Genomic DNA, 57,575 nt, shown 5'->3' on the forward strand with positions numbered 1-57,575 from the left:
TGATTTTATTGTTTTAAAACAAAGAGATAGTGCTAAGGCGCAAAGAAAATAATCAATTCCAAGCGAAAAAGCCCTGAGTAGCGCGTAGACGTTTGCGCACCTGTGCGCAAGCGCTTTTATCTTCCGTAGGGCGTGAGATGTATGTCGTTGCCTGTTTTTGCCCGGCTGGTGCGTGCGCAGCATTTTGCACATCAAGGCATGTGGCCGTTAACGCTTCTCATGGCCCGCGAACAGATGACGCAGAGCGTCAGGAACGGCATGCCCGCGCGCAGTGACAAGCGTTCTTCCGCCGACCTACTCAATCGCCTCATAAGGCAAGCCCACATAATTCTCCGCAATGGTCCGGCGCCCGGCTTCTGAACCGACGTAGTAGTCCAGTTCGGTCTGCTGGATGCGCTGGCTGAACGCATCGGTGTTCGGGAAGTTGTGCAGCACCGAGGTCATCCACCATGAAAATCGCTCGGCTTTCCATACTCGGCGCAGGCAGATCTGCGAGTACTTTTCCAGCAGGTCGGTGCGGCCTTCGCGGTAGACCTTGAGCAGGATGCGGTACAGCGTACTGACGTCGCTGGCCGCCAGGTTCAGGCCTTTGGCGCCGGTCGGCGGGACGATGTGTGCGGCGTCGCCGAGCAGGAACAGGCGGCCGTACTGCATGGGTTCCACCACAAAGCTGCGCAGCGGGGCGATGCTTTTCTCGATGGACGGGCCGGTGATCAGGCGGTCTGCCAGATGCTCGGGCAAGCGCGCTTTGAGTTCGCTCCAGAAGCGTTCGTCCGGCCAGTCTTCGACTTTTTCGTCAGCGCTGACCTGCACGTAATAGCGGGTACGAACCGCCGAACGCATGCTGCACAGGGCGAAGCCGCGCGGGTGGTTGGCGTACACCAGTTCTTCGTTGACCGGCGGCGTGTCGGCGAGCACACCCAGCCATCCAAATGGATAGATGCGCTCGAAAACGCTAAGTGCCTCGGCCGGAATCGATTGCCGGGAAACCCCATGAAAACCGTCGCAGCCGGCAACGTAGTCGCAGTCCAGGCGCACGCTCTCGCCGTCTTTCACGAAGGTCAGGTAAGGGCGGTCGGTTTTCAGGTCGTGGGCTTCGACGTCCGCAGCGTCATAGACGGTCAGTGCGCCGCTGATGGCGCGCGCTGTCATCAGGTCGCGGGTCACTTCGGTCTGGCCGTAGACCATCACGGTCTTGCCATCAGCGAGGTGTTTCAGGTCGATGCGTTCGCAGCGGCCGTCGAACGCCAGCTCGAAACCATCATGAATCAGGCCTTCGGCGTCCATTCGCTCACCGACCCCGGCCTCGCGCAGCAGATCGACCATGCCTTGTTCGAGCACGCCTGCGCGGATGCGCGAGAGTATATAGTCGGGGTCCTTACGCTCGACAATCACGTTGTCGATGCCCGCGCGCTGCAGTAACTGGCCCAGCAACAGCCCGGAAGGGCCTGAACCGATAATGGCGACTTGAGTTTTCATGAACAGTGTCCTCTCGGGTGATCCCTGCCAGCCGTAATCGGCGGGATGCAATTGTTTTTGTCTCCTGCATTTTTAATGGATGACGTCGAGATAAGAAGGCACTATCCGGTGCATTGTCTGGACTTTTCGAGGGTCGGGACGGGGAGGCGACATGGCCAGATCTGCCATTACAGCGATACCGGTGTTCAAGCTCTACGGCGAAACCACGGCCTGGCCAACGCCGGATCTGATTCATTGTGAGTCGATTCCCGAGCGCAGCAAGATACACGAGTGGGAGATCAAGCCGCATCGGCATGGCGATCTGGTGCAGTTGCTGTATGTGCAATCGGGCAAGGCGATGCTCAAGGTCGAGGACATGGCTCGCGAGGTGGAGACACCGTCGCTGCAGGTGGTTCCGGCATTGAGCGTGCACACGTTCAGGTTCGCGGAAAATATTCAGGGGCACATTCTCAGCCTGGCCAGACCGTTGGTGGAGCAGTTGGAGACGGCGCTCGACAGTTCGGCCATGCGTACGGCACGTTGCTACGAGCTTGGGGCAGACTGCGATTACGTCGACACGCTGTTCAGCGCCATCGCTCGCGAGTACCGGCAACCCAGGACCGGTCGTGATCTGATGCTGCATTCGTTGATCAATGTGCTGGCGGTCTGGCTAAGTCGGCGCAGCCGCGAGCACGCTGGCGAAGACATTCATGCACCGGATCGCGGCCGTGAGCATTTGCAGGCGTTCATGCATCAACTGGAAACGAGTTTTCGCGAACACTGGTCCATCGAGCAGCACGCGCAGGCCATTGGCATCAGTGCCGCGCATTTGAATGCGTTGTGTCGGCGGCTATGCAATCAGTCGGCGCTACAGATCATCAGCCAGCGTCTGGTGCTGGAGGCCCGGCGCAATCTGATTTACACCACCCTGACCATCAATCAGGTGTCCGACAGCCTGGGGTTTTCCGAGCCCGCCTATTTTTCGCGCTTCTTCAAACGCGCCACCGGCCAGTCGCCTCGCGAGTTTCGTCAGCAGAAATAGAAACGGGGCGCTCAAGAGCGCCCCGTTTGCCTGACGGTTATTGCTGTGGGATCAGGCCACAACCTGATAGCACGGCACATAAGCCGCGCCACCCGGCAGCTTCATCCGGTGCTGGTCGACAAACGCCTGCAACAGTTTGTCCAGCGGACCCATGATCGAAGGGTCGCCCTGAATCTGATAAGGGCCGTGCTCTTCGATCAGGCGAATGCCTTTATCCTTGACGTTGCCGGCGACAATGCCCGAGAACGCCCGACGCAGGTTGGCCGCCAGTTCGTGGGTCGGCACGTCGTGGTTGAGTTGCAGTTTCGCCATGTTCTCGTGGGTCGGATCGAAGGGGTGCTGGAAGCTTTCTTCGATCTTCAGCAACCAGTTGAAGTGAAACGCGTCGTTGCGCTCGCGGCGGAACTGCTTCACTGCCTTCAGGCCCTGAGTCATCTGCCGAGCGACGTCTGCCGGGTTGTCGATGATGATCTGGTAGTGACGCTGCGCTTCTGCACCCAGGGTGGCACCGACGAATGCGTGCAATTGTTGCAAGTACGGTTCGGTGTTTTTCGGGCCGGTCAGGATCACCGGGAACGGTACGTCCTTGTTGTCCGGGTGCATCAGAATGCCGAGCAGGTAGAGGAATTCTTCGGCTGTGCCCGCGCCGCCCGGGAAGATGATGATGCCATGACCGACACGCACGAAGGCTTCGAGGCGTTTTTCGATGTCCGGCAGGATCACCAGCTCGTTGACGATCGGGTTCGGCGCTTCGGCTGCGATAATGCCCGGCTCGGTGAGGCCCAGGTAGCGACCGCCGACAATGCGTTGCTTGGCGTGGGCGATGGTCGCGCCCTTCATCGGGCCTTTCATCACGCCGGGACCGCAGCCGGTGCAGATGTCCAGGCTGCGCAGGCCCAATTCATGGCCGACTTTCTTGGTGTATTTGTATTCTTCGGTGTTGATCGAATGACCACCCCAGCACACCACCATCTTCGGCTCGACCCCGGCACGCAGGGTGCGGGCGTTGCGCAGCAGGTGGAACACGTAATCGGTGATGCCCTGAGAATCGCTCAGGTCGATGCGCTGGCTGTCCAGTTCGCTTTCGGTGTAGACGATGTCGCGCAAGGCGCTGAACAGCATCTCGCGGGTGCTGGCGATCATTTCGCCATCGACGAAGGCATCGGCCGGAGCGTTGAGCAGCTCCAGGCGCACGCCGCGATCCTGCTGATGGATACGCACTTCAAAGCTTTCGTACGCTTCAAGAATGGTCTTGGCGTTATCGACGTGGGCGCCGGTATTGAGAATGGCCAGGGCGCACTGGCGAAACAGGGTGTAAGTACTGCCTGAACCGGCAGCGCTGAGTTGCTGCACTTCACGTTGGGACAGGGTTTCGAGGCTGCCTTTGGGGCTTACGGTGGCGTTAATCACTTGTCTTGGGAGCATTCTATTTTCCATTAGAGCGATGCAGTCGAGCATCAGGATGGTGGGTGTCCGGGACACTCACGCCTGTCAGACCTTTTCTACAGCACTTGGACGGGAAAGCAAATATTGCGCAGTGCGGGAGCCTGATTTGCCAGGTTAAATGCTGTGCCAGCGGCGAATTCGTTTGAAAGCAGGGACTTGCTCACGGCGACCGTGCGGCTGAATTTTGACGCGCGGACAGGGCGATAGTGAACCTGACCCATTTCGAGGAGTCTGTTAGCTGATGGTTTTTTCTGGACGGCCTGCAAAAAAGGGAACCGACGCGCTTTCGTTGCGTGTCATTGGCAGACAATCCGTCCGGGCAGGAGTTGCAAAACCTTTGATCGCCTGCCGTTCCCATCGTTAGCCGGCCCGTTCAACGAGGCTTTATTTTCATTCCGGATAAAGATAATTATCGCCATGTCTCGTCATCTTTCTGCACTTCTTTCTCGTGCCCCTGGCCTGTTCTGCGCGTCGCGTCGTTTGCTGGGTGCCGGCCTGTTCGGCGCTGTGCTGACCGTGATCGTCCCTGGCAGTGCTCAGGCGGCAAACAACGAGCGTTGGGTCAGCGACAGCCTCACCACTTACGTACGCAGCGGGCCAACGGATGACCATCGCATCGTCGGCACGCTGAAATCCGGTCAGAAGGTCGAGTTGCTCACCAGCTCGGGCAAGTTCAGCCAGGTGCGCGGCGAAGGTGGCGCGACAGTGTGGATCCCCAGCAGTGACTTGCAGGACGTCCCCGGTCAGGCCGAACGCGTGCCGCAGTTGACGCAGCAGGTCGCTGAACTGACCGAGCAACTGGCGGGCATCGACAACACCTGGAAGACCCGCGTGCAAGGCATGCAGGAAACCCTGGATGCGCGCAAGAAGCTGGTCGATGAGCTGGAAGCGCGCACCAAGACCCTGAACGATCAACTGGCGGACTCTCAGGCCGAATTACGTGCCACTCAGGCGCGTCTCGGTGACGAGAACAAGCAGGTGATGATGCGTTACATGGTGTACGGCGGCAGCATCGCCGGTGCGGGTCTGTTGGTCGGCCTGATCCTTCCGGCCCTGACCAAAGGCCGCAAAAAGAACGACGGCTGGGTTTAACCTTCCGTGCAAGCATGCCGACGGCCTGTGTCGGCATGCTGTTCGGTGTGGCACTGTCGTTAATCTGTCCGCAACTCCCCCCGCATTATTCCTGCACATTCGATCCAGCTCGCAAAATCAGCCGTCAACAGGCGTAGCGATGCGGCGCGACGTGCATGTTCGCCCTATAGTTTCTGCACGGATGGTCGAAAAACTGAGTGTTGCCGCAAGTCCCGCTCTGTCGTGCGGGGCGGTGACGGCAGCTGTGCCTGAGCATCAGTCAGCGATCAGTGATCAAGCAGGCCCCGAAAAGCGGGCTGCTGAGCCGGGTCCGGGTAGCGCTCGGGCCATGGGGCTCATATTTTTACCTCTCGTGTGCAGGAATCCGGATGCTGGCGTACAACCAAAAAAGCTTTCTTATCGTTGATGACTTCTCTGATTTTCGCAGTTCAGTCAGATCGATGCTGCGTGAACTGGGCGTCAAGGAAGTGGATACCGCCGACACCGGTGAAGAGGCGCTGCGCATGTGTGCGCAAAAGCGTTATGACTTCGTGTTGCATGACTTCAATCTGGGCGACGGTCGCAAGAACGGTCAGCAGGTGCTGGAAGACCTGATGGTCGAGCGGCTGTTGAGTCACCAAAGCGTGTTTATCATGGTCACCGCCGAAAACAGTCAGGCCATGGTCATGAGTGCGCTGGAGTGGGAGCCGGACGGCTACCTGACCAAGCCGTTCAATCGCGCCGGGCTGGCTCAGCGTCTGGAAAAACTGGTGCAGCGCAAGACCCTGCTCAAGCCGATTCTGCAGGCGCTCGACCGTCGCAACCCGACAGAAGTGCTGGCCGCTTGCAACACCTTGATCGAGCAGGACCCGCGTTACGCGCCACTGTGCCTGCGCTACAAGGCTGAGGCCTTGCGTGATCTGAAGCAGAACGAACCACTGGAAGTCTTCCTCAAGAGTATTCTGGCCGACCGCGCCACGCCCTGGGCGTATGGCGCGCTGGGCAGCCTGTTGCTCAAACGCGGCAAGGCTGCCGAGGCGCAGGTTGTTTACGAGCAGGCGATCAAGGCCTTTCCGATCATGCCTGCGTTGTTCGACGGGCTGGCTGACGTGCTGGTCGCGCTCGGCGATGCCAAGCGGGCTCAGGCAGTGCTGGAAAGCGCGGTGCGTCTGTCGCCGCTGGCGGTTCGTCGGCAGCGGCTGCTGGGCAAACTGGCGCTGGGCAACGAGGATTTCGAAAGCGCTTCCAAGGCCTATCGTCAGGCGGTGTCCCAAGGGCAGCATTCGCGTTTCAAGGACCCGGAGACCAATCTGGGGCTGGCGCATGCCTTGATCAGCAAGGGCGGCGAGCAGGGGCTCGATGCGCGGACCCGGGTTGAAATCAACAATGCTCTGGGTGACGTCGCCAAGGAACACGGTAGCGACGAAGGCCTGCAAGTGCGCACGCGCCTGATGAAGGCCTCCAGTCTGCAGCATTCGGACCCGGAAGCGGCCGCAAAACTTACCGAGCAGGCGATGGCCCGACTCGACGGAACGGAGTTGTTTCTCAGCGCCGAAGCGTCGTTGATGGTGGCCGCCCAGCTCAGGCAACTGGGGCAGGAAGAGGCGGGTGCCGGTGTTTTGAAGAGTTGCGCGCAAGTCTATGGCGACGACCCGGCGGTGATGAAAAGTGTCGCCAGCATGACTGACGATCCTGCCATTCTGGGTGCCAACAAAGCAGCCAATGATTTGAACCTGCAAGGCGTACGCAGCTACAAGGCTGGCAATCTGACCGAGGCGCAGACGTTTTTTCGTCAGGCATTGGCGTTGCAGCCGAAGAATCTCAGTATTGCGCTCAACATGGCGCAGTCGCTGCTCCACCCCGGCCAGAATCTGGGCCAGGCCGGCCTGGACGAGTGCCGGGCCAGCCTGACCATGGTCGGCAGGATCCCGGACAGCGATCCGCGTTTCGAGCGTTATCAAAAACTCAGGGAGAGGGCGTTTGGCGCATGAGCGAAGAGAAGGAGCAGGGGCTTGATTTCTCCATGGTGATTGCCTCCACCGTGCACGACATGAAGAACTCGCTGGCAACGCTGACCCAGGCGCACAGTGAGTGGCTGGCGAAGCTTTCCAGTCGGCAGCGCGATACGCCGGAACATGGCGTCATCGAATACGAGTTCGCCAACCTGAACGGCATGCTGGTGCAGCTGTTGGGCCTTTACAAACTCGGTGTCAATCAGATGCCGTTGCGCCCGGATTATCACGAGCTGGACGATTTTATCGAAGCGCAGCTGGCGCATCATCAGGAGGTGTTGAGCAGCCGTGGCATTGCCGCTGGTTATGCCATCAATGTGGTAAGCCCGTTGGGATTTTTCGACCGTGAACTGGTGGGGTCGGTGGTGGGCAATATCATCGTCAATGCCACCGGTTTTGCCCGCGAGCAGATATTCGTCAGCGTGTCCGATGAGGACGGCCAGTTGAAGATCACCGTCAACGACGATGGTCCTGGCTATCCGGCCTACCTGATCGAGCAGCAGACCGACTATGTGCTGGGCATCAATCAGGGCAGCGGCAGCACCGGGCTGGGCCTTTACTTTGCTGCGCACATTGCGCGGTTGCATGTAAGCAATGGCCTGCAGGGGCGGATCGAAATCGCCAATGGCGGGGTGCTGGGCGGAGCGGTGTTCAGCATGACGCTGCCCTGAGCCACGGGGCCTGCCCGCAAGCAGGCCCCGCGATCATTCAGATATTCAGCCCGAAGTTGCGTTTGATGCTGTTGAGGCTGTCCATCAGTTCCTCATTCGACGCCAACGGGTGTTTGACCGGTTCGCACCCGTGTTTGAGCGTAAAGTGCTCGATGGCATCCAGCGCGTTTTTGCGGTGCCGGGCATCGGACGAGATCGTTGATTTCGCCAGCGTCCACGGCTCGTCTCCCAGATACGCCTGCGAATTGTCGATGTCGGCAAAAAACCAGAACGGCGGGTGCATGTTCTGATTGATGATGGACAGGGTGTGGTCGACGTGTTCAAAGGCGTTGTGGTACGTCTCATCCATCAGGCCGGCCGCTTCCAGGCTACGTCTGGAATAGTAGGAAAACGCGCCGACGCAATGCCGGTACAACGGCAGGTTGATACCGTTGCCATAATCGATCTTGCACACCGGATGGGCTTCGCCAGTGGCGGTCTTGTTCATCAACCCGTGTTGGCTGTAGTTGAGATGCTGAATGCCGGTCAGGGTCGAGGTCAGGATATACAGCTCGAACACTTCCGGGTTCTTGATGTAGATGTCATCTTCGATCAGAAACAGATGTTCGCAGCCAGCGTCCAGAAGTCGCGAAAATGCACGGTTCTTGGATTTCCCCACACCGAGGTTGCTTTCATTGCTGAACAGGACGTGGCTGTCGTAGGCAGCGTGTTCAGGGTATACATCGCCGTCATTGATGATGACGATGCTGTCGATGAGGTCGGCGGGCAGTGAATCGTAGAGTTTTTTCAACAGCGCAGGCCGGTTATACGTGACGATTCCGCAGCCAACCTTTTGACCATCGATCATGGTGATCCTCTGTCTTTCTAGGGCCTGAGCCTGATTATTGATGGCTTGCGTCAGCAACCGCAGGGTAAGCAGGGCACTCGCTGACGTAAATCATCGTGCATGAGCACGTGATTACAGCTGGCTGCAATATCTGCGCCAATGGTCGATGGCAGGCTGCTGTGCGGGCGCTGACGGCTAAAGTTTTGCCAGGCACCGCCGACATTTCTCACAGGCTGTATCCAAATCACGACGAGCGATGGGTGAGTGATGCTGTTAGCTAAGAAGTACTGTCAGGGCCATGGTATCGAATTGGGGGCTGCCGCTCATAACGCCTTCAACCTGGCCAGTTGCCTGAATGTTGCGCCTTGCAACGGTGTCGAGTTTTTGCACCCTCGTGATATGGAAGATTATCAGCAGTACTTCGTCGAGCAGATGAAAGTCTCGGGCGATGTCTCGAAAGTCGACATGCTCGGCGACTTTCAATGCATTCATACTGCAGATGCGTCGGTTGATTACCTCATCAGTTCGCACGTCATCGAACACGTTCCCAATCTGTTTTCCGCTTACGTCGAGGCCCTCCGGGTGCTGAAGAACGGCGGCGTGTTCTTCTGCATCTTCCCCAAGCGCACGGCCGCGCGGACCGATCGCGCGCGTCGTTTGACGACCCTGGCGCAGATGATCGAAGACTATGAAAACAAGGTCGACATGACCACCGTCGCTTAAGGCGAATGGCGCGGTCACTATCAAGTGTTTTCCTTGCAGAGCATGATCCGCGCCGTCAATTACGTGAACACATCGGGTCTGGGCTGCTGGTACATCGAGTGCGTCGAAGAGACCGATTCGAAAGTAGGCAACGGCCACACCCTCGTACTGCGCAAGGTAGAAGGGCTGTCGGCCGAGAAGTGGCAGGACGTCGCTGATTTCAACACGCAGTTCAATCAGTTGTTGATGGCCGGCAAACTGGAAAACGCACTGACGCTGACCAAGATCCTGCTGTCTTTCAATTTTTTTGATGCCAACAAACTGCATCTCGCCGGTGCTCTGAGTCGTCAGTTGGGCCACTTTGCCGAGGGCGTCGAGTTTCTGCGTCAGGCCCTGGTGGTCGATCCGGAGAACGAGGAGTACCGAAAGGAGTTCATCGAAGTCACCGGAGTGCCGTTCCACAATCCGGTGCTTTGAGTTGTAAAATGGTCAGCTTCAAGCGGTAAGCCTTTGGCTTGCAGCTTGCCTGAGAGTCTGGCTGCCGCAAGAATTATCACTTCCTTGTACCTTGCAGGCCACTCTTGAGCGTCTGAAAAGCAGTCAGTTGGCCAAGGAACTGTTTGGTCATGAATTCATCGAAGGCTACGTCGCGTCGAAGGCCCTGGAACTGAGCAGTTTTTTTGACGAGATAACCCCTTGGGAACGGCGCGTTGTGGCTGCCCAGGTTCAAGAATCGCAGTGTCGGGCTCGCTCATTCGGGCGACTCCCAATTTTTGGAAAGTTGATGCGCCAAATCTGGAAATCCTTTCGAGGGCTTTATTTTGCCTCGTTGATGATGTTGATCGGCTCGGGTCTGCTGAGCACTTATCTGGCCCTGCGCCTGGCGGCCGATCAGGTCGATAGCCTGTGGGTCGGTGCGTTGATGGCCGCGAACTATTTTGGCCTGGTACTGGGTGGCAAGATCGGTCACCGCCTGATCGGTCGCGTCGGGCATATACGTGCGTATGCCACCTGCGCCGGGATCGTCGGTGCGGCGGTGCTCGGTCATGGGCTGATCAGCTGGCTGCCGGCCTGGCTGGTGCTGCGGGTCATCGTCGGCCTCGGCATGATGTGCCAGTACATGGTGATCGAGAGCTGGCTCAACGAACAAGCCGAGGCCAAGCAACGCGGCATGGTGTTCAGCGGCTACATGATCGCTTCGTATCTGGGGCTGGTGCTGGGCCAGTTGGTGCTGGTGGTTCACCCGCAACTGGGGCCTGAGCTGCTGATGCTGGTGGCATTGTGCTTTGCGCTGTGTCTGGTGCCCGTCGCCATGACCCGCGCCATTCACCCGGCGCCTTTGCATCCGGCACCTCTGGAACCGCGGTTTTTCATGAAGCGCGTACCGCAATCGCTAACGGCGGTGTTGGGCGCGGGGCTGATCATCGGTTCGTTCTACGGCCTTGCGCCGGTTTACGCGGCTGAGCAGGGGCTGTCCACCGAGCAGGTCGGTCTGTTCATGGGCTGCTGCATTCTCGCCGGGTTTCTGGTGCAGTGGCCGCTGGGCCTGCTGTCGGACCGCTACGACCGCTCCGTACTGATGCGGGTATTTGCGGCCGCGCTGGTGGTGGCGTCATTGCCGCTGGCGGTGTTCCCCAGTGTGCCGGTCGAGGTGCTGTTCGGCGTCGGTTTCCTGGCCTCGCTGATGCAGTTCTGTCTTTACCCGCTGGCCGTGGCATTCGCCAATGACCACGTCGAGGCCGAGCGGCGAGTCTCGCTGACTGCAATGCTGCTCATGACCTACGGTATCGGCGCAAGCATCGGTCCGCTGGCTGCTGGTGTGGTCATGAAAGTGTTCGGTGGCCATATGCTGTATGTGTTTGTCTGCGGCGCTGCAGCGATTCTCGTGCTGCTGATCCGGCCCAAGGCTGTTACTCACTTGCACCAGGTGGAAGACGCGCCGCTGCACCATATTGCGATGCCAGACAGCATGTCCAGTTCGCCATTGGTGGTAGCGCTTGATCCGCGGGTGGATGAGCAGGTGGTGCAAGAGCAGATGCAGACGGCCGTCGAGCCGGAAGTGGTTGACGAGCCTGAGCCAGATACACAGCCAGAAGCAGAGCCGGTGGCCGATGCCAAGGCTGAGGTTGTTTCGGCGGAACGAGAGGGCGAGAGCGAGACCTGGAAGGCCTGAATGTAGCAGGAGGGCTGGGTGACTGCGGCACAGCTGCCGCAATCACCCGCACAGGTTCCGGGCTGTCAGAAGTCGTCGTCTTTATCGAAGCGACGTGCTTCACGCTGCAACTGGTAGACGAAACGTTCGACCTGGCGCTGTACCAGCCCGCTCATGTTGTGAAAGCGTACGCCGGCAAAGGTGGTGTGAAAACGTTCTTCGAAGTGCAAATGACGTAATTCCACCGGCGCAGTCATGGCGCCAAACGGCAGTTTGGCGACAAAACGATCGTACACCTGGCCCAGCTGCATGCGGTCAGACACATCACCTTCAAAGCGTAACTTGCAGCCGGTCGCGGAAATATCCAGCAATTTGCCGTTCAGCGTCGATTTCAGGCGCTCGCCACCGATCTCGACGTCCACCAGTTGGGCCAGCTTGAGTGCGGCGCGAAATGCGTTGCGCCGCTGGTGATAGATGACTTCGTCGGGCATCTGCCCGCGGTACATTCGCTGGCCGTCAGCCTCGACGATGTCCATCTGCGCCGAGCTTTCCCAAGCAATGCGCACGCCGTCATGAAAGCCTTCCACACGGTAGGGCTCGCCATTGCCGATGAAGCGTTCGCCATCACGGGGGATCATTTCGTCGAGCGCCATGGTATTGCTGTCACGGTCGACTTCGAGCAGGTAGCTCTGGAAGCGCTGGGCGCGCTCGTGGAAGGTAATGATCAGAGGATCATGACTCTCGACGAGCAGCCGCAGGTTTGCTGCGATTTCCAAAGGTGTATTGAGGACCTTCGGGGGCTGCGGAGCATCGTCCGCGCTTGAGCCATTCACGTTCTTGAATCTCCAGGCAAAATACTACGGCAATGCAGCAGCAGGCATTCTGCCACTACGCTCAATGCCTTGATACAGGAAGTTACGCCTGACTCAGAGGGCGCGGCTTGGCTCTCAGAGCAGTCGAGCCGCGACTGTCGTAAAGCGTCGGCGTATCGCCGCCATTGAGTATCCGAAGCTGATGAGCGGTGCTGATCTGTTGCAGCTGGATCAAACTACCATTCTGGTTATTCAACGTCTGGCATTCATTGATCAGTGCACTCAGTTCATCACTGGCCGCCAACAATTGCTCGCCGATATCCGACTGGCTGGCCAATAGTTGAAGGCCTTCACGATTGGCAGGCAGCCCGACCCCCGCAAGGATCTGGCTGCGTTTGCGCCCATGCTGATCGAGGAGAATCACCAGCGCCTGCTTCTGCGCCAGTACCTGCTCCATCTCGCCCATGTCACGGCCATTGAGAATCAGTGCTTCGGCCTGCAACAACTCGAGAAGCTGACGGGCAGCGACCATGTCGTCGGTAATCATCTGCAGCAAAGTAGTGTCTTGCATCGCATGCTCTGGTTTTTAAGCGTCCAGAATATCCAGCGCGAGCCGTGGCTTAGCGTTGGGTTTCGAAATTCAACAGTTTGCTGGCAACACGGTTGCTGTCGACCTTGTAGCTACCGTCTGCGATGGCCTGCTTGAGCTCGGCGACGCGTGCACTGTTGACGGTTGGCAGATCGTTCAGCTTGTCCGTGATGTTCTGCAACTGTTGAGCCTCACTGCTCAAGGAAAACGTTTCCCCGGTGCTTTTCACGCCTGCGGTGGCTGCAGGTGCTGGCGCATCGGTTTTGCTGATGTCTTTACTGGCCCCGGTACGCGATGTACTGGCGACAGACTGTGAATTGTTAAGGCGGCTAAAATCTATGACCATGATTGAAAAACCTCTGGGTGTTTGGACGCTTGCCTTGTTTTCGGCCAACCCCGATCAAACTTTAGGCTGATTGTGATAAAGCTTCTCAATAGATGCTTTCCACCGTCGGACATTCACCGCAGTCTAGAAAAAACGCACGTGCTACGCCAGCATCAATGCATTACATGGCCACTTCCACCTGTCCTGGACCGGTGACATTGGCTTTGATCACCCGCTGGGAATTGAGGTTTTTCACTCTTATCTGCTCGTTGAAACCACCATCGGACATCGCTTCGCCAGGCATACGCACCGCCAGCGTACCGGTACGGGCAATGATCACCACCTGATCGCCCTTGTGAATCATCTGTGGCTGTTCCAGCGCTACGGGCGTGATGACCTGATCTATGACCATCTGTCGGACAACCTTCTGACCGACTGCCTGATCCAGCGACGCCAGGAATCCCTGACCCAGGCTGCTGACATCCCGCTCGCGCATCGCGACATCTTCTTCAGTGACGATGGCATCGCGTTTCAGCGGCCGCATCACGGTGACGACGTTGCGAAACAACTGCACCTGAGCCGGCACGAACACGGTCCAGGGCGATGAGCCTTCACAGCGAACCCGCACAGTGACGCGGCCAACCGGGCGCGGACTTTCCAGCGTGGCTGTCAAATCCTTGTCGCAGGCGCCCATCCGTAAACGCGGGTCGAGCTGCTTGACCTGGATGTCATGACGCCCGTCAATCTGGTTGGTTGCCAAATAGTCTTCTACTGTGAACTCAAGAAACCCTTGGGTGACGCCGATAAGCTGTTCAGGCAGTGTGAAATTCTCTGCACGGGCGAAGTTGCCCGCGCCGCAAAGGCAGAGCAGAGCGATTGCGCACAGAAGCCTGCGGGTTTCTAATGCGAAGTGTCGAGAAATTGTCGTCTTTGCGTTCATGGGAATATAAATAGCAAAGCCCGTGCCGCTTATTGATCAGGTGTGTGGGCGGCGGTCATTTTGGTAAGGGGGTTCGGCATGGCAGGTGTAATGGATTCGGTAAACCAGCGAACTCAGCTGGTGGGTCAGAATCGCCTGGAGCTGCTCTTGTTTCGTCTCGACGGCAAGCAGCTCTACGGGATCAACGTCTTCAAGGTTAAAGAAGTACTGCAATGCCCGAAACTCACCATCATGCCCAAATCGAGCAAGATCGTTCGGGGTGTCGCCAGTATCCGTGGCGGTACGATCCCGATCATGGACCTGGCGATGGCAACGGGTTCCGCCGGTATGATTTCGCTGGTCAATTCCTTCGTCATCATCACCGAGTACAACACCAAGGTTCAGGGTTTTCTGGTGCATTCTGTCGAACGCATCGTCAACATGAACTGGGAAGAGATTCATCCGCCACCCAAGGGCACCGGGCGCGATCACTACCTGACCGCAGTCACCCGTGTCGATAATCAGTTGGTGGAAATCATCGACGTCGAGAAGATTCTCGCCGAAGTTGCGCCGGTTTCCGAAGAAATCTCGGCCGGTGTCATCGATGCGGAGGTTCAGCATAAGGCTGTTTCGATGCGCGTTCTGACGGTCGACGATTCGTCGGTGGCCCGCAAGCAGGTAAGCCGTTGCCTGGAAACGGTCGGGGTTGAAGTGGTTGCGCTGAACGACGGTCGCCAGGCGCTGGATTACCTGCGCAAGATGGTCGAAGAAGGCAAAAAACCGGAAGAAGAATTCCTGATGATGATCTCCGACATTGAAATGCCGGAGATGGATGGCTATACCCTTACAGCGGCGATCCGTAATGACCCGCGCATGCAGAAGATGCACATCACCTTGCACACCTCGTTGTCCGGGGTGTTCAACCAGGCGATGGTCAAGAAGGTCGGCGCGGATGACTTTCTTGCCAAATTCCGGCCTGATGACCTGGCGGCCAGGGTGGTTGCGCGGATCAAGGCAGCAGAATAACCATCCGGGGGCGTCGTTCCCGGTGATTCACATGATTTGAGAGGCGGCACCTTGTCTACGGGTAATTTGGATTTTGATCAGTTCCGGGTATTTCTGGAAAAAGCCTGTGGCATCTTGCTTGGGGAAAACAAGCAGTACCTGGTGTCCAGCCGCCTCAACAAATTGATGGAGCAGCAAAGCATCAAGTCGTTGGGTGAGCTGGTCCAGCGTATTCAGACCCAGCCGCGCAGTGGTTTGCGTGAGCAGGTGGTCGATGCCATGACCACTAACGAAACCCTGTGGTTTCGCGACACGTACCCGTTCGAGGTGTTGAAGAACAAGGTGCTGCCCGAGCAGATCAAGGCCAGCCCCGGCCAGCGCCTGCGCATCTGGTCGGCAGCCTGCTCGTCGGGTCAGGAACCGTATTCGCTGTCGATGTCCATCGACGAGTTCGAACGTGCCAATCCCGGTCAACTGAAGTCGGGCGCGCAGATCGTCGCCACCGATCTGTCGGGTTTGATGCTCAATAATTGCAAGACGGGCGAGTACGACAGCCTGGCGATTGGCCGCGGTCTCTCACCTGAACGTCTGCAACGTTTCTTTGACGTGAAAACTCCGGGCCGCTGGGCGGTCAAGGCGCCGATCAAGAGTCGTGTCGAGTTCCGCTCGTTCAACTTGCTCGACAGTTATGCGGCGCTGGGCAAATTCGACATCGTGTTCTGCCGTAACGTATTGATCTACTTCTCGGCCGAAGTGAAGAAAGACATCCTGCTGCGCATCCACGGCACGCTCAAGCCGGGTGGCTACCTGTTTCTCGGTGCATCCGAAGCGCTGAATGGTTTGCCTGATCACTACCAGATGGTCCAGTGCAGCCCGGGGATTATCTACAAGGCCAAGTGACGGTTGCCTGGCTGTTTGTCATCAAGGAGACCTTCGGGTCTCTTTTTTCGTTCTGGATATTAGTGTGGTATTGCTGATGCTGTTATCGAGTCAACTCATCAGGAGAGGGTCATGCCACACAGCAATATGTCCAGAACACCGCGCCAGGATCTGACCGAGCGCGTGCTGCGAGCCAAGACTGCAAAGAACCTGACCTGGGCGTCGCTCGCCGACGATACGGGGCTGAGCGTGGTGTACGTTACCGCTGCGTTGCTCGGCCAGCATCCTTTGCCGCAAGCGGTTGCCGAAGTAGTCGCCGAGCGTCTCGGGCTGGACAGAGACGCCGTTGCTGAGCTGCAAACCATCCCCTTGCGCGGCAACGTGGAAGATGTTTCCAGCGATCCGACTATCTATCGCTTCCACGAGATGGTTCAGGTTTACGGCACCACGCTGAAAGCCTTGGTGCATGAACAGTTCGGCGACGGCATCATCAGCGCCATCAACTTCAAGCTCGACATCAGGAAAGTCGAAGATCCGGAAGGGGGAGAGCGTGCCGTGATCACCCTTGATGGCAAATTCCTGCCCTATAAACCTTTCTGAGGACCCTGATATGAGTGATAAAGGAAGACCCCCGTTGCCGCCCTTCACCCTGGAGACGGCTATCCAGAAAGTCCGCGGCGCCGAGGATGGCTGGAATTCCCGGGATGCGGCGAAAGTCGCGCTGGCCTACACCGAAGACACCTATTGGCGTAACCGCAGTGAGTTCGTCATTGGACGCGCCGAGGCGCAGGCTTTTCTCGAGCGCAAGTGGCGCAAGGAACTTGACTACCGATTGATCAAGGAGCTCTGGGCCTTTACCGATAACCGCATTGCCGTGCGTTATGCCTATGAATGGCACGACGACTCAGGCAACTGGTTCCGCTCGTACGGTAACGAAAACTGGGAGTTCGCCGCGAACGGCCTTATGCAACGGCGCTTCGCCTGCATCAACGATCTGCCGATCGCCGAAGCCGAGCGTAAATACCATTGGCCGTTGGGCCGTCGGCCGGATGATCATCCGGGCTTGAGTGAGCTGGGGCTCTGATCATCGCCACTCGTATCTGACATAAAGAGACCTCAGGGTCTCTTTATCATTGGGTGTTTTATTCAAGGCGTTGATCAAGCGCCGCCGCTGCCAGGCGGCAAACCCATACTGGCAAAAAAACGGCACCCACCTTGCCGCTTTGCCTCCCCCAGCGGAAACGCCTTGCCGCTTTTCTGGCATGGCTGCGTCTGCGCTGCCTGCAACCCTTGCAAACATTGGGTTTTGCAACATGGCACGCCGATTGCTTTGTCAGTAACAACAGAATCAGGTCAACCGGCAAAGGTTTCCCGAAATGAGCATCAGCTTCGATAAAGCGCTAGGCATACATGAAAAGGCCCTCAACTTCCGGGCGCAGCGGGCAGAGGTGTTGGCCAACAACATTTCCAACGCTGACACCCCGAACTTCAAGGCCCGTGATCTGGAGTTTTCTTCGGTGCTGGCTGCCGAAACCGACAAGGCCCAGAACGGTCATTTCGCGCTGAACAAGACCAACAGCCGTCATATCGAAGCCGAGGGTATGGGGAATAACGATGGCACGCTGATGTATCGCACGCCGTCGCAGCCTTCGCTGGACCAGAACACCGTTGACTCGCAGGTCGAGACGGCCAGTTACACCGAGAACGCCATGGGCTTCCAGGCCAGCTTCACCTTGCTCAACAGCAAGTTCAAAGGGCTGGTTGCAGCCCTTCGCGGAGAATAATCCATGTCACTAGCCAATGTGTTCAACATTGCCGGTAGCGCCATGAGTGCCCAGACCACGCGTCTGAACACCACGGCCAGTAACATCGCCAACGCCGAGACCGTGTCCTCGAGCATGGACCAGACTTACCGCGCCCGTCACCCGGTGTTCGCCACCGTGATGCAGGGTCAGCAGTCGACAGGCGGTTCGCTGTTTCAGGATCAGGGTGAAGCCGGGCAGGGTGTTCAGGTCAACGGCATCATCGAAGACAGTTCCAACCTCGAAGCGCGCTACGAGCCTAATCATCCTTCTGCCGACAAGGACGGGTATGTCTATTACCCCAACGTCAATGTCGTGGAAGAAATGGCCGACATGATTTCCGCCAGTCGTTCGTTCCAGACCAACGCCGAAATCATGAACACCGCTAAATCCATGATGCAGAAGGTTCTGACCCTCGGTCAGTGATAAAAGGCGAACATTATGGCCGTTGATAGCACTACATCAAACAGCGTTTCATCGACATTTTTGAATACGCTGCAGAACCCGACACCGACCAAGACAGACTCTACCGGCACGCTGGGCAAGGATTCGTTCCTGCAGCTGCTGGTTACGCAGATGAAGAACCAGAACCCTCTGGATCCGCAGGACAACACGCAGTTCGTGGCACAGCTGGCGCAGTTCAGCAGCCTCGAAAGCATGCAGAACCTGACGTCGACCGTTGACACGATTGCCAGCAGTTACAAGTCGTCTCAAGCCTTGCAGGCCTCGTCACTGGTCGGTCGCTCAGTGATCATCGACTCGAGCAGCACGTCCGTCGATACCGCCAAGGGCCTGACCGGCTCGATCGTGGTGCCGGGTGCGAGCTCGGTGACAACGGTCAAGATATACGACGCGCAATCCAATCTGGTCGACAGTGTCGATCTGGGTGCGCAGAAAGCCGGCACCACCAGCTTCGCCTGGGACGGTACGGACTCAAGCGGCACAGCGATGCCGTCGGGTACTTACACCTTCAAGGCTGAAGGCGCGATCGACGGCAAGAACACACAACTTTCAACTTACCTGCCCGCCACGGTCAACAGTGTCACGCTGGGTGTCAATGGTGCAGAAACAACGCTTAACCTGGCCAGTGGCAGTGTTGCCTTGTCCAAAGTTCAAACCATCGGATTGTAGAGCCGCTACGGCGCAGGAGTGAAACATGTCTTTCAATATCGGCCTTAGTGGGCTCTATGCTGCAAACAAGAGTCTCGACGTTACCGGCAACAACATTGCCAACGTGGCGACCACCGGTTTCAAATCATCGCGCACTGAATTCGCTGATCAATACGCTCAGTCGATCCGTGGTACGTCCGGCAAGAGCAGCGTCGGCAGCGGCGTCATGACCGCCGCCGTTTCCCAGCAGTTCTCGCAGGGCAGCCTGACCACCGGAACGGCCAACAGCCTGGACCTGGCCATCAATGGCGACGGCTTCTTCATGCTCAGCAACAATGGTGAGAAGCTTTACACCCGTGCCGGTGCATTCCACACCGACAAGGAAGGCTTTGTCGTCAACAGCAGCGGCATGAAGTTGCAGGGTTACAACGTTGACGCCAACGGTGATGTCGTGACCGGCGCGCTCAGCAACCTGCGTGTGGACTCTTCCAACCTGGAGCCCAAAGCGACGACCACGATCACCAACTCTGCCAACCTGAATTCGACGACTGCCTTGCCGTCCGTTGCGACCTTTGACGCGACCGATACCAAGACGTACAACACTAAATACAGCACTCCGACTTACGACACTCAGGGTAATGCTCATACCCTGGATCAATATTTCGTCAAGACCGGCACCAATACCTGGTCGATGTACTCGCTGATGGACGGTCGCAGCATCTCCAACCCGGCAACCACGACGCCGGACAAGAATGACCTGACGTTCGATTCTTCGGGCAACCTGGTTACCACCGCCGGAGGTGCCGTTCCAACCGACAGCGCCAATGTCAGGTTCAATGCCGACGGTACGTTCTCCGTCAATAACTGGGTGCCGGGTGTACAGGTCGGCACAGGTACGACAGCCACCTGGGCAGCGAACGGCGCGACTGGCGCAGCGTCTATCAGACTGGACATGTCCGACATCACCCAGACCGCTTCGGTGTCGGGTCTGCTCAAGCAGGATCAGGATGGTTATGCCACCGGCCAGCTCAGCGCGATGAACGTCGATGCGACCGGCAATCTGTTCGCTACTTACACTAACGGCAAGTCTCAGGTGATCGGCCAGACTTCACTGACCAGCTTCGCCAACGTACAAGGCCTGGCACAGGCCGGTGGCACCAACTGGCGTGAAACGTTCGCCTCGGGTGTTCCGGTCAGCGGCGCCCCTCAGTCGGGCACGCTGGGTTACATCACCGGCCAGGCGCTGGAAGAATCCAACGTCGACCTGACCATGGAACTGGTCAACCTGATCAAGGCGCAGAGCAACTATCAGGCGAACGCGAAAACCATCTCGACACAAAGTACCATCATGCAGACCACTATTCAGATGACGTAACAAGCGTCGTTTGCCGCTGGTAAAAGAGCCTCTGTAAAAAGAGGCTTTTTTATGGGCGATGGATAACCATGGTTCGTTATTTGAGCAGAACTCAAAGTTACAGATTGCTCCCTCAACCTACTTGGAAACGTCCTACGCACGATGATGTGAGAATAAATCTCCTCTATGAATTGCCGTCAAGGCAAGGGAGCACTCATGTCATTCAATACAGCGATCAGCGGTATTCATGCTGCAAACAAAAGGCTGGAAGTGGCGGGTAACAACATTGCCAACGTCGGCACATTGGGCTTCAAGTCGTCGCGTGCGCAGTTTTCGGCGTTGTATGCATCTGCGCAACTGGGTGCCGGGGGGAATGCTGTCGGGGATGGCGTGCGGCTTGCGTCGGTGCAGCAGAATTTCAATCAGGGTGAAACCGTTATCAGCTCCGGTAATCCGCTGGACATGCGTATTCAGGGCAATGGTTTCTTCGTGGTCAGTGATCAAGGCGCGCTGGCGTATACACGGGCCGGCGCTTTTCTCAAGGATGCCGAGAATTTCGTGGTCGACAGCGACGGTGGACGCTTGCAGGGCTATGCCGCGAGTGACAGGGGCGAGATTATCCGCGGGATCCGCACGGACTTGAAGATCGACACGTCCAACGTCGCCGCCCGGGCCACGACCCGCGTGGCTGAAAATATCAATCTGGACGCCTCGCTGCCTTCGCTCGCCCGCTTGCCGACTTTCGACCCGACCGACCCGGCGAGCTACACGCGGGTCACCACGCGTACCATCCAGGATGCGGGGGCCAGTCCGGTGCCCGCCGCCGATCACGAACTCAAGCAGTACTTCGTCAAGACCGAAGATAACCGGTGGTCCATGCATGTGCTGGTGGATGGGCGTAACCCGGTAGATCCCGACAGCGTGGCGCCGCTGCAGGTCAGCCTCGAACTCAAGCCGGACGGCTCGCTGTCGTACAGCGGCAATAGCCAGCACCTGCGCAAAGTCTCGGACAACGAATTTGCCTTGCAGGGCTGGGTGCCGGCCAAGCAGGTCAATGGCGCTTGGATGGCTAACGGTTCTGCCAACGGCGGGGTGGTTTCGTTGCCGCTGGACGATGCCGGGGTGAGTCTGCTCGATCCTGCCGATGCGGTCATGCACCGTCCGGTTCCGGACTTCAATCCCGCAGACCTGAACACCTACAGCAGAATGTTCGGCAATCAGATCTATGACAGCCAGGGCAATGCGCATGAGCTGAAACAGTATTTCGTGAAAGACGGCACCAACAGCTGGCGCATGCACGTGCTGATTGACGACCGAAACCCGCAACTGCCCGAATCCACGACGCCGCTGACCGCCAATATCGTGTTCGATGCCCATGGCTCGGTGGCGTCGCTGACCGGCAGCCTCGGTCTGAACAGCAGCAATGGCAGTCTTCTGCAGCTCACGGGCTGGTCGCCAACGATGGTGGTCGATCCAGGTACAAGCCGCGAACGCTGGATCGCCAACGGGGCGGCGGGCAGTGCCGACGGCATTACCATCGACTTTACCCATCTGCTTCAGCACAACGCCGCCAGCTCACGTTCTTCCGCGTACGTGGACGGTAACTCGGCGGGGGAGCTGAAAAGTCTGGACGTCGGGCGCGACGGCATTTTGCGGGCCGGTTTTACCAACGGCATGACCAAGGACATCGGTCAGGTCGTGCTCGCCAGTTTTGCCAACCCCCATGGTTTGCAACCGCGCAGCGATACCCGCTGGACAGCGACCGCTGATTCCGGGGTGGCTGAATACGATATGCCGGGCGTCGGTACGCTGGGCAGCATCGTCAGTGGCGGGCTGGAGGGTTCGAACGTCGTGCTGGCGGATGAGCTGATTGCCTTGATTCAGGCGCAGACGGCGTATCAGGCCAACTCCAAGGCGATTTCCACCGAGGTCACGCTGATGCAGACGCTGATTCAGTCCACTTGATCAGATTGAGCAGTCGGCTTTGATGAAGTGACCTTTCAATTGTTTCCAGCCCGGGCCCGGACTGGTCTGGGCACAGACGATCCGGCTGTCGCCCTGCCATTTGTAGTAATGCGCGGGCGCGGCCTGGGCGAGCAGGGTGAGAGTGGTCAGGCTGGCTGCCACGAGGCCGACAATGCCGCCGCGAAAAGACATGGCGATTACCCGCTGAGGTCAGTGATGACAGGCAGATTATCACTGTCGCTCAGCTTGTCTGCGTGCATCTGCGAAGTTTTTTTGGCGTTGCGTCGGGGTTGGCGTGAGGTGGGCGGCAGTCCGCCGCCGCTATTGAGTGGCACTTTGCCGAGAGGCAAACGCTTAGTGTCTGTTTTTGCTGGTAAATCAAGCGTTTGTATCGGGCCTGACAAGTTGGTTCAAAAATTGCTTTAACCCTTTCAGAACAGCTACAGGCGGCAAGCGTCTGTCGGAGGAGGAAGACTGTGGACAAGTTGCTTTACGTCGCCATGAGCGGTGCATCCGAAAACGCGATTGCGCAGAAGGCTCACGCCAACAACCTGGCAAACGTTTCGACCAACGGTTTCATGCGTGACCTTGAACAGGCCCGCTCGATGCCGGTGTTTGGCGAGGTCATGCCATCGCGTGCCTATGCCATGAGCGAACGTCCGGGGACTGACTTTTCCGGCGGTGCCATGGTTCAGACCGGCCGCGAGCTGGACATCGCCATCAAGGGTGATGGCTGGATCGCGGTGCAGACACCCGATGGCGGCGAAGCCTACACCCGCAGTTCCGGCATGAACATCGATGCCCTGGGCGTGTTGCGCGACGGCAGCGGGTTGCCGGTAATGGGCAACGGCGGTCCGATTGCCGTGCCGCCACAACAGCAGATCGAAATCGGCGCCGATGGCACGATCAGTATTCGTTCGCTGGGCGAGAGTCCGCAGGTGATGGCTCAGGTCGACCGCATCAAGCTGGTCAAACCGGACCTCAAGACCATGGAGAAGGGCCCTGACGGCCTGATCCACACCAAGACCGGCCGGCCTGCCGATGTCGATGCCACCGTTCAGGTCGAGTCCGGTTTTTTGCAGGCGAGCAACGTCAACGCAGTCGAGGAAATGACCTCGGTGCTGGCCTTGTCCCGTCAATTCGAATTGCACGTCAAGATGATGAAGACCGCCGAAGAAGACGATCAGTCGATGGCTCGCGTCTTGCAACTTGGCTAATCAATGACAGCTTGCGCCGACAAACCGGCGCTTGAGGAGAACACACATGCTTCCTGCACTATACGTCGCCAAAACCGGCCTTGCCGCTCAGGACACCAACCTGACCACCATCTCCAACAACCTGGCGAACGTTTCGACCACAGGTTTCAAGAGTGATCGGGCCGAGTTTCAGGACTTGCTGTATCAGATCAAGCGTCAGCCAGGTGCTCAGTCCACTCAGGACAGCGAGCTGCCATCCGGCCTGCAACTGGGTACCGGTGTGCGCATCGTCGGCACCCAGAAGAACTTCACGGCCGGCAGCCTGCAAACCACCAACAACCCGCTGGACCTGGCGGTCAACGGTCGCGGTTTCTTTCAGGTGACTCAGCCGGACGGCACCGTGGCTTATAGCCGCGACGGTACATTCCACCTCGACGCCAACGGTCAGATCGTGACCGCCAATGGTTACGCGCTCGAGCCTGCGATTGTCGTGCCGCAGGCTGCGCAGACCTTTACGGTCGGCCAGGACGGTACGGTTTCGGTCACTCTGGCTGGCGCAACGGCAACGCCGCAGATCATCGGCAACATTCAGACCGCCGACTTCATCAACCCGGCCGGCCTGCAGGCCATCGGCGGCAACCTTTATCTGGAAACCGGTTCGAGCGGCGCGCCGCAGATCGGCACACCGGGCCTCAACGGCCTGGGTCCGACCCTGCAGAACACCCTGGAAAACTCCAACGTGAGCACGGTCGAGGAACTGGTCAACATGATCACTACCCAGCGCGCTTACGAGATGAACTCCAAAGTGATCTCCACCGCTGACCAGATGCTGCAGAACCTGACTCAGAACCTGTAAGGCGCTGATGCCGGCAAAACCGCTCAATCCGAAGGGGCGCCTTGATAAGCGCCTGTTACACCGCGAGGTTTCAAGTGTCATGAAGCGCCTTAGTGTTCCGCGTTTTTCAGTGTTGATCGCTTCATTGTGCGGGATCACCCTGCTGTCTGGCTGCGTTGCGCCGACGGCCAAGCCCAATGACCCTTATTACGCTCCGGTGTTACCACGCACGCCCATGTCGGCGGCTTCGAACAATGGCGCGATCTATCAGGCCGGCTTCGAGCAGAATCTCTATGGCGACCGCAAAGCGTTCCGGGTCGGCGACATCATCACCATCACGCTTTCCGAGCGTATGGCGGCGAGCAAGGCGGCGACGTCTGCAATGTCCAAGAACAGCACCAACAGTATCGGCCTGACCTCGTTGTTCGGTTCGGGGTTGACCACCAACAACCCGATTGGCGGTAACGACCTGAGCCTGAACGCCGGCTACAACGGTGCTCGCACCACCAATGGCGACGGCAAGGCCGCACAGAGCAACAGCCTGACCGGTTCGGTCACCGTGACGGTTGCGGATGTGCTGCCCAACGGCATTCTGTCGGTACGCGGCGAGAAGTGGATGACGCTCAATACCGGTGACGAACTGGTACGGATCGCCGGGCTGGTTCGCGCCGATGACATTGCGACTGACAACACCGTGTCGTCCACACGTATTGCCGATGCACGTATTACCTATTCGGGGACCGGAGCCTTCGCCGATACCAGCCAGCCAGGCTGGTTCGACCGGTTCTTCCTCAGCCCGTTGTTCCCTTTCTGATAGCGGGATAAACATGATCAAGCTCAAGCAACTGATAGCGGCGACCTTGTTGTTGTCCACAGCGTTCGGCGTCCATGCCGAGCGCCTGAAGGACATCGCGAGCATCTCCGGCGTGCGGGCCAACCAATTGATCGGCTACGGTCTGGTGGTGGGGCTCAACGGTACGGGTGACCAGACCACCCAGACGCCCTTCACGCTGCAGACCTTCAACAACATGCTGTCGCAGTTCGGTATCAAGGTGCCCGCCGGTTCCGGCACCGTGCAGCTGAAAAACGTCGCGGCGGTTGCGGTGTACGCGGATCTGCCTGCGTTCGCCAAACCGGGTCAGACGGTCGACATCACCGTGTCCTCGATCGGTAACTCCAAGAGCCTGCGCGGCGGTGCTTTGTTGATGACGCCGATGAAAGGTGTCGACGGTAACGTCTACGCCATCGCTCAGGGCAACCTGGTGGTTGGCGGTTTCGATGCGGAAGGCCGTGACGGTTCGAAAATCACCGTCAACGTGCCGTCGTCGGGGCGTATTCCTGGTGGTGCTTCGGTCGAGCGCTCGGTGCCGAGCGGCTTCAATCAGGGCAACACCCTGACCCTGAACCTGAACCGTTCCGACTTCACCACCGCCAAGCGCGTCGTGGACAAGATCAACGATTTGCTCGGCCCGGGCGTTGCTCAGGCGCTGGACGGCGGTTCGGTGCGTGTGACTGCGCCGCTCGATCCGGGCCAGCGTGTCGACTACCTGTCGATCCTGGAGAATCTGGAAGTCGATCCGGGCCAGACCGCTGCCAAGGTCATTATCAATTCGCGGACCGGCACGATTGTGATCGGCCAGAACGTCAAGGTGTCGCCGGCCGCTGTGACGCACGGCAGCCTGACCGTGACCATCACCGAAGACCCGATTGTCAGCCAGCCGGGCGCCTTGTCCGGTGGTCAGACTGCGGTCGTGCCGCGCTCGCGAGTCAATGCCCAGCAGGAGCTGCACCCGATGTTCAAGTTTGGTCCAGGCACCACGCTGGATGAGATCGTTCGTGCGGTCAATCAGGTGGGCGCTGCGCCCGGCGACCTGATGGCCATCCTCGAAGCCCTGAAACAGGCCGGCGCGCTGCAAGCCGACCTGATCGTCATCTGAGGACTCGCGCATGGACATGCCAAAGGGCGGAATTTCTTCAGCGGTCGACTCCGGTGCCTACACCGACGTCAACCGTCTGGCGGCGCTGAAGCATGGCGACAAGGACAGTGTGGAAAACCAGAAGAAGGTGGCCCGCGAGTTCGAATCGCTGTTCGTCAGTCAGATGCTCAAGGCCATGCGCTCGGCCAACGAAGTGCTGGCCAAGGACAACCCGATGAACACCGCGGCGACGCGGCAGTATCAGGACATGTATGACCAGCAACTGGCGGTCACGCTGTCCACCCGTGGCAACGGCATTGGTCTGCAGGACGTGCTGATGCGTCAGTTGTCGAAAGACAAGGGCATCCACCACGCCGCCCCGACCGATCCGACCGACGCCGCCAAGGCTGCAATGGCGACAGACGCCACACCAGCCAAGACCGGTCTGGCGACCAGTATCTACCAGCGTCCGCTGTGGGCGACGCGTTCGGCGGCGGCGGATCAGGCGGCTACCGCTGCGTCGGCTACCGGCGAAGGCCGCAACGACATGGCGGCGCTCAATTCGCGTCGTCTGTCCTTGCCGAGCAAGCTGACTGATCGACTGTTGGCCGGTATCGTGCCTACGGCTGCCACCGCTGTGAGCAACAGCCCTGCACCGGCTCGCGCAGCGTCCGGCAGCACGGGCAACAATGGCGACTGGACGCTCGACCCCAACCTGGCGCCTGCGCCGCAATACGTGCGCTCGATGGCCCAGCCACCACTGGCGCCGGCCAAGCGTGCGTTCAGCAACGCCGATCAGTTCGTCGAGACCATGTTGCCGCTGGCCAAGGAAGCCGCAGCGCGGATCGGCGTCGATCCGGTCATGCTGGTGGCGCAGGCTGCGCTGGAAACCGGCTGGGGCAAATCGATCATGCGTCAACAGGATGGCAGCAGCAGCCACAACCTGTTCGGCATAAAGGCCGCAGGCAGCTGGAAAGGTGCAGAAGCACGCGCCATCACCAGCGAGTTCCGTGATGGCAAGATGGTCAAGGAAACGGCGGACTTCCGGTCCTACGGCTCCTATGCCGACAGCTTTCACGACCTGGTCAGTCTGCTGCAGAACAACAATCGTTATAAAGAAGTGGTCAACTCGGCCGATAAACCGGAACAGTTTGTAAAAGAATTGCAGAAGGCTGGTTACGCCACCGACCCGGACTACGCCAGCAAGATTTCGCAGATTGCGAAGCAGATGAAGAGTTACCAGACGTACGCCGCTGCAACGGGCTCTTCCACGACTTTATAAGGTTTTAATCATGTCGCTGATTTCAATTGGGCTCTCAGGTATCAATGCCAGTAGCGCTGCGATCAATACCATCGGTAACAACACGGCCAACGTGGATACCGCGGGTTACTCGCGTCAGCAGGTACTGACCACAGCGTCGGCGCAGATCGCTCTGGGTCAGGGTGTCGGCTACCTTGGTACCGGCACCACGCTGTCCGACGTGCGTCGCATCTACAACAGCTACCTGGACACCCAATTGCAATCGAGCACCGCCCTCAGCGCGGACGCTGTCGCTTACTCCGGTCAGGCCGGCAAGACGGACACCTTGCTGTCCGACAATGCGTCGGGCGTCGCCGTGCAGCTGGCAGACTTCTTCTCCAAAATGCAGGGCATCGCCACCAACGCCACCCAGGCTTCGGATCGCTCGTCGTTCCTGACCCAGGCGGGCGCATTGAGTGCGCGTTTCAACTCGGTCGCGTCGCAGTTGTCCTCGCAGAACGACAACGTCAATGCTCAGCTCACCACCTTCACCAAGCAGGTCAATGAGCTGACCAACACGGTGGCGGGCCTTAACAAGCAGATCACTCAGGCGTCGGTGGGCAACTCCACGCCCAATACGCTGCTGGATTCACGCAGCGAAGCGGTGCGTCAGCTCAACGAGCTGGTGGGCGTCAAGGTTGTCGAGAACAACGGCAATTACGATCTCTATACTGGCACCGGACAATCACTGGTGAGTGGCGGGACGTCTTACAAGATGTCGGCCTCGCCGAGCCCTTCCGACCCGTTGCAGTTCAATGTGCAGGTTGCCTACGGTCAGACCCAGACAGACGTGACCTCGGTCATCACTGGCGGCTCGATTGGCGGTCTGCTGCGTTATCGCAACGAAGTGCTGGTGCCGGCAACCAACGAGCTTGGCCGTACGGCGATGGTGCTCTCGGACCAGGTCAACAGCCAGTTGAACCAGGGTATCGACAGCAAGGGCAATTTCGGTTCGAACCTGTATTCGAGTATCAACAGCGCGGATGCGATTAGCCAGCGCAGCATCGGCAAGACCGCCAACAGCCTTGGCTCCGGCAACCTGAACGTGACGATTGGCGATACCAGCAAGCTGACGGCCGACGATTACGAAGTCACCTTCAGCGACACCTCCAATTTCACAGTGCGTCGTCTGCCTAATGGCGAGAGCGTCGGTGCCGGTGCGTTGAGTGACAATCCGCCCAAGCAGTTCGACGGTTTCAGTGTGAGCCTCAACGGCAATACCCTGGCGGCCGGCGACAGCTTCAAGGTCATACCGACACGCACCGGCGCCTCGGGGATCTCCGTGGTCATGACCGACGCCAAGGATATCGCGGCCGCCGCGCCTTTGACGGCGACAGCGGGTGCCAGCAACGCCGGTACCGGCAGTTTTACCCAGCCGGTACTGAACACCAAGTCAGATATCTACAGCAGCACCCGAACCGCCGATCTGCGCAACGCGCTCAAAGATTCCACCCCCATGAAGCTGGTGATGGGCGCGGTCAGCAGCACTGGCGTGCAGAGCTACAGCCTGATCAATGCGAGTGGCGGCGCAGTGCTCGATCAGAACGGTAACGCCGTAGGCGGTTCGATCATTCAGGGCCAGACCAACACGCTCAAACTGAACGTCGGCTACACCGATACCACGACAACGCCTGGCAGCAAGACTGCGTTTCAACTGGAAATGACCATTTCCGGTTCGCCGGTCGTCAATGATACGTTCAGCGTAGGCATCACCGGTTCGGGCTCGTCCGACAACCGCAACGCGCTGGCAGTGGTCGGCTTGCAGACCGCCAAGACTGTCGGCGTCGCCAATGGCGGCGCGGGTACCAGCCTGTCCGGCTCCTACGCTGATCTGGTTTCTGTCGTCGGCACGCTGGCAAGCCAAGGCAAGAACGATGTCACGGCCACAGCGGCCGTTGTCGGTCAGGCCAAAGCGTCACGCGATTCGGTGTCGGGCGTGTCGCTGGATGAAGAAGCGTCCAACCTGATCAAGTATCAGCAGTACTACACCGCCTCATCGCAAATCATCAAGGCGGCACAAACCATCTTCAGCACGCTGATCAACAGCCTTTAAGGAATCGTGAGCCATGCGTATCTCGACTACCCAGTTCTACGAAGCCACGAACGCCAATTATCAGCGTAACTACGCAAACCTCAACAAGACCAGCGAAGAAGTTTCCAGCGGTATCAAGCTCAATACCGCGAGCGATGATCCGGTGGGTGCTTCCCGCGTTCTGCAACTGGCTCAGCAGAACTCCATGCTGACCCAGTACGCGGCCAACATAGGCACGATCAATACCAACGTGGTCAGTACCGAGACGGCATTGACCAGTATCATCGATACCATGCAGTCTGCTCGTGAAGAGATCATATCAGCGTCCAACGGCGTCAATACCGATTCTGAACGTCTCACCAAGGCTCAGGCGCTCAAACAGTATCAGGGTCAGCTTCTGGCGCTCATGAACAGCAAGGACCCTAATGGCCAATACATATTGGCCGGTTCCAAGTCCTCGACGCCGCCTTACTCGCTGAACGCTGATGGCTTTTACAGCTACAAAGGCGATCAGACCAGCGTCAACCTGGCGGTCGGCGATGGTCTGGTAATGGCCAGTAACACCACGGGCTACGAAGCATTCGAGCAGTCGGTCAACAGCACGCGCACGTCTGCGACACTGATTTCTCCGGCGACCGACGATGGCAAGATCGGCCTGAGTGCTGGCCAGGTAACGTCGACCCCGACCTATAACTCGAGTTATCAGGCGGGCGAACCCTACACACTGACCTTTCTCAGCGGTACGCAGTTCAAGATCACCGATGCCACCGGCACCGATGTGAGCTCCGACGCATCGTCTGCCGGCAAGTTCGGCAACAGCACGTTCGAGGCGCAGACGTTTACCTTTCGTGGTGTCGAAATGACCCTCAACGTCAACCTGCCAGCGGCTGACAGGGTTTCGCAAGCCACGGCTGATGCTGCGCTGACCAATCGCAGCTATCAACTGGCTTCGACGCCAGACAGCGTATCGACGTCGCGAAGTGCCGGTAACACCTCTACCGCCAATATCAGCAGCTCGACCGTGGGTAACACGGCAGCTGACCGGACGGCGTTCAACAATACCTTTCCTGCTGGCGGCGCAATTCTCAAGTTCACCAGCGCCACCGACTACGACCTGTTTGCGTCACCCTTGACCAGCAGCAGTAAACCGGTGTCCAGCGGCACGATGAGCGGCTCTACGGCCAACGCGTCCGGGGTCAATTTCAATGTCAGCGGTACGCCTGCCGCCGGTGATCAGTTTATCGTGGAGTCTGGTACTCACCAGAACGAGAACATCCTCAACACACTGACGGCGGCGATCAAAGCCTTGTCGACGCCGGTTGACGGAGATCTGGTGGGGACACAAAAGATGCAGGCTTCACTGGACTCTGCGCTGGGCAACATCACCAGTGGCATCGCGCAGGCTTCCACCGCAAAGGCCAATGGCGGCGCGCGCCAGCTTGCTGCGAGTGCGCAAGGCACCACCAACGAGCTGCTCAAAGCCAACAACACGATCGAGCAGGGCACTTACGTGAACGCGGACATCGTCGAGGCGACCACGCGGCTGACGTTGCAGAAGACCATGCTGGATGCATCTCAGCAGGTGTTTACCCTGCTGTCCAAGTTGAACCTGTTCAGTCAGCTTTGAATCCTGACGTTGAGCATGCGCCGTCTTTTATCAGCGGTGAGGGGGACCGGCCGACTGGCGGGTTCTCCGCCGCTCACGAGTCTGTAATAGTGAATTCAGTCCCCCTCGTCAGTATCGTCATCCCCGCTCTCAATCCACGTTTCTTCCGTGCTGCGCTGCAAAGTGCCCTGGACCAGACCTACAGCAATATCGAAATCATTGTCTGTGACGATTGCCGTACCGATGAGATCAAAACGATTTTTGACGAGTTGGTCCCTTCGGACACTGATCATGCGCGTTACGTAGGCAATCCTCAACGCCTGGGTTTTCAAGGGAATCTGCTCAAATGCCTGGAAGAGGCTGGCGGCAAGTACATCAAGTTTCTCTGCGATGACGACCGTCTTTATATGCATTGCGTCGCACATCAGGCACAGACCCTGGATACTTACAAGGATGTTCAGCTGGTCGTCAGCAAACGCCATCTGGTGGACGTCGATGACTATGTATTGCCGGCGCGCATGGAGAACGTCGGTCTGGTGCCGTACGACGCCGTGTTCAAAGGCGAGGACATGCTGGCAATTTTCGAGCGCACGCCGCGCAACTATTTGGGCGGTTTCAGCGGCGCGCTGATGCGCCGTGCCGACGTGTTGGAATACCTGCCGTCCCTTGCTGTGCCAGGGCAGGGCTTTTTCGCATTGCTGGATTTCACGCTGTTTATCTGCCTGCTGCGACGTGGCAACCTGATTGTGCTGAACAATGTCGAGAGCGTCGAGCGGCTATACCCGGGTCGCTTCAGCAGTCGGCCAGACATGCTGCAAAAAGCTACCACCGAATGGGGCTGGCTGAACGAAATGCTCAAGGCGCGCAGTGGCGAAGGCGCACCTGCCGACGGCTGGGTTCGTTTCCTGCCATTGCGAATGGCGCTCGAAGAGCCGCGCGAGTGGGATGAGGTCGGCCTTTATGGGGTGATGGCCAGTCGTCAAGGCGTCATGATGAGCCGGGTCGGCAGCCGCAGCGACAGCTACGCAGAACTGTACGCCGAGTGGCTGTCGTGCCGCCAATTTTCTGCTCCGCAGAAGAAGCTGCTCGAGCGACGCATCGGAAGCTGGGCCTGGCAGCCGCGCATTGTCCCGGTGATCATCGATCCCGAGGGCGACGCCGAAGGGCTGGACATCACGTTGCGCAGCATTGCCGAACAGGATTACGCCGCCGACTCAGTGGTCGTGCTGACCAATGCCAGCATTGATGATCCGCAGGTGCTGCGTTTTTCCCTGCAGCCGGACTGGTCGCGGCAGTTGAATGACGTATTGCCGCTGCTGGACAGCGCCGACTGGGTTTATCTGCTGCGGGCCGGCGACCGACTGACACAGTCTGCGCTGCTGGTGCTGGCCGAGCGCATCGCGCAGACCTCCGGCCTGTTGTGCATCTACAGCGATGAAGGGGCGCTGGTCGACGACGAATCCAGAGAGCCGATTTTCAAACCCGGTTTCAATCTCGACCTGCTGCGCGCCTATCCTTATGTCGGGCGCACGCTGGCGTTCGAGCGCCGCAACTTGCTGGACATGGGCGGGTTCGATCCGGCCCACGATGAGCTGGCCCCGCATGATGTCATCTGGCGTCTGGTCGAGGGTGCCGGGCCACAGACCATCGAGCACATCGCCGAAGTGCAGGTCGAATCGCGCCTGGCGTTTGCCGACTGGCTGTCGCTGCCTCAGGTCATCGAACACAACGAATCGCTGGTATCGGCGCACCTGACGCGTATCGGCAGGGAGCATGTGATTCACCATGATCATCTGCCGCTGCTGAACCGCATCGAATACCTGCATCCTTCGCTGCCGCTGGTGTCGATCATCATCACCGCCAAGGATCAGTTGACTGCTCTGGAGCGCTGTCTGGACAGTATTCTCAGCAACACAAGCTACCCGCATTACGAAGTGCTGATCGTCAACAACGCCAGCGCAAGCGTCGATGCGCAAGCCTGGTTTGCAGCAATGGGCCAGTTGGGCAGTGACAAGCTGCAGATTCTCTCGTTGTCTGACGCGGGCAGCCAAGCCGCGGCGCAGAACCATGCTGCCCGTCATGCCCGTGGTGACTACCTGCTGATGCTCAGCCCGCACGCCGTTATTTATCAGGCCGACTGGCTGCAGGGAATGGTCAGCCATGCCCAGCGCCCGGAAGTCGGCATCGTCGGCCCGCGTATTCTCAACCCGCAGGGCACTATTCTGTACGCAGGCATGGTGATGGGCATGGACGGTCTGGCCGGGCGGCCTTTCATCAACTTTCCTGCGGGCGCGCGCGGCTATATGCAGCGCTTGCAATTGACGCAGAACTGGAGTGCGGTCAGCGGCAATTGCCTGATGGTGCGCAAAGAGGTGTTCGACGCTGTGGGCGAGATGGAAGCCGCGACCTTCACTCAGGGGCTGCAGGATCTTGACCTGTGCCTGCGGGTCGGGCGCGAGGGTTACCTGATCGTCGGCACACCTGATTCCTCGTTGGTACTGGCTGAGCCTGTTGCCGCTGCACGTGACGAGACGTCCCGTCAGGCACTCGATAACGAGCAGAAATCGTTCTTCTTGAAGTGGCTACCGAAAATGGCCAGAGATCAGGCATACAACCCCAATCTGCACCTTAACGAAACGCTGTCGTTCGCTCTTAACCCTGGTCTGCTGGTGGGCTGGGATCCGTTCTGTAGCCGTCATCTGCCATCCATTCTCGGCATGGCGGTCAACTCTTCGGCAGTGGGGCATTACCGGGTCAGCCAGCCACTGCTGGAGCTGATGGCCGCCGGGCGGGTAGTGGGTCGCATGACCTACGAGACCGCATCGCCGGTAGAGATAGAGCGCCAGTCTCCCGACGTGATTGTCTTTCAGGGCCGCTACACCGAAGCCAAGGTTCCGGATATCGAGCTGGCAAAGAACTACTCGAACGCCATGCGTATTTTCGAACTCGACGATTACATTGCCGATGTACCCGAGCGCAACGAGCACAAGCGCAACATGCCGGACAATATCGGCACGATGCTGCGCAAGGGTATCGGCCTGTGTGACCGCGTGGTGGTGTCGACACATCCGCTGGCCGAGGTGCTGTCGAGCATGCACAGCGATATCCGAGTGGTGCCGAACATGTTGGCGACCCAACTGTGGAGCAACCTCAGAAGTCAGCGCCGCAGTTCCGGCAAGCCGCGTATCGGCTGGGGCGGCGGCACCAGCCATCGGGGCGACCTGGAGCTGATTGCCGATGTGGTGCGCGAACTGGCTGATGAAGTCGAGTGGGTGTTCTTCGGCATGTGCCCGGATCTGCTCAAACCTTACATCCATGAGTTCCACCCGGGGGTCAGCCTGAAAACCTACCCGGCCAAGCTGGCCAGCCTGAATCTCGATCTGGCACTGGCGCCGCTGGAATTCCATATCTTCAACGACTGCAAGAGTAATCTAAGGCTGCTGGAATACGGCGCGTGCGGTTACCCGGTCATTTGCTCCGACACCGAGGCCTACCGCGGCCATCTGCCGGCCACCCGCGTGTACACCAACAGCCCGGACGAGTGGTTGCAGGCGATTCGCATGCACCTCTCCGATCCCGATGCCAGTTACCGTATGGGCGACGAACTGCGCGAGACAGTGTTACGCGACTTCATGCTGCGCGGTGAAAACCTGCAATATTGGGCCAACGGCTGGCTGCCGGACTGATCCGATCGTTTGATCACGCGTCAGCGGATGGCTGGCTGACGCCACGTTACGCTCTTGCTTCAATGCCGGTACGGGTTGAAGGCGCACTCGATTCGTTATAAGGAAAGATCATGCAAAACCATTCGGGACATCAACACACCGCTCTGAATCAGCGTCTGACCCTGCTGTTGATGGCCAAGGACCAGCCGGATTTCCTGCGCCGCGCCTTGAAGTATTACAGTGACTTTCCATGCAGCGTGGTGGTGGTCGACGCATCCGCTCAGCCGGATGCCCATATCGCGGGCACCTCCGGCCTGCATTACGTGCAACACGCCGCGCTGACCGATGCCAGCCTCAGCGCCAGGATTGCTGAGGGCCTCAAGCATGTCACCACACCGTTTGTGGTCCAGGCGCCGGTCGACAGCTTCCTGCTGGCAGATGCATTGAGTGCCGCCTTGAGCTTTCTTGAAGCCAATCAGACTTATGGCGCCTGCCAGGGCTACAGCCTGAGCTATCAAGCCCATGTCGATAAAGTGGATTATTTCCGTCGCGATCGTAAGACCTGCGAAGACTACGCGTCCGATGACGCTGGCGAGCGGGTGTCGAGCTTCATGGGCCAGGGCCTGTCCTTGCTCAGTGCAGTGACGCGGACTGAACTGGCGCAGCAGTGGTTCGCTTCGGTTGCCGGAGACACCGAGCTGCACTGGCAGGAAATCGGTTACATGAATTATCTGGCGGCGGCTGCGCGGCTGCGCATTCTGCCGATTCCGTATGCCCTGCATTTTACGCCGGGCAAGGACGCAGAGCTGCGCCGTGGCGCGGGCATTGTCGCTGCGGTCAGGCATGTCGATCCCAAAGCCAAGGCGACCCGAGAGGCATTTGCCAAAAAACTGCTTTCGGTGTTGGGCGACGAATCGGGTTTCGCCGGCACGCAGGGCCTACAGAACATCCTGGCCGGACTCGCCGCCATGGCCGAACGTCTCAAGACTGAGGGTTTTCAGGCGGATGAAAAACTCATCAGTGCGGTCTGGAACGTTGCCCTTGAGCAGTCGGACGCGTTGTTCGAGGCTCGGCAGTTTGTCGAACTGCCGTTTTACAATCAGCCGCTGTTCGACGAGCTGGCCCGCATCGAATTCTTGATTCACGTCATGCCGGCAGGCCGCTTGCAGATGGAGGCGCTTGAAGCGGCTCTGCTCAAGCAAGCCGAGTTGCTGCGTGAGCAAAGCAATCCGGATGCTGAAACGAAACTCAGCCGTCTGTGGCAGGCGTACGAGACCTATGCGTTCAATCTGGGCGTCGTACAGAGCCTTGCCAGTGAATTGAGCAGCAGCAAAGACGACAAACACAGCGAAGAGCAGCTTGCGCTTGTTTCTGCCTGGGGCCAGCGTCTGCAGGCTGCATCCGGTTTCGACAACGGTCGACTGCTCGACGGTATGGCCTCTGGCCGACTGCTCAATTGGCTCGATTCGCGTAATCCGGCCCCCGACGCCGTCAAGCAGATCACCGAAAAGCTCGCCAGTGCACCGACCGGCTCGCAGATCGGTATTTTGCTGCTGGACCTGGACGCAGATATGTTGAAGCTACAGGCAACGTTCGACAGCCTGATCAACAGCCATTACAAGGCGTTCAAAGTGGTGGTGTTCACGACGGGAGAGTTGCTGGCAGTCACCACACTGCACAACACCCTGCATTTTGTGAAGGTCACCGAAAGCAATTACGTCGACAAGATCAACCAGATCATCAAGCAGTCCCCCAGCGACTGGCTGATGCTCGCCCAGGCCGGTGAAGAGTTCACCCGCAGCGGCCTGTTGCTGGCCAGTGCCGAGCTGGTTGACGCGGCCGAGTGCCGTGCAGTGGCGGTCGACGAGATTCAGCGTCAATCCAACGGCACCCTGGCCCCGGTGTTCCGCCCGGGTTTCAACCTTGACCTGCTGCAAAGCCTGCCCGCCCTGATGGCGCGCCATTGGCTGATCCGCCGCGAAGTGCTGGTGGAGGCGGGCGGCTATTCGCGTGAATTACCCAAAGCGCTCGAATTCGATCTGTTGCTGCGCTTGATCGAACTGGGCGGCATGAGCGGCCTGGCCCACCTCAGCGAGCCGCTGCTGATGTGTGATGCCCCTGCGCTGGAAGACAATCCCGACGAACAGAAAGCGCTCAAGCGCCACCTTGGCAAGCGGGGTTATCAGGCTGAAGTCACTTCAGTGCAGCCCGGCACTTACAAGATCGATTATCGCCACACCCATCGGCCGCAGGTGTCGATCCTTCTGCACAGCCAGGACAACCTGGCTGACTTGCAACGCTGCCTGCAAAGCGTCCTGCAGCGGACCCGTTATCAGCGTTACGAAGTGCTGATCGGTGACAACGCCAGCACGTCGGCCGAACTGTCGACCTGGCTCGACAGGCAGGAGCAGGTTTCCGGTCGCGTGCGCGTGTTCCGCGCCGAACAGCGCATGAGCCCGGCAGCCCTGCGCAACCAGATCAGTCAGGAAGCCACGGGCGAATACCTGATCCTGCTGGATGCGGAAAGTCAGATCGTCAACGTCGGCTGGATCGAATCTCTGCTCAATCAGGCGCAACGTCCGGAAGTGGGTGTGGTGGGCGCCAAGCTGGTTGACCGTGAAGGCGCCGTGACGCAGGCCGGCCTGATTCTGGGCCTCAATGGCGGCGTGGGTTCGGGCTTTGTCGGCGAATCGAAGACGTCCAGCGGCTACATGCAGCGCCTGGTGGTGGAGCAGAATTATTCCGCCGTTTCATCGGCGTGCCTGATGATTGCCAAGGAACTGTACAACGGGCTGGGTGGGCTGGACGAGGATGCATTCGCTGAAGCGCTGGGCGATGTGGATCTGTGCCTCAAGGCCGCACAGGCCGGTTACCTCACCGTGTGGACGCCGCATGTTCAAGTGGTGCATTCCGGTATCGTGCATGCGCCGGAGCACGCGCGCACTGCGCTGATGCACAAATGGTCGGCGCAGTTCGCGCAGGATGAAGCCTACAACGCTAATCTGGATCTCGACGGTCCGGGTTTTACCCTGGCTGGCTGAGTCACCTGCGTTTGTGAAACCGGCTGCATTGCGGCCGGTTCACTGCTTTGTAAACCTCTTCGCAGGGGGCCGCCTCTCAGGTTTCCGCGCGCTTTTCCCCGACGCAAATTATCGCAAAGCATGCAAAACTTGAGTGACCTGCAGGTCATAAAGTGCATCTTCACTGTAGTGTGTTACAGGGAGCGACATGCGCCTGACTTGCTTTAACCTGCCAAGCGCCCTGAAAATGTCTGTAAATCACCTCTATTCGGTAGCGCCCTGATTTTGTCAGGACGGAAAATGACCTGTTTACTCATCGGGAAGCCATGATGATTGGCATTAAAAGCATAGCGAGTTACGTGCCTGTTGCAGGCGTTGATAACTACGCTCAAGGCGCCAGATTCGGCAAGGATGAAGACTTCATCCTCGGGAAGATTGGCTCCACGTTCCTGCCGCGCAAAGACGCTGGCCAGGAAACCTCCGATCTGTGCGTTGAAGCGGCCAATACGCTGTTTGCCAACAACCCGCAGCTTCAGCGCGAAAGCATTGATGTGCTGATCGTCGTCACCCAGAACGGCGACGAGGAAGGCTTGCCGCATACCGCGGCCATCGTCCAGGACAAACTGGGCCTGTCGACCAATGTCGCCGCGTTCGATATTTCGCTGGGTTGTTCCGGCTATGTCTACGGTATTTATGCGCTCAAGGGCTTCATGGAGGCGGCAGGCCTGAAGAACGGTCTGCTGATCACCGCCGACCCGTATTCGAAAATTGTCGACCCGGAAGACCGCAACACCACCATGCTGTTCGGCGACGCAGCCACCGCCACCTGGATGGGCGAGGGCGCTGACTGGCAATTGGGCAAGGCGAAGTTCGGCACCGACGGTTCCGGCGCGCCGCACCTCAAGGTCAGCAACGGCATTTTCTTCATGAACGGCCGTCAGGTATTCAATTTTGCCTTATTGAAAGTGCCCGCTCATTTGCATGAGCTGTTGGCCGAGTCGAACCTGACGCCTGACGACATCGATGCTTTTTGCATTCACCAAGGCAGTGCCGCAATTGTCGACGCCGTTGCGCGCCGTTTCGAAGACAAGCCCGAGAAGTTTCTCAAGGACATGGTCGAGACCGGCAATACCGTGTCTTCGAGCATTCCGCTGCTGATTGAAAAGCACGTACTGGGCTCTTCATGGAACCGAGTCGCCCTGAGTGGCTTTGGGGTAGGACTGTCCTGGGGCTCTGCCATTATCTATAAAGGCTGAGTCGACAAGCCTGACAAACAAGCGCCTGCGGATTATTCCTCAGGCGCTTTTATATTAAAGAGTGATCCACGTCACAGTTTGAACTTCGGCCCGCAGCGACCTCGCTTGTCTCCCCCTCTTAGTATCGATGAATTTCTCGCTTTTCAGGCGCATGGTTATGCGCCAAACCCTTGTTTTATAAGGGGTGGCAGTGTGATGGCAAAATATTAAAAAAAAACGCTCAAGCAACCTGCTATTGCGACGATAACTATTACGAAGGTTCTCTAGGCACACCCGGCGCTTGCAGGGGCCGGAAGCCACGTAGTACCAAACCACCGAGGAATTCATCATGGCTTTAACAGTAAACACCAACGTAACATCGTTGAACGTCCAGAAGAACCTGGGCCGAGCTTCTGACGCGCTGTCGAAATCGATGGAACGTCTGTCTACCGGTAAGAAAATCATCACCGCTGCAGATGACGCGGGCGGCAGCGTAACCCAGACCAAGATCAACTCGCAGATCCGTGGCCAGACCATGGCGATAAAAAACGCCAACGACGGTATCTCGATCCTGCAGACCACTGAAGGCGCGCTGCAAGAGTCGGTCAGCATTCTGCAACGTATGCGTGAACTGGCTGTTCAGTCGCGAAACGACAGTAACAGCCCGGAAGGTCGTGATGCGCTGAACAAAGAATTCGCGCAGATGAGCTCGGAACTGACCCGTATCTCTGACAGTACTAACCTGAACGGTAAGAAATTGCTTGACGGTTCGGCCAGCACCATGACTTTCCAGGTAGGCTCCGACTCTGGCGCTGCGAACCAGATCTCTGTAACCCTGAGCGCCAGCTTTGACGCAGACACCATGGGTGTCGGTTCGGCAATCACCATCGTCGGTTCCGACAGCGCCGCTGCAGAGACCAACTTCTCCGCCGCCATCGCTGCGATCGACTCGGCTCTGTCGACCATCAACAACACTCGTTCCGATCTGGGTGCTGTACAAAACCGTCTGGTCAGCACCGTCTCCAACCTGCAGAACATCAGCGCTAACGCCAGCATGGCACTGAGCCGTATCGAAGATACTGACTTCGCTGCGGAAACTGCACAGCTGACCAAGCAACAGACTCTGCAACAGGCTTCCACCTCTGTTCTGGCGCAGGCTAACCAGCTGCCATCCGCTGTACTGAAACTGCTTCAGTAATATCGGCATGAGTTTTAGCGGGGGAGTGCTTAACAGTGCTCTCTCGCTTTTTTACTTTCAGAGGTGATGGTCATGGATATGAGTGTGAAGCTGACCTTGTCTTATCCGGCCGTTCAACCGGCAAGTCAGGCCGTTGTGGCCGACCCGTCGGTCGATAAGCCTGCCGATGCCAGGCCCGTAGAGCGTGTTGCTGCCACGGCGGAAAGTAAAGGTTCTGATCTGCCTAAGGATAAAGAGGGTTTTCCGGACGACGCCAAGGTCAAGGCGGCGGCCGAGGATATCCAGAAATTCTTTCATACGGTGAATCGTAATCTCGAGTTCTCGATCGACGAAGACTCTGGCAAAGTGATCGTCAAGGTGATTGCCAGCGACTCCGGCGAAGTAGTCAGGCAGATTCCCAATGCAGAAATCCTGAAACTGGCCGATAGCCTGAGTGATGCGAACAGTTTGTTGTTCCGCGCCAAGGCCTGATCGCCGGTACGGTATTTGTTGCCGGATTACGAGCCTCTTGAAAAGGCGATGAATCCTGCGACATTCTTGAAGGGAGAAGCACCATGGCAAGTCCGATTGTACCTACCACAGGCCTGGGGTCAGGTCTGCAAATCACTGCAATTGTCGAAGGGCTGGTGGCGGCTGAAAAAGCACCAAAACAGACCCAGATCGATCAGCAGACATCCGCCACCAAAGCGTCGCTTTCAGGCGTTAGCCAGCTGACGTCCGCACTGGCTGCGTTCCAGAAGACTCTGGATACGCTCAGCAGCAGCACGCCTGCGTTTCAGGGCTTTGCCGCTACGTCATCCAACGATGCAATGGTCAAGGCAACGGCGGGTAACACGGCCGTCAATGGCACCTATGCCATTAACGTCACTAACCTGGCCTCTGCTTCGAAGGTGTCCACAGCTGCGCTTACTTCGGCGCAAGCCAGTGCCATTCCGAGTGGTACTCTGGAAATCACTCAGAATGGCACTACCCAGAAGGTTGAGATTGGTAAGGCTTCAACCTTGCAGGAGGTGCGTGACCAGATAAACTCGTCGCTGCAGGGCAAGGGTATTACTGCCAACATCATCAATGACAACAACGGCTCAAGGTTAGTGTTCAGTTCGACCACCACAGGGGCGGGCAGTGATATCTCTGTCAAAGGTGGGGCTGGTCAGGAAGCGTTGAATATTGACGGCACCAAGTTGATGAGCGACACCAGCACCCGTACCGATGCAAGCGGTAAGCCGATTCCTGGCGCGGGAGCGATTATCGATCTGGCAAAGGATGCAGTGTTCTCTATTGATGGTCTTAGCCTGACCAGCAAGACGAATACAGTAAGCACCGCTATTTCCGGTCTTTCCTTCGATCTGATTGCGCCCAGTACAGCTGCTGCGCCAACCACCACTATCACGGTGGCCACCAATACCGAAGGCTTGAAAACGTCGCTGCAGTCTTTCGTCGACTCCTACAATACCCTGGTCACGCTGGTCGGTTCTTTGACCAAGGGCTCTGTCTCTGCCAGCGGTGTCTTTACCCCTGCGGCCCTGACCGGTGATGCGACGCCACGTGGTTTGCTGGCAGCGGTGCGTGACCAGATTGCTACCGCCACATCGACTTCCGGACTTGGCTCTCTCGCTCAGTTGGGGATCAAGACTCAACAGGGTGACGGTAAGCTCTCACTGGATACGGCCCAGTTAACCACGGCGCTGGTTGACAAAAAACTTGGTGGGCAGATCCAGGCTCTGTTTAACGGCACCGGTGCCAAAAAAGCTGACGGTACGCTTGTGGATGGCGGTTTGGTCGCGCGCATGACTAAAGCGCTTGAACCCTATACCAAGGCCGACGGCATTCTGGCCACCAAGACGACCAGTCTGAATAAGGTGAATAACAGGCTGGCCAAGGATCAGGAAGCGCTGGACCTGCGTATAAGCTCGTTGACTGAGGTGTTGAAGGCGAAGTACAACAAGATGGACCTGCTGGTCGGGCAGCTCAGGGCATCGAGCAGCAACATCACGTCGATCTTCGAGGCGATGAACGCTCAGAAAAACGCTTCGTAAGCTCTTTTTACCGAAGTGCCAAGAACCCGACCCTGCGTCGGGTTCTTGCTTTTGGGCTAAAGTTTCGGCGCTGTACGTCGATAGCCTGAGTATCAAACATTCTGAGTGCGTCTCGAGGTCATTATGAATCCGATGTTAGCGTTGCGGCAGTATCAAAAAATCGGCGCCCAGGCTCAGACCTCGGAAGCCAGCCCTCATCGTTTGGTGCAGATGCTGATGGAGGGCGGTCTTGACCGCATCGCTCAGGCCAAAGGCGCAATGGCACGAGGAGATTTTGCCAACAAGGGTGTGTTCCTCAGCAAGGCCATCGGCATCGTCGGTGGGCTGCGTGAGGGGCTGGACCTTGAGGGCGCGCCGAGTGAAGGTCTGGTCAGACAGGACAGCCTCTATCGCTACATGATGACGCGCCTGGCAGAGGCCAATGCCCGCAACGATCAGAAGATTCTCGACGAAGTGGCTGGCCTGCTGATCACCGTCAAGGAAGGCTGGGACGCGATCGGTACCCTGCAATAACCTGCTGCTTTCGAGGAGAATAAAAATGAGTGCTGCGCTCAAGCGTATCGAAGAAACCCGTGAAGCCTTGGTAGGTGCATTGGCCGAGCGCGACTGGGAGGCGATCGGCAAGCTTGATCAGGCCTGTCGTGAGTGTGTCGATGCTGCCGTAGGCGAGCCCCCTGCCGATGAACCGGCACTGCGCAGCAACCTTGAAGAGTTGTTAGGCGTGTACAGACAATTAATCGATGTTGCAACCGGCGAGCGTCAAGCCGTTGTCGATGAAATGTCGAAAATCCACAATGCCAAAAATGCGACGAAGGTATACCATCTCTTCGGTTAATGTTTAATTGTCATTTTTATTGCTGGACGAGATTTTCGCCATAAATTTGACTGTGTCCGTTTTTTTGACTTAACTAGTGATGTTTACTATTTTCTGGCGTCTCAAGGTTTATATCTGCTGAGATTGCCAAGTTGTCCCAATTGGTGGGCATTGAGTTGACTAGGGAAGTTGCTATTGCATGTGGCGTGAAATCAAGATTCTGCTAATCGATGACGATAGCCAGCGCCGCCGGGATCTGGCGGTCATCCTGAATTTTCTTGGCGAAGAAAACCTATCCTGCTCAAGCCAGGACTGGCAGCAGGTGGTCGGCTCTCTGACCTCCACGCGGGAAGTGCTGTGCGTACTGGTCGGTAGCGTCAGCGCACCGGGCACCCTGCAAGGGTTGCTTAAGACCATCGCAGCATGGGATGAGTTCCTTCCTGTGTTGATGATGAGCGAAAATGCTGCGGTCGAGCTGCCGGAGGATCTGCGTCGGCGTGTGCTTTCCGTACTGGAAATGCCGCCAAGCTACAGCAAATTGCTCGACTCCCTGCACCGCGCACAGGTCTATCGTGAAATGTACGATCAGGCCCGCGAGCGTGGTCGTCACCGTGAGCCGAATCTGTTCCGCAGCCTGGTAGGTACCAGCCGCGCGATTCAGCATGTGCGGCAAATGATGCAGCAGGTTGCCGACACCGACGCCAGCGTGCTGATTCTTGGCGAGTCGGGGACCGGCAAGGAAGTGGTTGCCCGCAACCTGCACTACCATTCCAAGCGTCGCGATGCGCCGTTCGTGCCAGTGAACTGCGGTGCGATCCCGGCCGAGTTGCTTGAAAGCGAATTGTTCGGCCATGAAAAAGGCGCCTTCACCGGCGCAATTACCAGCCGTGCCGGACGTTTCGAGCTGGCCAACGGCGGTACGCTGTTTCTTGATGAAATCGGCGATATGCCGTTGCCGATGCAGGTCAAACTGTTGCGCGTGCTGCAGGAACGCTCGTTTGAACGCGTGGGCAGCAACAAAACCCAAAGTATTGACGTGCGAATTATTGCCGCGACGCACAAGAATCTCGAAAACATGATCGAGATCGGCAGCTTTCGCGAAGACCTTTATTACCGTCTCAACGTATTCCCGATTGAAATGGCTCCGTTGCGTGAGCGTGTCGAAGACATCCCGTTGCTTATGAACGAACTGATCTCACGCATGGAACACGAAAAGCGCGGTTCGATCCGTTTCAATTCGGCCGCGATCATGTCGCTTTGCAGACATGCATGGCCGGGTAACGTTCGTGAGCTGGCCAACCTGGTCGAGCGCATGGCGATCATGCACCCGTATGGCGTGATCGGTGTGGCGGAGTTGCCAAAGAAGTTTCGCTACGTCGATGATGAAGACGAACAGATGGTTGACAGCCTGCGCAGCGACATCGAAGAACGTGTGGCCATCAACAACCACACACCGAACTTCGCGTCCGGTGCCTTGCTGCCGCCTGAAGGGCTTGACCTCAAGGACTACCTCGGTGGTCTGGAGCAGGGCCTGATTCAGCAGGCGCTGGATGATGCCAACGGCATTGTCGCCCGCGCCGCTGAACGTCTGCGGATTCGTCGCACCACGCTGGTGGAGAAGATGCGCAAGTACGGCATGAGCCGTCGTGAGGGTGACGAACAGGCGGAGGATTGACGCCGGTTTTCAGTGCCAAAAATCAAGCCTCTGAATTTTCAGGGGTTTTTTTTCGGCACGAGGATTGCTAAGTCTCCTGTGACACACCGTTTACTGACGGTCCGCCACAAGAGAGCAGAACTATGTCCCAGGCCGCGCAACTGACTTCCGCCCCCGCTGTTCAGGCTCCGTATTCCCCGGAGCTGGAAAGTCGTCAGGGGCTTGAACAGGCGTTCTCGCTATTCAATCAGATGTCGGCGCAACTCACGGACTCCTACGGAGTGCTGGAGGCGCGGGTCACCGAGCTCAAGGGTGAGCTGGCCTATGCCGGCGCTCAGCGCTTGCAGGAACTGGCGGAAAAAGAGCGTCTGGCCAATCGTTTGCAGAATCTGCTCGATCTGTTGCCGGGCGGCGTGATCGTCATCGACGGCATGGGTGTGGTCCGTGAAGCCAATCCGGCGGCTGTCGACCTGCTGGGGCAGCCGTTGCTGGGCATGCTTTGGCGCCACGTCATCAACCGCTGCTTCGCGCCGCGTGAAGACGACGGGCACGAAGTCTCACTGAAGGACGGGCGCAGGCTTTCCATTGCCACCCGTTCGCTGGACGCCGAGCCGGGGCAACTGGTTCTGCTCAATGACCTGACTGAAACCCGCCGTCTGCAAGAACAACTGGCCCGTCACGAGCGCCTGTCGTCGCTGGGGCGAATGGTCGCTTCTCTGGCGCATCAGATTCGCACACCGCTGTCGGCAGCCATGATCTATGCCAGCCATTTGGCCGAGCAGGAATTGCCTGTGGAAACCCAGCAGCGCTTTGCCGGAAGGCTCAAGGATCGTTTGCACGAGCTTGAGCACCAGGTGCGCGACATGCTGGTGTTCGCGCGTGGCGAGCTGCCGCTGACCGATCGCCTGGCACCGGGCGTGCTGTTCCAGGCATTGCAGAACGCGGCCGCTACCCATCTGCAAGGTGTAGCCGTGCGCTGGCAGTGCGACAGCATTGATGGCGAACTGCTGTGCAACCGCGACACGCTGATCGGCGCATTGCTCAACCTGATTGAAAACGCGGTCCAGGCCAGCGCCGGTCGAACCCTGTTGAAAGTTCATGCCTACAGCCGTGGCAATACGCTGCGCATAGCCTTCAGCGATAACGGCAGCGGTATGGACAAGGCCGCACTGGCGCGTATCGGTGAACCCTTTTTTACCACCAAGACCACTGGTACCGGGCTGGGTCTGGCGGTTGTCACTGCCGTGTCGCGAGCGCATCAGGGCGGCGTGCATTATCTGTCGCAGGTCGGCCGCGGCACCTGTGCGATTGTCAGCTTGCCGTTGATTCCGGCAGCCAGCCCCGTGGGTAACGAATGATGTCGATCAAGGTGTTGCTGGTCGAAGACGACCGTTCGCTGCGCGAAGCGCTGGGGGAAACCCTTGAGCTGGCAGGCTACGGCTATCAGGCGGTCGGTTCTGCCGAAGAAGCGCTGGTCGCTGCCGATGCGCAGCCTTTCAGTCTGGTGATCAGTGACGTCAACATGCCTGGCATGGACGGTCATCAGTTGTTGAGCCTGCTGCGCAGTCGGCACCCGCAGTTACCGGTGTTGCTGATGACCGCGCACGGTGCTGTCGAGCGAGCGGTGGACGCGATGCGTCAGGGCGCGGCGGATTATCTGGTCAAACCCTTCGAGCCCAAGGCGCTGATCGCACTGGTCGCCCGGCATGCGCTGGGTCGCCTCGGGCCTGCGGACAGCGAGGGGCCGATTGCGGTCGAGCCCGCCAGCATTCAGTTGCTGAACCTCGCCAGCCGTGTGGCAAAAAGTGATTCCACGGTGCTGATCTCCGGCGAGTCCGGGACCGGCAAGGAAGTGCTGGCGCGATTCATTCACCAGAACTCACCGCGTGCCGATAAACCGTTTATCGCGATCAATTGCGCGGCGATCCCGGACAACATGCTCGAAGCCACCTTGTTCGGGCATGAGAAGGGTTCGTTTACCGGCGCCATCGCGGCGCAGGCGGGCAAGTTCGAGCAGGCTGAAGGCGGCACGATTCTGCTCGACGAAATCTCCGAAATGCCCATGGCGCTTCAGGCCAAACTGCTGCGCGTGCTGCAGGAACGCGAGGTCGAGCGTGTCGGCGCGCGCAAGCCGATCACTCTGGACATACGTGTCGTGGCCACCACCAACCGCGATCTGGCGGGCGAAGTGGCAGCGGGGCGCTTTCGTGAGGATCTGTTTTATCGCCTGTCGGTGTTTCCGCTGGCGTGGCAGGCCTTGCGTCAAAGGACTGCCGATATTCTGCCGCTAACCGAGCGCTTGCTGGCCAAGCACGTCAATAAAATGAAGCACGCGCCGGTGCGTTTATCTGCCGAGGCGCAGCGGTGCCTGATCGACTACGCCTGGCCTGGCAATGTGCGCGAGCTCGACAACGCCGTGCAGCGCGCTTTGATCCTGCAGCAGGGCGGCGTGATTCAGGCGCAGGATTTTTGCCTTGCCGGGGCGGTCGCCATTGTGGCGCCTGCGGCAACGATAACGGCTGTGCCAGCACTGCCTGTCATATCGGTAGCGGATCATTCGGGCGGTGCAGAGTCCGTCGGCGCACTCGGCGATGATCTGAGGCGACGGGAGTTTCAGATGATCATCGACACGTTGCGCGCCGAGCGCGGGCGGCGCAAAGAGGCTGCCGAACGATTGGGTATCAGCCCGCGTACATTGCGCTACAAACTGGCCCAGATGCGCGACGCCGGGATGGATGTGGAAGGCTATCTGTTCGCCACCTGACCCCCGATACGACGTGCGGACAAGCGTCTGCGAACCTGAGAATTCTGCCTGACCGCTAAACCCCGAAAATATAAACGGACTGGACCGCAGGCCCGGTCCAGAGCCGTTTCATGGCGGGCGACATGGCATCCATAATGGGTGTGGCTAATCGCCGCCATCTAGCTGGCACCGTTGTTGCTATGTCTTCTGTATCCGCTGAATGAGTGTCAAAAATTTGCGGGCCTTACGAGAGAAACGTCCATGAGCCAAGGTGTTGAATTTAATCGCTTGATGTTGGATATGCGGGCCATGCAGATGGATGCAATGTCTGCTCCCAAGCCCGTGTCCGGTCCGCAGGAAGCCGGAGCCAGCAGCTTTGCCGACATGCTTGGTCAGGCCGTCAACAAGGTCGCGCAGACCCAGCAGGCATCCAGTCAGCTGGCCAGTGCATTCGAAGTGGGCAAGAGTGGGATTGATCTGACCGACGTCATGATTTCGTCGCAGAAAGCCAGTGTGTCTTTTCAGGCGTTGACCCAGGTTCGTAACAAACTGGTTCAGGCGTATCAAGACATCATGCAGATGCCGGTTTAAGGGACGTACTGAGTCATGGCCGAAGCAACAGCCGATCCTGTTCCTGCACGAGCAGGCGCTTCCGATAAGAAACCGTTGTTCGGTTTGTCTTTTCTGGAAAATCTTTCTGAAATGACCATGCTGCGTCAGGTCGGCCTCATGGTCGGTCTGGCGGCAAGCGTGGCCATCGGCTTTGCCGTGGTGCTCTGGTCCCAGCAGCCTGACTATCGTCCGCTTTATGGCAGTCTGGCGGGTCTGGACAGCAAGCAGATCATGGACACCCTGACGGCGGCGAACATCGTCTACACCGTCGAACCCAATTCCGGTGCGCTGCTGGTCAAATCCGATGACGTGCAGCGTGCGCGCATTCAGCTGGCTCAGGCGGGCGTGGTACAGAACGACGCCAATATCGGCTTTGAAATCCTCGACAAGGATCAGGGTCTGGGGACCAGCCAGTTCATGGAAGCCACGCGTTATCGTCGCGGTCTGGAAGGCGAACTGGCCCGTACCATCTCGGCCCTGAACAACGTCAAGGGTGCGCGTGTGCACCTGGCGATTCCGAAAAGCTCGGTGTTTGTACGTGATGACCGCAAGCCAAGCGCCTCGGTGCTGGTCGAGCTGTACGCCGGTCGCTCGCTGGAGCCCAGTCAGGTGCTGGCCATCATCAACCTGGTGGCCACCAGCGTTCCCGAACTGAGCAAGTCGCAGATCACGGTCGTGGACCAGAAAGGCACGCTGCTGTCCGATCAGGCGGAAAACTCCGAGCTGACCATGGCGGGCAAGCAATTCGATTACAGCCGGCGCATGGAAGGCATGCTGACCCAGCGCGTGCAGAACATTCTGCAGCCGATTCTGGGCACTGATCGCTATAAAGCCGAAGTTTCGGCAGTGGTCGATTTCAGCGCCGTCGAATCGACCGCCGAAAGCTTCAACCCTGATCAACCTGCGTTGCGCAGCGAGCAGTCGGTCAATGAACAGCGCTCCAGCAGCTCGAGCTCGGGCGGCGTTCCGGGGGCACTTAGCAATCAGCCGCCAGGTCCGGCGACCGCTCCGCAGACTGCTGGCGGTGGCGCTGCCGGTGCTGCCGGTCCGATCGCAGCCGGTCAGCCATTACTCGATGCCAACGGTCAACAGATCATGGACCCGGCTACCGGTCAGCCCGCGTTGGCACCGTTTCCGGCCGACAAGCGCGTGCAGTCGACCAAGAACTTCGAACTGGACCGCTCGATCAGCCACACCAAGCAGCAACAGGGTCGTCTGACCCGTCTGTCAGTCGCTGTGGTGGTCGATGACATGGTCAAGACCAATGCCGCCAACGGCGAGATCAGTCGTGCGCCGTGGAGCGCTGCGGATCTGGCTCGCTTTACGCGCCTGGTACAGGATGCGGTCGGCTTCGATGCCAGCCGTGGTGATAGCGTCAGTGTGATCAACGTGCCGTTCTCCAGCGAACGTGCCGAAGTGTTGCCTGAGGCGTCTTTTTACTCGCAACCCTGGTTCTGGGACATCGTCAAACAGGCTGTCGGGGTGATCTTCATCCTGATCCTGGTGTTCGGTGTGCTGCGTCCGGTGCTGAACAACATCACCAACGGCAAGAGCAAGCAGCAACTGGCCGCTTTCGGTGGTGGCGACGCCGAGCTCGGTGGCATGGGCGGTCTGGACGGTGAGTTGTCCAACGATCGGGTAAGTCTGGGCGGTCCGCAGAGCATCTTGCTGCCAAGCCCGACCGAAGGCTATGACGCACAGCTGAATGCGATCAAGAGCCTGGTAGCTGAGGACCCTGGCCGTGTGGCTCAGGTTGTGAAAGAGTGGATCAACACTGATGAATGAACGAGCCATGGTAGCCAAACTCTCGAAAGTTGAAAAAGCGGCTGTACTGTTACTTTCGCTGGGCGAAACCGATGCGGCTCAGGTGCTCCGGCACATGGGGCCCAAGGAAGTCCAGAAGGTAGGCGTGGCCATGGCTCAGATGCGCAACGTGCATCGTGAGCAGGTCGAAGAGGTCATGAGCGAGTTTGTCGACATCGTCGGCGATCAGACCAGCCTTGGCGTCGGTTCCGATGGTTATATCCGCAAAATGCTGACTCAGGCACTGGGCGAGGACAAGGCCAACGGTCTGATCGACCGTATTCTGCTGGGTGGCAATACCAGCGGCCTGGACAGCCTCAAATGGATGGAGCCACGGGCAGTTGCCGACGTGATCCGTTTCGAGCACCCGCAGATTCAGGCTATTGTGGTGGCATACCTGGATGCTGACCAGGCTGGCGAAGTGCTCGGGCATTTCGATCACAAGGTTCGGCTGGACATCATTCTGCGTGTATCGTCGCTCAACACCGTGCAGCCTGCGGCGCTGAAAGAACTCAACCAGATTCTCGAGAAGCAGTTCTCCGGTAACGCCAACACGTCGCGTACTACCCTGGGTGGTATCAAGCGTGCGGCTGACATCATGAACTTCCTCGACAGCTCCATGGAAGGCGCGCTAATGGATTCGATCCGCGAGGTCGACGAAGACCTTTCGGTGCAGATCGAAGACCTCATGTTTGTCTTCAACAACCTTTCCGATGTGGACGACCGCGGCATCCAGGCGCTGTTGCGCGAAGTGTCTTCGGACGTGCTGGTGCTGGCGCTCAAAGGCTCGGACGAGGCGATCAAGGAAAAAATCTTCAAGAACATGTCCAAGCGTGCCGCCGAACTGCTGCGCGACGACCTTGAAGCCAAAGGTCCGGTGCGTGTCAGCGATGTGGAAACCGCCCAGAAAGAAATCCTCACCATTGCGCGTCGTATGGCCGAGGCCGGCGAGATCGTACTCGGTGGCAAAGGTGGCGAGGAAATGATCTAAGGATTCAGCTGACTCATGTCCACCTCCAATAAAGAACTGGCCAGCGACCTCATTCGCGCCAAGGACGCCGGGGCGCTCGATATCTGGGCGTTGCCCAGCTTCGACCCGCATGTGGAGCCCGAGCCTGAACCCGAGCCCGACCCTGTCGATGAGCCGGTCGAGATGGAAGAGGTGCCGCTGGACGAAGTTCAGCCGCTGACCCTGGAAGAGTTGGAAAGCATTCGTCAGGAGGCCTGGAACGAAGGCTTCGCGACCGGCGAAAAAGAAGGCTTTCACAGCACCCAGCTCAAAGTTCGCCAAGAGGCTGAAGTTGCACTTGCGGCGAAAATCGCCAGTCTCGAACAACTGATGGGGCATCTGCTGGAGCCGATTGCCGAGCAGGACACACAGATCGAAAAGGCCGTTATTCATCTGGTCGAGCACATCGCCCGCAAGGTGATTCAGCGCGAACTGGTCACCGATTCCGGGCAGATCGCCAGTGTGCTGCGCGATGCACTGAAACTGCTGCCGATGGGCGCGCAGAACCTGCGAATTTTCATCAATCCCCAAGACTTTCTGCTGGTCAAAGCCATGCGCGAGCGACACGAGGAAGCGTGGAAAATCGTCGAAGACGAAGACCTGCTGCCGGGCGGTTGCCGGATCGAAACCGAGCACAGCCGCATTGATGCCAGCGTCGAAACCCGCATCGCGCTGGCGATCTCGAAGATGCACGATCAGTTGCACGAGCAGGTCACTCATCCTGCGGCGGCTGATTTGAGTGTCGATCTGGAGGCCTCGCCAGCCGGCGCTTCCCCTCCTGCGGAATCTGAAGCGGACACTCTCGATGCGCCTTGATCGCACCAGTTTTGGCAAGCGGCTCGGCTCGTACGCCGAATCGATCAGTCTGCCAGCCCAGCCGGTCGTTGAGGGGCGCCTGTTGCGCATGGTCGGCCTGACGCTCGAAGCGGAAGGCATGCGCGCGGCCATGGGCAGTCGTTGCATGGTCATCAACGATGACAGTCATCACCCGGTAGAAGTCGAGGCCGAGGTGATGGGGTTTTCCGGTGGCAAAGTGTTTCTGATGCCAGTGGGCAGCGTTGCCGGCATTGCGCCCGGCGCGCGGGTAGTGCCGCTGGCGGATACTGGCCGTCTGCCGATGGGCATGAGCATGCTGGGGCGCGTACTGGATGGCGCCGGTCGCCCGCTGGATGGTCGTTCGCCAATCAAGGCTGAAGACTGGGTGCCCATGGACGGCCCGACCATCAACCCGCTCAAACGGGACCCGATCAGTCAGCCGCTGGATGTCGGTATTCGCTGCATCAATGGTTTATTGACGGTCGGTCGCGGCCAGCGTCTTGGTCTGTTTGCCGGTACGGGCGTGGGCAAGAGTGTGCTGCTGGGCATGATGACGCGCTTTACCGAGGCGGACATCATCGTCGTTGGCCTGATTGGTGAGCGGGGCCGTGAGGTGAAAGAGTTCATCGAACACATCCTCGGCGAAGAAGGCCTCAAGCGCTCGGTGGTGGTCGCCTCGCCAGCCGATGATGCGCCGCTTATGCGTCTGCGCGCTGCGATGTATTGCACACGAATTGCCGAATACTTTCGCGATAAGGGCAAAAATGTCCTGCTGTTGATGGATTCCCTGACCCGTTTCGCCCAGGCCCAGCGGGAAATCGCCTTGGCCATCGGCGAGCCGCCTGCCACCAAGGGCTATCCGCCGTCGGTGTTCGCACGCTTGCCCAAGCTGGTCGAGCGCGCCGGCAATGCCGAAAAGGGCGGTGGTTCGATCACCGCGTTTTATACCGTGCTGTCGGAAGGTGACGACCAGCAGGACCCGATTGCCGACTCCGCGCGGGGTGTGCTCGACGGCCACATCGTGCTGTCCCGGCGTCTGGCCGAAGAGGGGCATTACCCGGCCATCGATATCGAAGCCTCCATCAGCCGGGTCATGCCTGCCGTGGTCAGCCCCGAGCACATGGCCCGGGCACAACATTTCAAGCAACTGTGGTCGCGTTATCAGCAGACCCGCGACCTGATCAGCGTCGGTGCCTACGTCGCCGGTGGCGACCGCGAAACAGACATGGCCATTGCGTTGCACCCCGTGCTGGTGCGTTATCAGCGTCAGGCGTTGCGCGAAAACGAAAGCATGCAGGGCAGTGGCGAAGCGTTGGCGTCGATCTTCGCTCCGGCACCTGGCGGCTGATAGGCCATGGCTCAGAGTCGAGCGGCGCGTCTGGCGCCTGTGGTCGAGATGGCTGAAGCTGCCGAGCGCACGGCAGCCCAGCGACTCGGGCATTTTCAGGGGCAGGTCAACCTGGCCAACAACAAGTTGCAGGAGCTGGACCAGTTTCGCCAGGACTATCAGCAACAATGGCTGCAGCGTGGCAGTGCCGGGGTTTCCGGACAATGGCTGCTGGGTTATCAGCGTTTTCTCAGCCAGCTCGATGTCGCGGTTGCCCAGCAATACAAAAGCCTCGAATGGCACAAGACCAATCTCGATAGGGCTCGCACCGCCTGGCAGGATTGCTACGCGCGGGTCGAAGGTTTACGCAAGCTGGTGCAACGCTACATGGACGAAGCACGCAAGCTTGAAGACAAACGGGAACAGAAGCTGCTCGATGAGTTATCGCAGCGTTTGCCCCGGCATGAACAATTCTGACTTTTGACTGAATGAGGTCCTGGCGATCTCTCGGTCTGGTCTACGCTCACACTGTCTCGGTGATGAAACACCTCGGAGTTCCCATGACAATCACTTCCGAACGTTCGGCAGATGGTCGACAACTGACCCTTTTCATTGAGGGACGCTTTGATTTTGATGCCCACCAGGACTTTCGCGCTGCCTACGAGGAGTACCCGCAGGATCTGAATTACGTCGTCGACCTGCGCAGTACGCATTATCTGGACAGCTCCGCGCTCGGCATGTTGCTGCTGCTGCGCGATCATGCGGGTGGCGATAAAGCCGTGGTACGGCTGATCAACTGCACGTCCGATGTTCGCACGATTCTGGCGATCTCCAATTTCTCGAAGCTGTTTCAGTTGAGCTGACGGGTGCAGTCGTCCGCGAAGAAGCTGTGCATTCTGATTGTCGATGACAACGCCAGTGATCGCCTGCTGCTGTCGACCATTGTCGCCCGTCAGGGGCATCGGGTGCTGAGCGCCGCGAATGGCGTCGAAGCTGTGGCAATCTTTACGTCCGAACGCCCGCAGCTGATTCTGATGGACGCAATGATGCCCGGTATGGATGGTTTTGAGGCGGCCCGGCACATCAAGGCAATGACCGGCGAGTCGCTGGTGCCGATCATCTTTCTGACCTCGCTCACCGAAGGCGAAGCGCTGGCGCGTTGTCTGGATGCCGGCGGCGACGATTTCATGTCCAAGCCTTATAACCCGCTGGTGCTGGCGGCGAAGATCAATGCGATGAACCGCCTGCGCGTGTTGCACGAGACCGTACGCGAGCAGCGCGACCAGATTTCCAGGCACCATGACTATTTGCTCAACGAGCAGCGTGTGGCCAAGGCCGTGTTCGACCAGGTCGCGCATGCCGGCTGCCTCGGCGCAAGCAACATCCGTTACCTGCAATCGCCCTATGCGCTGTTCAACGGCGACCTGATGCTGGCGGCTTACACCCCGGCCGGGCACATGCATGTGCTGCTCGGGGACTTCACCGGGCATGGTTTGCCGGCCGCCGTGGGGGCCATGCCGCTGGCTGAAGTGTTTTACGGAATGACCGCCAAGGGCTACGGGCTGGTGGAAATCGTTCGGGAGATGAACGCCAAGCTCAAGCGCATTCTGCCGATCGACATGTTTTGTTGCGCGACGTTGTTGTGCGTCAACCTTCAGCAGCATCAGGTCGAAGTCTGGAGCGGCGGTTTGCCGGACGGCTATCTGCTGCGCGGCACGCAGGGCGAACACGTGCCACTGGCCTCGCGCCATCTGCCACTGGGCGTATTGAGTGTCGACGCCTTCGATACCCGTACCGAGGTGTATCCGCTGGCACCCGGAGACCGGATTTTTCTGCTGTCCGACGGCGTGCTCGACACCAGCGACAGTGACGATGAATTGTTCGGTGCACAGCGTCTGCGTCAGGTCCTGTCAGCCAGTCGCGAGCCTCAACTGCTGATTCAGGAAATCCTTCAGGCACTCAACGATTTTGGCGGCAAGGCGCGTGATGACGTCAGTCTGCTGGAAATCAGTGCGGTGAATGAGCCGCCCGCAAGCGTGCCGGTCCTGACCTACTCGGACAGCGGCGCTTCAAGCCCGCTGGACTGGTCGGCCAGCTTCGAGTTTCGCACATCGACCCTCAAACGCTTTAATCCGCTGCCTTATGTTATGCAACTGCTGCTCGAAGTCCACGGCCTGCGTAATCAGGGGGCCGCGTTGCACATGGTGTTGGGCGAGCTGTACAGCAATGCCCTGGAACATGGTGTGTTAGGGTTGGACTCGGCGCTCAAGCATGATGCGCCGGGCTTTGCGCTTTATTACCAGCAGCGCGCCGAACGTTTGAACGCGCTGGAGGCGGGCTTCATCCGCATGAGTCTGCAGATCGAGCCGATCGGGCAGGGGGGGCGTCTGACCTTGAGTGTCGAGGACAGCGGTAACGGATTCAATGCGCAAGCGGCCAGAATGCAGACACCTGCCAGCGGCGATCTTTATGGACGCGGTCTGCGACTGGTGTCTGAGTTGAGCCATGAGGCTCGTTGGTCCTCGGACGGCAGGACCGCCTGCGTGGAATTTTTATGGGAGGGAGTGGCATAATCCGCCTCGGTGGCTGCTTGTGTGTCATCTCGGACCGGCAAAGCGGCCCGCGCCTGAACCCGAACAGACCCTCAAATCTTGATCAAGGAGCGAGCAAGTGTCGATTCATCTGGATTACAGCGTGTTAAACGCGTTGCAGGAAGTCATGGAGGATGAGTATCCGACATTGCTGGACGTGTTTCTGAAGGATTCCGAGCAGCGCCTGCAGCAACTGCGCCTGGCGGTTGCTGCCTGCGACCTGGATTTGCAGGAGCTGAGCCTCAATGCGCACAGCTTCAAGGGCAGCAGCAGCAACATGGGGGCATTGCGCCTTTCCGATCTGTGCCGAGAGCTTGAAGAGCAGGCTCGCCAGCAAAAGCCGTCCGGGCTTGCAGAGCTGGTTGGCAAAATAGACAGCGAATACCTGACCGTCCGCGGGCTGTTCAATGCAGAGCGGCAGTTCTTTGTCAGTTAACTGTCATTTCAGGTTCTGAGGGGTGCACAACCGAAGTTGGCCTGCATCTTGCTGGTACAGAGATAACCAGCTGCTCATGCGGAGACCGAAATGCCCCTTGCCACTAACGCCCTTCTTCAGGCCACCACTGCTGCGACCTCACGGTCCGGTGTGGCGAATAACTCGGTCAAATCTGCCGACAGCAGCAAGGACGGGGCTTCCAGCTTTTCCAATGTCTACGCCAAGCAGGCCCGGGATACCGTTGCGCCACGCGATGACGTGCCGGTCAAACCCGGCCGGGACAAGACTGCGTCCGACAAGGACAAGGTTGCCGCTGGCAAGGATAAGCCGGTCGACGACCAGGCAAGTGCCGCTGACAAGGCGACCGTTGCCGATAGCGGCAATGGCTTGCCTGCCAAGCCCGCGGCGAGTGGCGAAGATGCTGCCAGCGCGGAGTCTGCGCAGGAGGACGCCACTGCGTCTGCCGATCCGGCGCTGGTAGATGCGCAAGCGCTAATTGATCCCGCACTCGATCCTGCCCTGCAAGCGATGACGGTACAGGCGCCTGTTGCGCCGACAGTCAAACCGCAGAGTGCGGAAACCAAGGTTTCGCCTGCCCTTGCAACGCTTGCGCCGACTGCCGTTATGCCCGCTGCCGCCCCTGTGGTCGTCGAAGCGGCTTTCAATCCCGACGCTGACCCTCTGGCGGGTCTGGACGCAGTGCAATTGGCCTTGGAAAATGCCACCTCCAAAACCCAACTGGCTGCGCAGAATGCTCAGGCCGCCAGCAAAGCGACGCCGTCGAACGCAGAAGCTGACCCGGCGCAGAATTTAGTCAATAACCTGTCGGCCCTCAGCGAGCAGCTTGCTGCGGATGACAGCAGTACTGAAAGCAGCGACAAGTCCTTTAGCGGGTTGATCGGAGAAGGCCTCAAGGATGTCAAAGGCGCCGCCGGCGATACCCGCGTCGACAACTTCGCCGATCGCCTTGCCGCATTGAGCCAGGCGGCGCAACCAGCCCGCGTGGCGGCAACACCCGCTGCCGCGCCGCTGATGAATCAGCCACTGGCCATGCATCAAAGCGGCTGGACCGAAGGCATCGTCGACCGCGTGATGTACCTGTCGAGCCAGAACCTCAGGTCTGCCGATATAAAGCTGGAGCCTGCAGAACTCGGTCGTCTGGATATCCGTATCAATATGGCCCCGGATCAGCAGACCCAAGTGACCTTCATGAGCGCCCACCTGGGCGTGCGCGATGCGCTGGAAAACCAGATGTCGAGACTGCGCGAATCCTTCGTCCAGCAAGGCCTCGGTCAGGTAGACGTCAATGTATCCGATCAATCCCAGCAACAGGCCCAGCAGCAAGCACAGGAACAAGCCAGCCGCGCCCAGCGCAGCGGCCGCGGCAACGGCATGAGCTCCAGCGACAGCTCCGATGAAATTGCAGGCGTCGACGCCGCCATCCCCGTCAGCCAGCCAGCGGCACGCGTGATCGGCAGCAGCGAAATCGACTACTACGCGTGACAAAAGCCCTGATTCTCGTGCCAACACACTGGTACGAGCATCACAGGGTCCAAACATCACTGACACCGCAGAACCGCCGTGTGACGCA

The 57,575-nt window shown here is 58.6% G+C and carries 52 protein-coding genes and 1 pseudogene; 45 read left to right on the plus strand and 8 right to left on the minus strand.

Annotated features, from left to right (window positions below; translation table 11 throughout):
• Positions 1–294 precede the first annotated feature (294 nt).
• Positions 295–1,479, minus strand: a complete 1,185-nt coding sequence (gene pobA / locus ABJ99_RS09635; protein WP_054085621.1) for a 4-hydroxybenzoate 3-monooxygenase — start codon at positions 1,477–1,479, stop codon at positions 295–297.
• 151 nt (positions 1,480–1,630) lie between these two features.
• Between pobA and ABJ99_RS09640 the strand changes: the two genes are divergently transcribed.
• Positions 1,631–2,500, plus strand: coding sequence for a helix-turn-helix domain-containing protein (locus ABJ99_RS09640; protein WP_054085622.1), 870 nt, complete (start codon positions 1,631–1,633; stop codon positions 2,498–2,500).
• A gap of 51 nt (positions 2,501–2,551) precedes the next feature.
• On the opposite strand, the gene ppnN is transcribed toward ABJ99_RS09640, so the two are convergent.
• Entirely contained in the window at positions 2,552–3,925 is a 1,374-nt protein-coding gene (gene ppnN / locus ABJ99_RS09645; RefSeq protein ID WP_054085623.1) for a nucleotide 5'-monophosphate nucleosidase PpnN, read from the minus strand.
• A gap of 438 nt (positions 3,926–4,363) precedes the next feature.
• Here ppnN and ABJ99_RS09650 point away from each other — a divergent pair, with 438 nt between their 5' ends.
• The 3 genes from ABJ99_RS09650 (at position 4,364) to ABJ99_RS09660 (ending at position 7,700) form a co-directional block, all read left to right on the plus strand.
• Complete coding sequence (locus tag ABJ99_RS09650) at positions 4,364–5,038, plus strand: TIGR04211 family SH3 domain-containing protein (protein ID WP_054085624.1); 675 nt, start codon at positions 4,364–4,366, stop codon at positions 5,036–5,038.
• A 368-nt stretch (positions 5,039–5,406) separates the two neighbouring features.
• The gene (locus tag ABJ99_RS09655) at positions 5,407–7,008 is read left to right on the plus strand and encodes a tetratricopeptide repeat-containing response regulator (protein ID WP_054085625.1); all 1,602 of its coding nucleotides are present in this window, start codon (positions 5,407–5,409) and stop codon (positions 7,006–7,008) included.
• Complete coding sequence (locus ABJ99_RS09660) at positions 7,005–7,700, plus strand: sensor histidine kinase (RefSeq protein WP_054085626.1); 696 nt, start codon at positions 7,005–7,007, stop codon at positions 7,698–7,700. Before ABJ99_RS09655 ends, ABJ99_RS09660 begins: the two co-directional genes overlap by 4 nt.
• 37 nt (positions 7,701–7,737) lie before the next feature.
• Here ABJ99_RS09660 and ABJ99_RS09665 read toward each other — a convergent pair whose 3' ends face one another.
• Complete coding sequence (locus ABJ99_RS09665) at positions 7,738–8,547, minus strand: glycosyltransferase family protein (RefSeq protein ID WP_054085627.1); 810 nt, start codon at positions 8,545–8,547, stop codon at positions 7,738–7,740.
• A 246-nt stretch (positions 8,548–8,793) separates the two neighbouring features.
• Between ABJ99_RS09665 and ABJ99_RS29065 the strand changes: the two genes are divergently transcribed.
• The 4 genes and pseudogenes from ABJ99_RS29065 to ABJ99_RS09675 all read left to right on the plus strand — a co-directional run bounded on the left by ABJ99_RS29065 (position 8,794) and on the right by ABJ99_RS09675 (position 11,401).
• Positions 8,794–9,249 carry a methyltransferase domain-containing protein gene (locus ABJ99_RS29065; RefSeq protein WP_230081005.1) on the plus strand — a complete coding sequence of 152 codons (456 nt, stop codon included), beginning with the start codon at positions 8,794–8,796 and terminating at the stop codon, positions 9,247–9,249.
• Positions 9,250–9,282: 33 nt separating this feature from the next.
• Positions 9,283–9,705: a hypothetical protein gene (locus ABJ99_RS29070; RefSeq protein WP_230080999.1), complete on the plus strand. Its 423-nt coding sequence runs from the start codon at positions 9,283–9,285 to the stop codon at positions 9,703–9,705.
• Positions 9,706–9,766: 61 nt separating this feature from the next.
• Positions 9,767–9,925 (plus strand): annotated as a pseudogene (locus ABJ99_RS29795) (glutamine synthetase family protein); the annotation flags it as partial.
• 87 nt (positions 9,926–10,012) lie between these two features.
• A complete protein-coding gene (locus ABJ99_RS09675; protein WP_054085792.1) occupies positions 10,013–11,401 on the plus strand; it encodes an MFS transporter in 1,389 nt (462 codons plus the stop codon).
• Positions 11,402–11,466: 65 nt separating this feature from the next.
• On the opposite strand, the gene ABJ99_RS09680 is transcribed toward ABJ99_RS09675, so the two are convergent.
• The 4 genes from ABJ99_RS09680 to flgA all read right to left on the minus strand — a co-directional run bounded on the left by ABJ99_RS09680 (position 11,467) and on the right by flgA (position 14,046).
• Entirely contained in the window at positions 11,467–12,213 is a 747-nt protein-coding gene (locus tag ABJ99_RS09680) for a flagellar brake protein (protein WP_054085628.1), read from the minus strand.
• Positions 12,214–12,295: 82 nt separating this feature from the next.
• Entirely contained in the window at positions 12,296–12,763 is a 468-nt protein-coding gene (locus ABJ99_RS09685; protein WP_054085629.1) for a flagella synthesis protein FlgN, read from the minus strand.
• A gap of 49 nt (positions 12,764–12,812) precedes the next feature.
• Positions 12,813–13,127: a flagellar biosynthesis anti-sigma factor FlgM gene (gene flgM, locus ABJ99_RS09690; protein ID WP_054085630.1), complete on the minus strand. Its 315-nt coding sequence runs from the start codon at positions 13,125–13,127 to the stop codon at positions 12,813–12,815.
• A 160-nt stretch (positions 13,128–13,287) separates the two neighbouring features.
• Complete coding sequence (flgA, locus tag ABJ99_RS09695) at positions 13,288–14,046, minus strand: flagellar basal body P-ring formation chaperone FlgA (protein WP_054085631.1); 759 nt, start codon at positions 14,044–14,046, stop codon at positions 13,288–13,290.
• Positions 14,047–14,124: 78 nt separating this feature from the next.
• Here flgA and ABJ99_RS09700 point away from each other — a divergent pair, with 78 nt between their 5' ends.
• The 9 genes from ABJ99_RS09700 (at position 14,125) to ABJ99_RS09740 (ending at position 22,140) form a co-directional block, all read left to right on the plus strand.
• Positions 14,125–15,051: a chemotaxis protein CheV gene (locus ABJ99_RS09700; RefSeq protein ID WP_054085632.1), complete on the plus strand. Its 927-nt coding sequence runs from the start codon at positions 14,125–14,127 to the stop codon at positions 15,049–15,051.
• A gap of 51 nt (positions 15,052–15,102) precedes the next feature.
• Positions 15,103–15,930 (plus strand): protein-glutamate O-methyltransferase CheR, encoded by an 828-nt coding sequence (cheR, locus tag ABJ99_RS09705; protein WP_054085633.1) that lies wholly within the window; start codon positions 15,103–15,105, stop codon positions 15,928–15,930.
• 111 nt (positions 15,931–16,041) lie between these two features.
• Positions 16,042–16,509 carry a cyanase gene (gene cynS / locus ABJ99_RS09710; protein WP_007252061.1) on the plus strand — a complete coding sequence of 156 codons (468 nt, stop codon included), beginning with the start codon at positions 16,042–16,044 and terminating at the stop codon, positions 16,507–16,509.
• A 10-nt stretch (positions 16,510–16,519) separates the two neighbouring features.
• Positions 16,520–16,993 carry a nuclear transport factor 2 family protein gene (locus tag ABJ99_RS09715; RefSeq protein ID WP_054085634.1) on the plus strand — a complete coding sequence of 158 codons (474 nt, stop codon included), beginning with the start codon at positions 16,520–16,522 and terminating at the stop codon, positions 16,991–16,993.
• A 292-nt stretch (positions 16,994–17,285) separates the two neighbouring features.
• Complete coding sequence (gene flgB / locus ABJ99_RS09720; RefSeq protein ID WP_054085635.1) at positions 17,286–17,693, plus strand: flagellar basal body rod protein FlgB; 408 nt, start codon at positions 17,286–17,288, stop codon at positions 17,691–17,693.
• A 3-nt stretch (positions 17,694–17,696) separates the two neighbouring features.
• Complete coding sequence (flgC, locus tag ABJ99_RS09725; RefSeq protein WP_002554316.1) at positions 17,697–18,137, plus strand: flagellar basal body rod protein FlgC; 441 nt, start codon at positions 17,697–17,699, stop codon at positions 18,135–18,137.
• 15 nt (positions 18,138–18,152) lie between these two features.
• A complete protein-coding gene (gene flgD, locus ABJ99_RS09730) occupies positions 18,153–18,842 on the plus strand; it encodes a flagellar hook assembly protein FlgD (RefSeq protein ID WP_054085636.1) in 690 nt (229 codons plus the stop codon).
• 25 nt (positions 18,843–18,867) lie between these two features.
• On the plus strand, positions 18,868–20,196 hold the full coding sequence (gene flgE, locus ABJ99_RS09735) for a flagellar hook protein FlgE (RefSeq protein ID WP_054085637.1): 1,329 nt from the start codon (positions 18,868–18,870) through the stop codon (positions 20,194–20,196).
• Between the two features lie 195 nt (positions 20,197–20,391).
• Positions 20,392–22,140, plus strand: coding sequence for a flagellar hook protein FlgE (locus tag ABJ99_RS09740; RefSeq protein ID WP_054085638.1), 1,749 nt, complete (start codon positions 20,392–20,394; stop codon positions 22,138–22,140).
• On the opposite strand, the gene ABJ99_RS09745 is transcribed toward ABJ99_RS09740, so the two are convergent.
• Positions 22,141–22,332, minus strand: a complete 192-nt coding sequence (locus ABJ99_RS09745; protein ID WP_054085639.1) for a hypothetical protein — start codon at positions 22,330–22,332, stop codon at positions 22,141–22,143. It abuts the gene before it with no gap.
• Between the two features lie 284 nt (positions 22,333–22,616).
• On the opposite strand from ABJ99_RS09745, the gene ABJ99_RS09750 reads away from it, so the two are divergent.
• The 28 genes from ABJ99_RS09750 (at position 22,617) to ABJ99_RS09885 (ending at position 57,487) form a co-directional block, all read left to right on the plus strand.
• On the plus strand, positions 22,617–23,357 hold the full coding sequence (locus ABJ99_RS09750) for a flagellar basal body rod protein FlgF (protein ID WP_054085640.1): 741 nt from the start codon (positions 22,617–22,619) through the stop codon (positions 23,355–23,357).
• A gap of 46 nt (positions 23,358–23,403) precedes the next feature.
• Entirely contained in the window at positions 23,404–24,192 is a 789-nt protein-coding gene (gene flgG, locus ABJ99_RS09755; RefSeq protein ID WP_005890056.1) for a flagellar basal-body rod protein FlgG, read from the plus strand.
• 79 nt (positions 24,193–24,271) lie between these two features.
• Positions 24,272–24,985 (plus strand): flagellar basal body L-ring protein FlgH, encoded by a 714-nt coding sequence (flgH, locus tag ABJ99_RS09760; protein ID WP_042914008.1) that lies wholly within the window; start codon positions 24,272–24,274, stop codon positions 24,983–24,985.
• A gap of 13 nt (positions 24,986–24,998) precedes the next feature.
• Complete coding sequence (locus tag ABJ99_RS09765; protein WP_007252072.1) at positions 24,999–26,108, plus strand: flagellar basal body P-ring protein FlgI; 1,110 nt, start codon at positions 24,999–25,001, stop codon at positions 26,106–26,108.
• 10 nt (positions 26,109–26,118) lie between these two features.
• Positions 26,119–27,369 (plus strand): flagellar assembly peptidoglycan hydrolase FlgJ, encoded by a 1,251-nt coding sequence (flgJ, locus tag ABJ99_RS09770; RefSeq protein WP_054085641.1) that lies wholly within the window; start codon positions 26,119–26,121, stop codon positions 27,367–27,369.
• A 10-nt stretch (positions 27,370–27,379) separates the two neighbouring features.
• Positions 27,380–29,440 carry a flagellar hook-associated protein FlgK gene (flgK, locus tag ABJ99_RS09775; protein WP_054085642.1) on the plus strand — a complete coding sequence of 687 codons (2,061 nt, stop codon included), beginning with the start codon at positions 27,380–27,382 and terminating at the stop codon, positions 29,438–29,440.
• Between the two features lie 13 nt (positions 29,441–29,453).
• Positions 29,454–31,046, plus strand: a complete 1,593-nt coding sequence (locus ABJ99_RS09780; protein WP_054085643.1) for a flagellar hook-associated protein 3 — start codon at positions 29,454–29,456, stop codon at positions 31,044–31,046.
• An 89-nt stretch (positions 31,047–31,135) separates the two neighbouring features.
• A complete protein-coding gene (locus ABJ99_RS09785; protein ID WP_054085644.1) occupies positions 31,136–34,711 on the plus strand; it encodes a glycosyltransferase in 3,576 nt (1,191 codons plus the stop codon).
• Between the two features lie 110 nt (positions 34,712–34,821).
• Entirely contained in the window at positions 34,822–37,731 is a 2,910-nt protein-coding gene (locus tag ABJ99_RS09790; protein WP_054085645.1) for a TIGR00180 family glycosyltransferase, read from the plus strand.
• 308 nt (positions 37,732–38,039) lie between these two features.
• On the plus strand, positions 38,040–38,966 hold the full coding sequence (locus ABJ99_RS09795) for a ketoacyl-ACP synthase III (RefSeq protein WP_054085793.1): 927 nt from the start codon (positions 38,040–38,042) through the stop codon (positions 38,964–38,966).
• 328 nt (positions 38,967–39,294) lie between these two features.
• Positions 39,295–40,143 (plus strand): flagellin domain-containing protein, encoded by an 849-nt coding sequence (locus ABJ99_RS09800; protein ID WP_054085646.1) that lies wholly within the window; start codon positions 39,295–39,297, stop codon positions 40,141–40,143.
• A gap of 72 nt (positions 40,144–40,215) precedes the next feature.
• Positions 40,216–40,614: a flagellar protein FlaG gene (locus tag ABJ99_RS09805; protein WP_054085647.1), complete on the plus strand. Its 399-nt coding sequence runs from the start codon at positions 40,216–40,218 to the stop codon at positions 40,612–40,614.
• An 83-nt stretch (positions 40,615–40,697) separates the two neighbouring features.
• Positions 40,698–42,179 (plus strand): flagellar filament capping protein FliD, encoded by a 1,482-nt coding sequence (gene fliD, locus ABJ99_RS09810; RefSeq protein WP_054085648.1) that lies wholly within the window; start codon positions 40,698–40,700, stop codon positions 42,177–42,179.
• Between the two features lie 123 nt (positions 42,180–42,302).
• A complete protein-coding gene (gene fliS, locus ABJ99_RS09815) occupies positions 42,303–42,692 on the plus strand; it encodes a flagellar export chaperone FliS (protein ID WP_054085649.1) in 390 nt (129 codons plus the stop codon).
• A 25-nt stretch (positions 42,693–42,717) separates the two neighbouring features.
• Positions 42,718–43,014 carry a flagellar protein FliT gene (fliT, locus tag ABJ99_RS09820; RefSeq protein WP_007252084.1) on the plus strand — a complete coding sequence of 99 codons (297 nt, stop codon included), beginning with the start codon at positions 42,718–42,720 and terminating at the stop codon, positions 43,012–43,014.
• Between the two features lie 178 nt (positions 43,015–43,192).
• Positions 43,193–44,668, plus strand: a complete 1,476-nt coding sequence (fleQ, locus tag ABJ99_RS09825; RefSeq protein WP_007252085.1) for a transcriptional regulator FleQ — start codon at positions 43,193–43,195, stop codon at positions 44,666–44,668.
• Positions 44,669–44,790: 122 nt separating this feature from the next.
• Positions 44,791–46,005: a sensor histidine kinase gene (locus tag ABJ99_RS09830; RefSeq protein ID WP_054085650.1), complete on the plus strand. Its 1,215-nt coding sequence runs from the start codon at positions 44,791–44,793 to the stop codon at positions 46,003–46,005.
• Positions 46,005–47,411, plus strand: coding sequence for a sigma-54-dependent transcriptional regulator (locus tag ABJ99_RS09835; protein ID WP_054085651.1), 1,407 nt, complete (start codon positions 46,005–46,007; stop codon positions 47,409–47,411). Before ABJ99_RS09830 ends, ABJ99_RS09835 begins: the two co-directional genes overlap by 1 nt.
• 240 nt (positions 47,412–47,651) lie before the next feature.
• Positions 47,652–47,981 carry a flagellar hook-basal body complex protein FliE gene (gene fliE, locus ABJ99_RS09840; protein ID WP_007252088.1) on the plus strand — a complete coding sequence of 110 codons (330 nt, stop codon included), beginning with the start codon at positions 47,652–47,654 and terminating at the stop codon, positions 47,979–47,981.
• Between the two features lie 15 nt (positions 47,982–47,996).
• Positions 47,997–49,787, plus strand: a complete 1,791-nt coding sequence (gene fliF / locus ABJ99_RS09845) for a flagellar basal-body MS-ring/collar protein FliF (protein ID WP_054085652.1) — start codon at positions 47,997–47,999, stop codon at positions 49,785–49,787.
• Positions 49,780–50,796, plus strand: coding sequence for a flagellar motor switch protein FliG (gene fliG, locus ABJ99_RS09850; protein WP_054085653.1), 1,017 nt, complete (start codon positions 49,780–49,782; stop codon positions 50,794–50,796). The genes fliF and fliG overlap by 8 nt, the downstream gene beginning before the upstream one ends.
• A 15-nt stretch (positions 50,797–50,811) precedes the next feature.
• Positions 50,812–51,630 (plus strand): flagellar assembly protein FliH, encoded by an 819-nt coding sequence (gene fliH, locus ABJ99_RS09855; protein ID WP_054085654.1) that lies wholly within the window; start codon positions 50,812–50,814, stop codon positions 51,628–51,630.
• Positions 51,620–52,978 carry a flagellar protein export ATPase FliI gene (fliI, locus tag ABJ99_RS09860; RefSeq protein ID WP_007252091.1) on the plus strand — a complete coding sequence of 453 codons (1,359 nt, stop codon included), beginning with the start codon at positions 51,620–51,622 and terminating at the stop codon, positions 52,976–52,978. Before fliH ends, fliI begins: the two co-directional genes overlap by 11 nt.
• Before the next feature lie 6 nt (positions 52,979–52,984).
• The gene (gene fliJ, locus ABJ99_RS09865; RefSeq protein WP_054085655.1) at positions 52,985–53,434 is read left to right on the plus strand and encodes a flagellar export protein FliJ; all 450 of its coding nucleotides are present in this window, start codon (positions 52,985–52,987) and stop codon (positions 53,432–53,434) included.
• 83 nt (positions 53,435–53,517) lie between these two features.
• Positions 53,518–53,820, plus strand: a complete 303-nt coding sequence (locus tag ABJ99_RS09870) for an STAS domain-containing protein (protein ID WP_007252093.1) — start codon at positions 53,518–53,520, stop codon at positions 53,818–53,820.
• A gap of 3 nt (positions 53,821–53,823) precedes the next feature.
• A complete protein-coding gene (locus tag ABJ99_RS09875; protein ID WP_054085656.1) occupies positions 53,824–55,530 on the plus strand; it encodes a fused response regulator/phosphatase in 1,707 nt (568 codons plus the stop codon).
• A 97-nt stretch (positions 55,531–55,627) separates the two neighbouring features.
• Complete coding sequence (locus ABJ99_RS09880; protein WP_054085657.1) at positions 55,628–55,984, plus strand: Hpt domain-containing protein; 357 nt, start codon at positions 55,628–55,630, stop codon at positions 55,982–55,984.
• A gap of 90 nt (positions 55,985–56,074) precedes the next feature.
• Positions 56,075–57,487 (plus strand): flagellar hook-length control protein FliK, encoded by a 1,413-nt coding sequence (locus tag ABJ99_RS09885; protein WP_054085658.1) that lies wholly within the window; start codon positions 56,075–56,077, stop codon positions 57,485–57,487.
• The last annotated feature ends 88 nt before the right edge of the window (positions 57,488–57,575 follow it).

The organism is Pseudomonas syringae pv. cilantro, assembly GCF_001293775.1.
GTDB classification, from domain to species: domain Bacteria; phylum Pseudomonadota; class Gammaproteobacteria; order Pseudomonadales; family Pseudomonadaceae; genus Aquipseudomonas; species Aquipseudomonas syringae_P.

Coding starts and splice junctions, on each gene's coding strand:
- cynS (WP_007252061.1), top strand. CDS start 16,042: ATGCCACACAGCAATATGTCCAGAACACCGCGCCAGGATCTGACCGAG.
- flgE (WP_054085637.1), top strand. CDS start 18,868: ATGTCTTTCAATATCGGCCTTAGTGGGCTCTATGCTGCAAACAAGAGT.
- ABJ99_RS29065 (WP_230081005.1), top strand. CDS start 8,794: ATGCTGTTAGCTAAGAAGTACTGTCAGGGCCATGGTATCGAATTGGGG.
- ABJ99_RS09675 (WP_054085792.1), top strand. CDS start 10,013: ATGCGCCAAATCTGGAAATCCTTTCGAGGGCTTTATTTTGCCTCGTTG.
- fliG (WP_054085653.1), top strand. CDS start 49,780: ATGAATGAACGAGCCATGGTAGCCAAACTCTCGAAAGTTGAAAAAGCG.
- fleQ (WP_007252085.1), top strand. CDS start 43,193: ATGTGGCGTGAAATCAAGATTCTGCTAATCGATGACGATAGCCAGCGC.
- fliD (WP_054085648.1), top strand. CDS start 40,698: ATGGCAAGTCCGATTGTACCTACCACAGGCCTGGGGTCAGGTCTGCAA.
- flgC (WP_002554316.1), top strand. CDS start 17,697: ATGTCACTAGCCAATGTGTTCAACATTGCCGGTAGCGCCATGAGTGCC.
- flgB (WP_054085635.1), top strand. CDS start 17,286: ATGAGCATCAGCTTCGATAAAGCGCTAGGCATACATGAAAAGGCCCTC.
- fliS (WP_054085649.1), top strand. CDS start 42,303: ATGAATCCGATGTTAGCGTTGCGGCAGTATCAAAAAATCGGCGCCCAG.
- ABJ99_RS09800 (WP_054085646.1), top strand. CDS start 39,295: ATGGCTTTAACAGTAAACACCAACGTAACATCGTTGAACGTCCAGAAG.
- ABJ99_RS09715 (WP_054085634.1), top strand. CDS start 16,520: ATGAGTGATAAAGGAAGACCCCCGTTGCCGCCCTTCACCCTGGAGACG.
- fliI (WP_007252091.1), top strand. CDS start 51,620: ATGCGCCTTGATCGCACCAGTTTTGGCAAGCGGCTCGGCTCGTACGCC.
- flgK (WP_054085642.1), top strand. CDS start 27,380: ATGTCGCTGATTTCAATTGGGCTCTCAGGTATCAATGCCAGTAGCGCT.
- fliJ (WP_054085655.1), top strand. CDS start 52,985: ATGGCTCAGAGTCGAGCGGCGCGTCTGGCGCCTGTGGTCGAGATGGCT.
- ABJ99_RS09830 (WP_054085650.1), top strand. CDS start 44,791: ATGTCCCAGGCCGCGCAACTGACTTCCGCCCCCGCTGTTCAGGCTCCG.
- fliE (WP_007252088.1), top strand. CDS start 47,652: ATGAGCCAAGGTGTTGAATTTAATCGCTTGATGTTGGATATGCGGGCC.
- ABJ99_RS09685 (WP_054085629.1), bottom strand. CDS start 12,763: ATGCAAGACACTACTTTGCTGCAGATGATTACCGACGACATGGTCGCT.
- flgM (WP_054085630.1), bottom strand. CDS start 13,127: ATGGTCATAGATTTTAGCCGCCTTAACAATTCACAGTCTGTCGCCAGT.
- flgG (WP_005890056.1), top strand. CDS start 23,404: ATGCTTCCTGCACTATACGTCGCCAAAACCGGCCTTGCCGCTCAGGAC.
- ABJ99_RS09660 (WP_054085626.1), top strand. CDS start 7,005: ATGAGCGAAGAGAAGGAGCAGGGGCTTGATTTCTCCATGGTGATTGCC.
- ABJ99_RS09650 (WP_054085624.1), top strand. CDS start 4,364: ATGTCTCGTCATCTTTCTGCACTTCTTTCTCGTGCCCCTGGCCTGTTC.
- ABJ99_RS09640 (WP_054085622.1), top strand. CDS start 1,631: ATGGCCAGATCTGCCATTACAGCGATACCGGTGTTCAAGCTCTACGGC.
- ABJ99_RS09790 (WP_054085645.1), top strand. CDS start 34,822: ATGCAAAACCATTCGGGACATCAACACACCGCTCTGAATCAGCGTCTG.
- flgH (WP_042914008.1), top strand. CDS start 24,272: ATGAAGCGCCTTAGTGTTCCGCGTTTTTCAGTGTTGATCGCTTCATTG.
- ABJ99_RS09805 (WP_054085647.1), top strand. CDS start 40,216: ATGGATATGAGTGTGAAGCTGACCTTGTCTTATCCGGCCGTTCAACCG.
- ABJ99_RS09870 (WP_007252093.1), top strand. CDS start 53,518: ATGACAATCACTTCCGAACGTTCGGCAGATGGTCGACAACTGACCCTT.
- ABJ99_RS09740 (WP_054085638.1), top strand. CDS start 20,392: ATGTCATTCAATACAGCGATCAGCGGTATTCATGCTGCAAACAAAAGG.
- ABJ99_RS09835 (WP_054085651.1), top strand. CDS start 46,005: ATGTCGATCAAGGTGTTGCTGGTCGAAGACGACCGTTCGCTGCGCGAA.
- ABJ99_RS09765 (WP_007252072.1), top strand. CDS start 24,999: ATGATCAAGCTCAAGCAACTGATAGCGGCGACCTTGTTGTTGTCCACA.
- flgJ (WP_054085641.1), top strand. CDS start 26,119: ATGGACATGCCAAAGGGCGGAATTTCTTCAGCGGTCGACTCCGGTGCC.
- ABJ99_RS09665 (WP_054085627.1), bottom strand. CDS start 8,547: ATGATCGATGGTCAAAAGGTTGGCTGCGGAATCGTCACGTATAACCGG.
- ABJ99_RS09745 (WP_054085639.1), bottom strand. CDS start 22,332: ATGTCTTTTCGCGGCGGCATTGTCGGCCTCGTGGCAGCCAGCCTGACC.
- fliF (WP_054085652.1), top strand. CDS start 47,997: ATGGCCGAAGCAACAGCCGATCCTGTTCCTGCACGAGCAGGCGCTTCC.
- ABJ99_RS09780 (WP_054085643.1), top strand. CDS start 29,454: ATGCGTATCTCGACTACCCAGTTCTACGAAGCCACGAACGCCAATTAT.
- ABJ99_RS09655 (WP_054085625.1), top strand. CDS start 5,407: ATGCTGGCGTACAACCAAAAAAGCTTTCTTATCGTTGATGACTTCTCT.
- pobA (WP_054085621.1), bottom strand. CDS start 1,479: ATGAAAACTCAAGTCGCCATTATCGGTTCAGGCCCTTCCGGGCTGTTG.
- ppnN (WP_054085623.1), bottom strand. CDS start 3,925: ATGCTCCCAAGACAAGTGATTAACGCCACCGTAAGCCCCAAAGGCAGC.
- flgA (WP_054085631.1), bottom strand. CDS start 14,046: ATGAACGCAAAGACGACAATTTCTCGACACTTCGCATTAGAAACCCGC.
- ABJ99_RS09885 (WP_054085658.1), top strand. CDS start 56,075: ATGCCCCTTGCCACTAACGCCCTTCTTCAGGCCACCACTGCTGCGACC.
- fliT (WP_007252084.1), top strand. CDS start 42,718: ATGAGTGCTGCGCTCAAGCGTATCGAAGAAACCCGTGAAGCCTTGGTA.
- flgD (WP_054085636.1), top strand. CDS start 18,153: ATGGCCGTTGATAGCACTACATCAAACAGCGTTTCATCGACATTTTTG.
- fliH (WP_054085654.1), top strand. CDS start 50,812: ATGTCCACCTCCAATAAAGAACTGGCCAGCGACCTCATTCGCGCCAAG.
- ABJ99_RS09700 (WP_054085632.1), top strand. CDS start 14,125: ATGGCAGGTGTAATGGATTCGGTAAACCAGCGAACTCAGCTGGTGGGT.
- ABJ99_RS09795 (WP_054085793.1), top strand. CDS start 38,040: ATGATTGGCATTAAAAGCATAGCGAGTTACGTGCCTGTTGCAGGCGTT.